Below are 57,671 nucleotides of genomic sequence, written 5' to 3' on the forward strand. Positions count from 1 at the left end.
GCCTTCCGCGTATTCGCCGGTCACGCGGCCGGTTACGGTCACTTCGCCGTCGGCTTCGTCGGCGTTGACGGTGTTGTCCGCGGTGACGTCGTCGATGATCAGCGTGGTGGTGTCGCCCGTCGGGGCGTCCACGTCCACGTTGTAGGCTTTCTCGGCGGTGACGTCGCCCACGTTGCCGGCTTCGTCCGTCGCGGCGATCACGCCGTCGATGGTTTGGTCGGCGTCGGCGGCCAGGTCGCTGCCTGCCACGGCCACGCTCCACTCGCCTGCCGCGTTAACGGTGGTGGTGTAGCTGTCGTTGCCGTTGATGGTCAGGGTGACCACGTCGCCTTCCGCGTATTCGCCGGTCACGCGGCCGGTTACGGTCACTTCGCCGTCGGCTTCGTCGGCGTTGACGGTGTTGTCCGCGGTGACGTCGTCGATGATCAGCGTGGTGGTGTCGCCCGTCGGGGCGACAGTATCACGCACAGCATCAGCAACCCCTTCATCAGACTGGTTGCCGCTTGAATCAGTAATTGTCGCGGTAACAACAAGGCTCTCGCCTTCAGCAGGTGTTGGCAGTTCAGTGACGACTTCACCTGCCGCAATTTGCTCCTCGGTGAGAGTGATCTCTGTGCCGTTCACCGTTAGCGTGTCGCCTGCTACAGCATTGGTATTTTCTAAACCAATAGTGACAGTGACTTGGCCGTTAGTAATTTCATCCGCGGTAATAAAATCGTCGCCATTGGCGATAGTAACGCTTGGAGCATTTGGTGCAGTGGTGTCAATAACACCGTTATCAGACGCTGTTGCTTCATTGCCAGCAGGATCAGTAATGCTGGCATCGACTGTGTAATCACCCTCGGACAAGGGCGTGGTAACGTCTACGCTCCAGGTGCCATCCGGGTTCACAGTGGCTTCAAGCTCTTGTGAGTTTCCAACCGCGTCGGTCACGATGACTGAGACCGTGCCACCGATTTGGTCAGAGGTGCCAATAATGGTCGGAGTGGTATCGTTCCCGTTTGGCGCATCAACGGTCAGCGTGGGTGCTGTTGTGTCAATAGCGCCGCTATCAGAGGCTGTTGCTCCATTTCCAGCAGGATCGGTAATGCTGGCATCGACTGTGTAATCGCCCTCAGCCAAGGGTGTGGTAACGTCAACACTCCAAGTACCGTCTGGATTAACTACAGCTTCTAGCTCTTGGATGTTTCCTGCAGAATCAGTAACAATAACAGAGACCGTACCGCCGATTTCATCAGAGGACCCTGTAATGATTGGTGTAGTGTCATTACCTGTGGGGGCATCAACCGTGAGTGTGGGGGGCGTGGCATCGACCACGCCCTCACCCGCACCTGCATCCGCAGCCGCCACATCGCCACCATCAAATTCAACAAACTCGGCGCCTTCTAGGCCACCTTCTGTGTTGAAGCTGAGGGGGTCTGTCTCCTCGGCGATACGGGCAACACGTACGAAGCTGTTGCCACCACCGCCGCCACCGCCGCCACCGCCGGCACCCGCACCTGCGGCTGTCGCGTCTAGGATATCGAGCAGGTCACCATCTTCGTCATCGAGCGCGGCGAGGAGTGCTTCTAGATCGTCATCTTGCGCACTGGCATCGGTGGCAACGATCAAGTCGCTGACGAGATCGGATGTGACGGCGACTTCTTGGCCACCTTCGACGACGTTAGCGCCCGTGCCGTCAGCAAAGTCGAGTTCGACACGGCCGTCGGCAGAGGTAATGAGCGTTTCGCCCTCTTGAAGGACATCCCCAATGCGCAGTTCACGCAGGTTGCCGTCTTCGTCACGCGCCCATGCTTGACCTGTAATCGCGATAACCGTTGCCGTCGCCATGTGTCACTCCTCACTCGTTGTAGGTTGCCGCCCGCTAGTACGTTGGGACTAGATAGATCGGTGGCATATACAGCGAGATTAGGAGGGTATGGAACAAAAAAGTATTGTACCGATGGACAAAAAAACGAGGCCCTTTAGGCCTCGTGGTAGTAAACGTATATAGGAGATTGTCACGTTTCGGCAGTCGAGCTACATATCTGCCTGCTCTGCTACTGGCGCTAATTTGAGGATCAATTGCAACCGATCACGCACCTCCAACTTCTTGAAAATAGCACTCAAATGCGCTTTCACCGTTCGCTCGGTGATATCCAACTGACGGGCCGCTTCCTTGTTGGTAGCACCGCGCGCAACCGCGAGTGCAACACCGCGCTCTCGCTCGGTCAGCAGCCCTAAGTAATCGCTATGCTGGTAGCGGTCATGATCAACACGCTGCTGAAGAGCTTTGAACGTACCGCCAAGTACTTTAGCCAGTAACTCTTGCCCTACCCAGACTCCCTGGTTCGTAACGACCAGCGCCACTTGGTTGAGCACATCGGCGGCGGCCAGGGTGTGCACATAGCCTCTTGCGCCCAGATCCAGTGCACTCAGCGCCTCTCGGTCATCAGGGGTGTAGCTAAGCACCACGACAATGGCACCCTGTTCGACTAATTTAGGCAGTAGTGAGGGCCAGCTCTCGACGGTCGTCGAGAGCCAAGCGAGATCGTTGGGTGATATCTGATGCTCGTAGGTGGCTGGCGTCGAAGCTCCTACATTTTGGAACGCTTTTTTCCACCGCGCCTTTAAACTGCCATCTGTTGTGATAAACCAGTGTTTCATCAGCGCTCCCCCATGGAATCTCGCCACGCTCTTAAAACAGGTTTCAGCATGAACTGCATCACCGTTCGCTTACCGGTGACGATATCGACCTGCGCCGTCATGCCCGGTATTACCTGCAGCCGGTCGGCTACGTTTTCATTCTCTAAGCTGCGCACTCGCACCAAATAAAACGTGTTGCCGTCATCATCGGTGATGGTATCGGCACTGATGTGCTCAAGCTCTGCCTGTAGACCGCCGTAGATGGCATAGTCGTAGGCGGTGAGCTTGATGGTGGCTGGCTGGCCTGGGTGAAGGAAGGCGATGTCTTGAGGCGCAATCCGTGCTTCCACGAGCAGTTGATCATCGGTAGGCACGATTTCCACCACTTCCTGGCCAGGCTGGGCAACACCGCCAATGGTATTGATGTTAATACGCTGCACGATGCCATCCACCGGCGAGCGAATTTCCGTCAGCCGCACTCTATCCTGCAGCCCCGTACCCGACTGCTGTAGTGCGTTGAGCTCGCCCAGCGCTTGCGCGAGGTCGTTACGCCACTCGCTTCGACGCTCGGCATCCAGCTCTCGCAGCTGCGTTTGCGCCTCCTCGACGGCTGCCTGCAGGCGGGCAACCGCTGCATCGGCCTGACTCCTCTCACCAGATGCTCGTGAAACTTCCCGCTGTAAACGCAGCACCTCGACTTCAGAAACCGCTCCCGAGGCCAGCAGTGGCCGCGTCAGGTTCAGCTCCTGGCTGGCCATGCTAGCCTCACGCGCAGCGGTATCCCGTCGTGACTCTGCCTCACGCAACTCCTGCTCGCGCTGGCGAACGCGATCTTCTAACACGTTCTTTTGCTCGCGCAGCTCTTCGCGTCGGCTCTCGTATACCTCACGTTCTTGCATGACGATGTTGGGCACTTCCTGGCGTAGCTCTTCGGAGGGCTCGAAAGCCGTACCGGTCGCCAGCGCACGCAGACGTTCAGCGCGGGCTTCCAGAGCGAATCGCTGGGCGCGATTTTCACGAAAATCCGAGACGAACCGGGTCGGGTCTATCTGCATCAGCACCTCACCGGCGCTCACCATCTGCCCTTCCCGCACCATGATCTGTTCGATCACCCCGCCGTCAAAGGACTGGATACGCTGAAGTTGGCTGGCAGGAATCACCCGTCCAGACCCGCGGGTCACTTCATCAATAGCGGCAAAGTAAGACCATATCAGCAGCGCCACGATCGCCAACAGGACCGTATAAAGAAACAGCCGCGCCCGAATGGGCTCTTGCTGCATTCGCGCCCAGTCAGTGTCGCTGGCCCAGTCACGGTTCAGGTGAGCGGATGTGACCCGCTTGGCAAACAGGCGATCCATAAAGGGGCGAAACGGTTTTTGGCCCTTTTCAGAGAAGCGCCCAATCGCTTCAAAGCCTTTTTGTTCAGATGTCGAGGAGGATTTACGCGCCATTACGAAGCCCTCCCGATTTGGCCTTTGCGCAGCGCTTCCACCACGGTATCCCGCGGACCGTCGGCGACGACTTTACCTGCATCCATGACGATGATGCGATCCACCAGAGAGAGTAGCGAGGTACGATGCGTTACGACGAGAATGGTTTTGCCTGCTGCGACGTTTTTTAGATTGGCTTTGAACGTCTCTTCACTGGCGTTATCCATAGAGCTGGTAGGCTCGTCCAGTAATAAGATGGGCGGGTCTTGAACCAACGCGCGGGCAATGGCAACCGACTGTTTCTGCCCTCCTGATAGCGCTTGGCCGCGCTCGCCTACCTGCAGATCGACGCCATGAGGATGGCTGTTGACCAAGCTTTCCAGCCCCGCTAGCTCGATGGCCCGCAGCAGCGCATCGTCATCCACTCGGTCACTACCACCCCCTGCCACGATATTGTCACGCAGCGAGCCTGAAAATAGGCTGACATCCTGAGGCACATAGCCTATGTGGCGGCGTAGTTGTAACGGGTCGAGCTGACGAATATCGACATTATCGACCAGCACCGCCCCGGCGGTGGGCTGATAAAAACCCAGCACGAGTTTATTGAGCGACGATTTTCCACAGCCAATGCGCCCCAGGAGCGCCACTTTTTCGCCCGCTTTGACCGTAACAGAAACATCCTTCAAGGCGTCACGCTCTTCATTGGGATAGCGTAACGTCACTTTTTCAAGGCGAATATTGCCTGCAAAGCTGGGCTTTTCTACGTACGCCTTGCCTTCGTGCCGCTCTACCTTTTTATTCATGACCGCATTCAATGACTCTAGTGCGGTGGAGGATTGATGATACTGAGCCAGCAGTGCAGCGGCTTGGCTGATAGGCGCCATGGCTCGCGAAGAGAGCATATAGGCAGCGATCAGGCCACCCTGAGTCAGATTCCCCTGGATGATTTGATACACCCCGACGATGATGACGCAAACGGCCACACTATGCTGTGCCCACTGAGCGACGTTAGAGACCGACGTGCTGACCATTTTCAATTGCGCGCCGGTCTTGGATAGAAAGGCCGACGCTTTTTCCCAGTGACGCTGGATGCGACTTTCGGCCCTTAGCGCTTTGACGTTTTCCAACTGGGAGATGGACTCGACCAATAGCGAGTTACGCTGCGCGCCGACCTCCCAGGTCGTTTGCGAAAGTTCGTGGAGCTTTCCTTGAGCCGCCAAGGCGTAGAGCAATACGAATACGATCCCAACCAGTACTGGGAGCACGAGCCAGGGGTTGATCAGCGCAATAATGGCGGCAAACATCAGCACGAACGGTAAGTCCACGATGCCTAGGATGGTTGCAGAACCGATAAAGGCACGCACTGATTCGAACGACTGAAGCGTGGAGGTGAAGGACCCCGTCGAGGCGGGCCGCTCTTCCAAACGCAGCCCCAGTGATTTGGCCATGATACTTGATGAGAGCTTGACGTCTGCCCGGCTGGCGGCCAAGTCGACAAAGCTGCTTCGCATTAGCCTTAGGGCCAAGTCGAAGCAGAGAACGATAAAAATACCGACGGCGAGCACCCAAAGCGTTTCTGTTGCTTGGTTAGGCACGACACGATCGTAAACATTGAGAACGAATAGGGGCATGGCGATGGCGAATACGTTAATCGCCACCGACCCCAGAACGATATCGCGGTAAAGCCGACGATTTTCACGAATAACGCCCCAAAACCAGTGCTGGTCACGGCGTTTTTTAACGCCCGGCTCGGATGCGTTATCAGCTAAAAACTTTGGGCGAACGTAAATAGCCTCGCCACTATAACCCGCGTAAAGCTCGTCGAGAGAAATGTCGACGTCCGACTCTGAGAGTTCGGGAAAAATGACGCGGGCTCTTTTCTGCTTAAGATCCAGCCCCAACAAGACACAGGCTCGGCCGGGTTCGAGCAGAAGAATCACCGGGAATAGCGCTGGATTCAGTCCAGACAGCCGACTTTTAGTAATTCTAGCCGTCAAACCCGCCCGTGAGGCAGCTCGCCCAAACACCGAGGGCGTCAATTTGCCCTGTTCCAACGGCAGGCCTGCCCGAAGTGCTTCCGATGACACTTCATGTTGATGAAAAGAAGCGATTACCTTGAGGCACTCAAGCAGCTCATCACGCCCCTCTAGTTCATTGGGGCTGATTTCATCCGATCGCGAATGGGGAGCCTCCGCCCTACTCAGGTTTGGTTGTGTCACAAAGACCTCATTACCCTAAAACGCATTAAGCGACTCGTATTACACACCCAATGGGTAGTGCTTGCCTGCCGCCCTGCGCGGCAGGCTCAGAGGATGGCTAGTTACTCATAGACGCTGGATGCTCTAACCATTGGTGACAAAGGCATCACCATACCCCATTCGTTGTAGCGTTTGCTATAGCGCCTGAGCATCACTGAACGAGGCCACCGGCCCCAGTTGAACGCGATAATTTCCCGCCGACGCATACACCCGTGACTGGCTCGTTAGCTGCTCTCCTAACTCAATGCTTAACTGTTGAGCGCGCTCAGCGGCACTTAGCGAGGCGACTTGAATATAGAGACTGCTCTCGATGGCCTCAGGCTCAACCGCTGCGTTGGCGTACACAGGCGCATCGATTGGCATCACGACTGGCTCACTCGGCTCGTTGTAGGCGGTGGTGAGCGTGTCGCTGGACAACGACGAAGCGGAAATGCCACGGGTGAAATCTTCCAGAGTGAAGCCACGCGGGCCATCGGTAGCGCAGGCCATCTCAGGGTCTTGCGCTAAATCTTCGTAGCCCAACTCTGCCAAGGTTGGAATGTCTTCACGGACCACTTCCAACGTTTGCATGAGCTGCCCCATGGCGGCCAGCGTCCGCGCCTGGGCCAGTGTCAGGTCGAATTCCGCATTGGCATAGGCACGGCTGGCCTCGAAGTACTCATTCTCACTGTCCAGCACGTCCAAAAGGGTGCGCTGGCCAATATCGAACTGCTGCTGATAAGCGCCACGCACGCGATCGATGGATTGGCGGTGGTCGTTGAGATAGCGCAACTGCTCATTAAGACGCTGCGTATCGTTGTAGGCGATTTGTGTCGTCTGACGGACATTGGTACACGCCACTTCACGCTGATTGACGGCCTGCTCGATGCGCGTCGTGGCAGCTTCGAACGCGGCACTATCAGAACCACCGCGATAGAGGTTCATGCTTGCCACGAGCTGAATGCTGTGCTCATCGCTGCGACCAGCGATCGAGTCGTCTTGGTTATTGGTACCGGTACGGCCTTGAATATCCAGGCGTGGCATGAAGGCGGCACGAGCGGCATTTTGCTCAGCACGCTGAACGGCAATGTTCTCAATGGCCGCATGGAAATCGGGATTGCCCTCAAAGGCCATTCGCACTGCTTCGCTGACATCGCTGGGCAGCTCGTCAGCCAGCGAGGGTGCAGGCGACATATTTTGCGGTGGTAGCTCACCGACGATCCGCTGGTAACGTGCCGTCACATCATGCAGGTTCGAAGCTTCGGTCATCAAATTGGATTCGGCCAGCGCCAAACGACCGCTGATTTGCTCCAGATCCACTCCACGCCCAGCACCAGACAGTGCACGCTCTTCGATCTGCGAGAAAACACGCTGGTGTTCGCGATAGTTATCTTGCGCCAAGCGGACCATTTCTCGGAATCGCAAGACATCTAGATAGGTTTCAAACGCTTCCAGCGCTACCGTTTCGCTGGCCCCCAGCAACTCGAAGTAAGCGATGAGGCGCGTACGATCCAAGCGCTCTACTTCGCTGCGTGTCGCAAAGCCATCGAATACCATTTGCGTCAGGGTGAGCTCGGCAAAGTCACTGCTGTAACTGCCACGTCCATCGTTTTGCTGGTCTTGGCGCCCCACCCCGGCCGTCACGTCGATCGACGGCAGGTAGTTACCCTGAGCCACGCGCACATCACTTCCCGCCGCGCTAAAATTGTTCCAAGCTGCATTGACCTGCGGGTTACTCACGATCGTTTGCTGAATTGTGGTATTGAGATCGGTCGTGCCAGGTGCATACAGCGTGGAGGGAAGCTGCTGCGCGAGCGCCGTGAGCGGCAAGCAGGCAATGGTGGTGAGCGTCAAGGGGCGCAATGCGCGCTGAAATGCGAGAGGTGTTCTTTTCATTGTAACGTTGTCTTTCATGGCCATGTTCCCTAATGATCGTTTTCGCTACTGGTGAGCAAGTAGCCTTTCCTTTGCAACAACGCACCGACGCATTGTCACCCCCTGGGCTGCTTACCCGCTGCTGAGCACTACCTGACTGACAATAAGCTGTATGGCATCGCTGGTGATTTTGCCTGAGCAGAAGCACCTTAGATAAATGATATTAACTTAAGTTAATCGCCTTAGCGGCAGTGACAAGCTACAAAAACAAAAGTCACAAAAATTTACAATAAAACCTCAAAAAAACACACTATGCTGTCGACGCATGCCGCGCTTGCGGCAGTTGCTGAATCGCCAAGCCGCATAGAATCAACACTAGCCCCACCAAGGTAGAGAGCCGCATGGGCTCGCCAACGATCAAGAAAAGCAGTAATAAAGAGACAGGAGGCGACAGAAAAATCAGGTTGGACACCTTGGCAGTTCGAGAAACGCTCTGGACCGCCATCTGCCATAGTACGAAAGCAATGCCCATTTCAAACAGCCCGACATACACCCCAGCCCCAAGGGCAGCCCATCCGTGCCACTGAAACCCAGGCCCCAAAAGTAACAGAATTGTTAAAAAAGGTAACCCAACGCTGAAGTTCTGCCACTGCCCGACCAGCGGCTGGCGGGAGTCCTTGGCATTGAGCAGCCAATAGAGCGCCCATAGCAGCGTGGAGGCTAGCGCAAACACGACCCCAAGCGGGTTTTCGAAGGCGACGTTGAACACCTCCCCTCGGGTGGCAATCACCCAAACACCGCTATAGGCCACCAGGCCTGCCACCACGTCCAGACGCGTCAGCCGATGACCTAAAATGGGCACCGCTAAGAAAGCCATCGCCAATGCCCACGTATAGTTCAGTGCCATGGCCTCTTGGCCAGGCAGCCGATCGTAGGCTGCAAATAGTACTAGGTAGTAGGCTACCGGGTTCATCACACCTGCCCACAGAGCTGTTCGCCACCCCCGGCGAAGCGCGACACCCATATTACCTTGCTTGAGAACGATGACGCCCATGAGCAGCCATGACACCAGCGCTGCCCACCACATCAGTTCGAGCGGGCTCATCCACGCCAGCGCCACCTTGAATGCCGTCGCCACGGTCGACCACAGAGCCACCGCCCCAAGGCCATAAAGCATCGCCCGTTGATCTTGCATCATCGATCGATGTGTCCTAAATCCTGAGCAGGGTCGATCTGGTCGCGCACCTGCCGTTTGAGCGTTTTGATATCGGGAAACCCACCATCCCGCTTGCGCTCCCAGAGCAGCGTGTCATCACACCAGATTTCGAAAGTACCGCCATGGGAGGGAGACAGTGCGACTTCCGTCAGCTGTTCGCCAAACGTGGACAGAAGCTCTTGGGCGTACCAAGCGCTGCGTAGCAGCCACTGACACTGGGTGCAGTAGCGAATATGAATGCGTGCCATCGTATAAATCCTTATCGATCAGTTCCTTTGCTACACGCGGCGTTCGATGAAGCCTTTCGTCAGCATTATGTGGCATCCTAAAGGCATTCTGTCATCTTATACTAGTCACCGCCAAGGAACCGACAATGGCCCAAAAGGACGTTTCACAGACACAGCTTTACGAGTGGCTAACCGGCGACGACGACAGCCGGATGTGCGACGACATTCCTGATGGCGCATGCCAAGAACAGCCGCGCAACTTTTTCCTTCATCTACTGGCATCGCTAGGCAACAAGCTCGCCGATGAGCTGTCGAGCGCACGGCTAGTGCTGCCCTGGCTGCTGGGTATCATCGGTGCGCCGGTGTGGATGGTGGGCTTGCTCGTTCCCATTCGCGAAGCAGGCGCGCTGCTGCCGCAACTGTTCGTGGCGGGCTTCATTCGTTTGAAGCCACAGCGTAAATGGGTCTGGGTCGCGGGCGCCACCGTGCAGGCAATCGCCGCCGCAGGGCTTGCTCTGCTTGCTTTGATGGGAAGCGGTGCGATGGGCGGGGCGCTGGTCTTGGCGGCGCTCATACTGCTCTCACTAGCGCGGGGGCTCTCTTCGATTGCCACCAAGGACGTACTGGGTAAGACCATTGCCAAGCGCCGTCGCGGTACGCTGATGGGTTGGAGTGGCAGTATCGCCGGTGCTGCCACACTGGTGGCCGGCGGGATATTGGTAGCCTTCGGCGACCGACCGGGCCATGTTGCCTTGGCTAGCCTATTAGTAGTCGCTGCCGGCTAGTAGTCGCTGCCGGCGGGTGGTTGCTCAATGCGCTATGCGCGGCGCGCATCAACGAAGTGCCCGGTGCCGTGGAAGGCGGCGAGAATGCCTGGGACAGCATCAAGCTCGGGATGTCTCTGATGCGTGAGGATGCCACGTTCCTGCACTTCAACCTTGCCCGGGCACTGCTGCTATCAAGCGCACTCGCTTTGCCCTACGTGGCCCTGCTTGGCCAACAGCAAAGCGGCACCGAACTTGGCGGGCTGGGCATTCTAGTCGTGGTCTCGGGGTTAGCCGCTATGGTGGCCAGCCCGATTTGGGGGAAACGAGCGGACCGTTCCAGCCGCCGGGTGATGCGTGACGCGGCCATCGGCACGGCCATTTGCTGCCTGTTGGGTGCTCTGATTGCGTGGTTGCCGGGCAGTTGGACACAGAGCGTACTGCCCTACGCGGGCGTGTACGCGTTACTGGTGGTGGTTCACCATGGCGTACGTTTAGGGCGTAAAACCTATTTGGTCGACATCGCTAATCAAGACAATAGAGCCCTGTATGTCGCGCTTTCCAACACCTTCACCGGGGTGCTAATGCTGGTCGTTGGTGGCATGATGGGCGCATTGGCACAGTGGCTGGGCAGCGCTATGCTGCTGGTGATATTGGCGTTGACGGCCATCGGCGCCATGCTCAGTGCACAGCGCCTCCCGGAGGCCGAATAGCATTGCCGATTGCAAAGCCGAACCACGCTCGCCATGATGGTCAGCAAATCACAGTGGCTAGCTGTTTTTTTGCTATCCTACCTTTGTTTGATGGTGTGAAAGACTGCATCGTCCTGCACTTAAGAGCGCCCCGCGCTGACGCACAGCGCCACGGCGAAGAAAGACGAGAAGCAACAGGAACCCATTGATGAAACGATCTCCCTTGATAAGCCCGGAGTTACTCGAACGCATTGTTGACGCTTCTGAAGATGGCATCGTCGTTGCAGAGCAGGAAGGTGACGAAAATATCCTGATTTACGTGAACAAAGGTTTTGAACGTTTAACGGGCTACAGTGCGGATGAAATCCTCTATCGCGACTGCCGCTTCCTTCAAAACGAAGATCGCGATCAAGATGCCCTCATGTCGATCCGTGAGGCGCTTCAGGATGGCCGCCCTTCTCGTGAAGTGCTGCGTAACTACCGCAAAGACGGCACGATGTTTTGGAACGAGCTATCGATCACGCCGGTTTACGACGAAGCCGACAAACTGATGTACTACATCGGGGTACAAAAAGACGTCACGGAGCGTGTCGAAGCGCAGTTGGCGCTGGCAGAACTAAAAAAACAGCAAGAGCACGCGGAGTAACGGTTAGCCGCCATGGGCGCTTACCAATAGCAAAGAGACTCGAACGCGCGCCTACTGCCCCCATGCCCGCAGTGCTGCAAACATTCTTCAAAAACGCTTGAACTTCCAACCCAGTGGCGCTATATAGCGCCTAGGCGCTTAATGAGCGTTAGGCGCTTCTTGCTTCATACGACGGTCGTATCGGTATGGCGCAAGAAGCCGTTGTGATGCCGGTGCGCCGGCTTGGGTTGGAGGGCATACCATGAGCCGTGACCCCTTAAATCGTGAAACCTACACCAACGATGGGCTTGATGCTGACGAGTTTGATAACTTGGATGCAGTCAACGACGATCACTACGGTAAAAGCAAACCCAGTAAAGCGGATACCCTGCGCGCTCGCCGTCAGGTAGAAGCGTGGCTTGAAGAGCGTCGCTTACAGCGCGCGATTGAAGATGACTGGGACGAAGAAGAGTAGCGCCTTGCCAATCTATTAAGCGTTTTCAAGGTGGACATACCCGAGGGGCACCCAAATGAGTGCCCCTTATCTTTGCGGCTTGACCACTCTACGCTTGCCCCACTGCTTTGCTGGCCTTTAGCCGCGCTGGGCACTATCATCTGTGCACCAAGCCAGCATATTTGCTGGTCTCGCTTTTACCACAACCTAACGGATTTCCATGGCGCAATACGTATTCACCATGAATCGGGTTGGCAAAGTAGTGCCGCCCAAAAAGCAAATTCTCAAGGATATTTCGCTCTCGTTCTTCCCTGGCGCCAAGATCGGTGTACTGGGTTTAAACGGTGCCGGTAAATCCACGCTGCTGCGCATTATGGCCGGTGTCGATAAAGAGTTTGAAGGTGAAGCTCGTCCGATGCCCGGCATCAACGTGGGCTACCTGCCCCAGGAGCCGCAGCTGGACGACGAGAAAAACGTTCGGGATACCGTCGAAGAGGCCTTAGGTGCCATCAAAGAGGCGCAGGAAAAGCTAGACGCGGTATACGCCGCCTACGCCGAACCCGATGCTGACTTTGATGCCCTGGCTAGCGAACAGGCGCGGCTTGAGAACATCATCGAAGCCGCCGATGCCCATAACATCGAGCGTAAGCTGGAAGTAGCCGCAGAAGCGCTGCGCCTTCCGCCGTGGGATGCCAAAGTAGGCAACCTTTCTGGTGGTGAGCGTCGTCGTGTGGCGCTTTGCCGCCTACTGCTCTCAAGCCCGGACATGCTACTGCTGGACGAGCCCACCAACCACCTGGATGCTGAATCCGTGGCGTGGCTGGAGCGCTTCCTGCACGACTACAACGGCACTGTCGTTGCGATTACCCACGACCGTTACTTCTTGGATAACGTCGCGGGCTGGATTCTTGAGCTGGACCGCGGCCAAGGTATTCCGTTTGAAGGCAACTACTCCCAGTGGCTTGAGCAGAAAGAGCAGCGCCTGACCCAAGAAGCCAAACAGGAAGCGTCTCGTCAGAAAGCCATCAAACAAGAGCTTGAGTGGGTGCGCAGCAACGCCAAAGGCCGCCAAGCGAAGAGCAAAGCGCGTCTTAACCGCTTTGAAGAGATGCAGTCTGGCGATTTCCAGAAGCGTAATGAGACCAACGAGATCTACATTCCGCCTGGCCCGCGCTTGGGTGACAAAGTGATCGAGTTCCACAACGTCACCAAGCGTTTTGACGACAAACTACTCTACCAGGATCTCTCCTTTACTATTCCCCAAGGGGCGATTGTGGGTATTGTGGGCGGTAATGGTGCCGGTAAATCGACGCTGTTTAAGCTGGTAACCGGCAAAGAGCAGCCGGATGCTGGCGAAGTGGTAATCGGCGAAACCGTCGACATTGCCTATGTTGAACAGCTGCGTGACGCCCTAGACGACAAGCAAACTGTCTGGGAAGCAGTGTCCGATGGCCAGGATATTCTCAACATCAATGGCTATGAAGTTTCTTCGCGAGCCTACGTTGGTCGCTTTAACTTCAAAGGCAACGACCAGCAGAAGCGTCTGGATGAGCTTTCCGGTGGTGAGCGTGGCCGCCTGCAGCTTGCGCAAACCCTAAAACAGGGTGCTAACGTGCTGCTGCTGGATGAGCCCTCTAACGACCTGGATATCGAAACCCTGCGCGCCCTGGAAGAAGCCCTGCTCGCCTTCCCTGGCTGTGCCATGGTGATTTCTCACGACCGTTGGTTCCTGGATCGTATCGCCACGCATATTCTGGCGTTTGAAGGCGATTCAGAAGTGGTGTTCTTCGACGGTAACTACACCGAATACGAAGAAGATCACAAGAAACGCGTCGGTAATGACACGCCCAAGCGCATGAAGTACAAGCGCATCGACGCCTAATGTTTTAGGCGTTATGCAATGCAAAAGCCCTGCTGGCGTTTCCCGCCGCAGGGCTTTTTTATGGATGGCTGTTTACCGTTGGTCGGCGAGACAGTTTAGCCTGCGGGCCAGGTAAACTCGCGCCCACCCATTAAGTGCATATGGATATGGTAGACGGTCTGCCCGCCCATTTCGTTGCAGTTCATCACCACACGGTAGCCATCCTCGGCAAACCCCTGCTGCTTAGCAAGCTGCGCGGCGGTGTGCTGCAAGCGGCCTACGAGGGCTAGGTCGTCGGCGGTAATATCGTTAAGCGTCGAGATATGCTTTTTAGGGATAATAAGCTGATGGGTCGGCGCTTGAGGGCTAATGTCGTTAAACGCCAGCACGTGCTCATCTTCAAACACGATATCAGCGGGAATGTCGCGGTTAATAATTTTGCAGAACAGGCACTCCATCGCGGCCTCCTTAGGTTTGGCGCGTTTATTATCGATAAAAGGCAGCCCCGCTTACCCCGTTAGCGAAAACGGCGCTGCGACAGTAAGTGGCGAACCAGCGGTGCCAGAATCAGTTCCATCGCCAATGACATACGAGCGCCGGGCACCACCAGGGTATGCGGACGGGTCATAAAGGAGTCTTTAATCATCGCCAGCAACCAAGGGAAATCGACGGTTGAAGGGTCGCGGAAACGGATGACCACAAACGACTCCGAATCGGTCGGAATATCCTGCACTTCAAAGGGGTTGGACGTATCGACCGTGGGCACCCGTTGGAAGTTGATATGGGTACGGGAAAACTGTGGCTGGATATAGCGCACATAGTCATCCATACGGCCCAAGATAGTGTCGATCACCGCTTCCTGAGAGTAGCCGCGCAGCTTCGTGTCCCGGTCGATCTTTTGAATCCACTCCAGATTCATGGTCGGCGCAACACCCACCAATAGATCCACATGGCGGGCAATATCGTACTCTTGGGTCACTAACCCACCGTGCAGCCCTTCGTAAAACAGCAAGTCAGTGCCGCAAGGCAGCGACTGCCACTCGGTGAAGGTGCCCACCCGATACCCGGCTTCAATTTTCTGCTTATCTTCCGCATGGATATAGTGCCTGAAGATGCCAGCACCGTGCTCTCCGTACTCGATAAACAGACCTTCCAGGCGATCAAGCAAGTTGGCTTCTACGGCAAAGTGAGATAGCTCATCTTTACGTTCTGGCTCTTCACGGAAAATGCGCTTTAGGTCATCGCGGGTATAGCGGTGAAACGCATCCCCATCCACCATGGCAGCATGCACATCTTCACGCAAAAACATGCGCTCGAAGCTGCGGCGCACGGTAGTGGTACCCGCCCCTGACGAACCCGTTACCGCGATGATGGGATATTCTCGGGACATTATCCCCCCCTTGCATCAGCAAGCGTTTGCTTCACCGTATCGGGAATCGCTACCGGGCGGCCAGCAGCCAAGTCAATCAGTAGTTTATTTACCCGAGCGGTAGCCACCACATCGCCCGTTTCCGCCTTAGTCACCCTATGGAACACCGTTAAGGCTTTGCCTTCTGGGTCGGGCACTGCCGTTTCTATCACCAGCGCATCGGGAAAGCGGGCCTCCTGTTGATACTGCACGGCGAGGTCAACCACAACGCTTGGGTAGCCGTGTATATCCCACTCGGGCAGATCGAGGGCGGCGAAGGCCTGCATACGAGCCTCATGAAGCAGCGATACCAGCGCATCATGCCCCAGATGGCGGCCGTAGTTCATATCCGTCACCCGCACAGTCAGCGGATGACGATGGATAACCGCTGCGTTAGGGAACTCCTGCGAAACACGCTCCATAGTTCAACTCCTTGCTGGGTGACGGTTTGACCTTAACAGGCCGGTAATTACTGCTCGCGCGCGATGGCACGGAAAGCGATATCACGACGGAACTCAACGCCATCCCAGTGAATCGCTTTAACCCCTTGGTACGCCTGCTGCTGGGCAGCTGAGACGCTATCGCCCAGGGCGGTCACACACAGCACGCGACCGCCAGCAGTGGTGATATCACCCTCTGCGTTTTGCGCCGTCCCTGCATGGAAGACTTTGCACTGCGCCTGCTCGGCATCGGCTAGGCCGTGAATCACGTCACCTTTGCGGTAGCTGCCGGGGTAGCCACCTGCCGCCAACACCACGCCCACCGCTGCGCGGCTATCCCACTCGCACTGCTTGTCTGCCAGTTCGCCCTTGGCACCTGCTAAACAGAGCGCCGCTAAATCGGAGGTAAGGCGCATCATAATCGGCTGGGTTTCCGGGTCACCAAAACGGCAGTTGTACTCGATTACTTTGGGGTTGCCTTGCGGGTCAATCATTAGCCCCGCATACAAGAAGCCGGTGTAAGCGTTGCCCTCTTCCGCCATGCCACGCACGGTGGGCAAAATCACTTGCTCCATAATCCGCGCATCTACTTCCGGTGTCACTACCGGTGCCGGGGAGTAGGCTCCCATACCGCCGGTATTGGGGCCGGTGTCGCCATCGTAGGCACGCTTATGGTCTTGGCTGGTGGCCATGGGCACGACGTTTTCGCCATCCACCATCACGATAAAGCTGGCTTCTTCACCTTCCAAAAACTCTTCGATGACGACTCGCGCGCCAGCGTCACCAAAGGCGTTGGCTTCAAGCATATCGCGGATCGCCGCTTCGGCTTCCGCTTCGCTCATGGCGACAATCACGCCTTTACCTGCCGCCAAACCGTCCGCTTTGATGACGATGGGCGCGCCCATATCAGCTAAATACGCCAATGCTGGCTCGACAGCGGTAAAGGTTTGGTAATCGGCGGTGGGAATGTGATGGCGGGCCAGAAAGTCTTTGGTGAACGATTTGGAGCCTTCCAACTGTGCCGCGCGCTGGCTGGGGCCAAAGATAGTCAAACCAGCGGCTTGGAACCGATCCACTACGCCTTCCACCAGCGGAGCTTCTGGGCCCACCACGGTTAGCGCAATCTGCTCTTGCTGGGCAAACGCCACCAAGGCATCCAGGTCGGTTGCGCCGATAGCGATATTGGTCAGCTTAGGTTCTGTGGCGGTCCCTGCGTTGCCAGGTGCCACAAACACTTGCTCGACATCATTGGATTGGGCAAGTTTCCAAGCAAGGGCATGTTCGCGGCCACCGCCACCGATCATCAAAACTTTCATGGGTATCCTTCTCAAACGGGAGAGCGTCGTTGGGGCGCATTATGCCACAACGCGTCCCTAACGTGGCCTAAAGGGGGATTAGGAGTTTTTGTCCGTTTTATCGTCGTCATCCGTCTGGGTAGGCTGGTTCAGCGCATTTTGCCAGAAACGCATATTCTCTTCGGCCAGTTCACGCATAAACTCAATGGGTGAGTGGCGCATCGCCTGCTGCCACTGGGTCTGCATGCGTTTTTGCTGCTCCAGCATCAGTTGGGTTCCCTGCTCCAAATAACGCGCCAGCGGCAGCGGTGAGGACATATCGTACACACGGATCAACTGGGCCAGCAGGTCGTTCGAGAACACTTCGGCTTCACTATCCGCCTGCTCCTGTTCGATAATGATCGATAGCAAAATGGTGCGCGTCAGATCTTCGCCGCTCTTGGCGTCTTCAACGCGAAACGGCTCTTCTTCAATGATTAAACGCCGCAAGTCTTCAAGAGTGACATAACGACTCTGCTGAGTATCGTACAACCTGCGGTTGGCATATTTGCGAATTACGCGCACAGCGCATCTCCTTAAACACGATAGAGGCTTTTATCGCCGTTGCTGCTATTGTGCCTGCAACACGCGCCCATGCAAGCCAGCTTAGCGGATTAGTGCTGTTAAGCGCGCCTTTCCTATGACCAATAGACGACGACTATGAATTTGATACTGCTAGATCTGAGCGAGGTCGATGGTCACCACGCTCGTATTACCGATGCGCGCCGCCTGACCCATCTGCATGAAGTACACCGCGCTAACGAAGGCGATCGCTTAACCGTGGGTATTCAAGGCGGCGCTATGGGTAAGGCCACGCTAACGGAGCTCAACAAAACGCAGGCTCTGTTTGCGCTGGAAGATATCAACGAACCGCCGCCGCCTGCCCTGCCCGTTCATCTTGTCCTGGCGCTGCCGCGCCCGCGTATGCTGGCACGCACGCTGGAGCACGTCACGGCGTTAGGAGTCAAAGAGATTACCCTGCTGCACACCAAGCGGGTTGAAAAGAGTTACTGGCAGTCGCCGGAACTGCGGCCAGAAAAAATTCATCAGCATTTGATACTTGGGCTAGAGCAAGCGCGGGATACTCAACTGCCTAACGTGACGCTCTGCAAAGGGTTTCGTCCTTTTATGGAAGAGCAGCTACCGGCACTTCTAACAGAACGAAGAGGATTGGTTGCCCACCCAGGCATGGAGAATGCCTGCCCGCGCGGTATTGATGAGCCAACGCTATTACTGGTGGGGCCCGAAGGCGGTTTTATCCCGTGGGAAGTGGAGCAGCTACTGGCGGCAGGCTGCGAGGGAATGCACCTAGGCCCTCGTATCCTGCGGGTAGAAACAGCCGTCACCGCGCTGCTGTCACGGCTGTTTTGAGTGCTACCTGACTAATAAAGGATCAAGACTGGTCGTCTTCGGGGTCGTGGGGAACGTACGCAGCGTTTTCTCCACACTCGGGTTCCTGTAGAAACGTATTGCGTACGTCTAACAAGCCCAGGTGGCTGATGGTACGACGCCCCAATAGTAGCGGATAGATCATCTCTTCTCGGTCACGCAGGCTAAACTGCTCCTCGTAGATGGTATCCCCCATGCACACGTCCATCAGCACCACCGGGCGCTCGTCACGACCCCCAGCGCCGCGCACGGTTTGCTCGCGATAGAGTGGACGCTCGATTTGGTCGCTAAAGGTGTCACCGCTCTCTTGATCTTCCAGCTTCAAACGAAAGCGCACCCACTCTTCGCCATCTTTTTCAAACATCTCAATATCACGGGCATCCAGAGATGAGGTAAGCGCGCCGCTGTCTAGTTTGGCTTTGACAGCAATGCCCCATGGCTCGATGTAAGCATTTTCCACCCAGCCGAAGACCTTATCCTCAGCCTGTACGTTAGCACTAACCAACAGGGAACCAGCCAATACGCTCGCCCCCAACACCCCTAGAAATGCTTTTCCCATTGCGACTCATCCTTGGTGAGAAGTTTGCCTAACTATCAAAAAGATTCGAACAGCAATGAAAGCGCCCTGCGCTAGCGCAGCCGTTCTAACAGCGACTGAGTGGCAAAGCCATCCGGCACTAGGCCTTGGTCCCGCTGGAAGGCACGCAGCCCCGTCTGGGTATTCGGCCCCATAATGCCGTCGGCAGTGCCTACCGCGTAACCGGCGTTGTTCAAACGCTGCTGGAGCGTTCTGACATCGTCACGGGTCAAAGGTGCTTCATCGCGTGGCCATGCTTGCGAAATGCCCTCTCGCCCAGCAATGGCGTCGGCTAGCGTGGCAACCGCCAGCGCATAGCTAGTGGCATTGTTGTAACGCAAGATAGCGCGGAAATTGGGACCTACGATAAACGCGGGGCCATTCGCCCCGGCCGGTACAATCACCGCTGCACTATCGAAGGAAGGCAGGTCACCGTTCACCGCACGCACGCCTTGCGCGGCCCACTCAGCGCTGCTCTTGCGGCCGGTTTGGGCGTAATCAAAGGAGGTAGGCAGCACAACTTCGGTACCCCACGGCTGCCCGGCCTGCCAGCCCGCCCGCGCCAGATAGTTCGCGGTAGAGGCCATCACATCGGGTATGCTACCCCAAATATCGCGGCGACCATCGCCATCGCCATCCACCGCGTAGGCCTCAAAGCTGCTGGGAATAAACTGGGTATGCCCCATCGCTCCCGCCCAAGAGCCTTTCATCTGCTCTGCGGCAATGTCGCCCTGGTCAATAATACGTAGTGCTGCTAGCAGCTCCCCACGAGCAAAGTCTCGCCGACGGCCATCATAGGCCAGCGTGGCGAGGGACTCTAGCGTCGAGAAATCACCAAAGTTGCTGCCGTAATTACTCTCAACGCCCCAGATGGCCACGATGATTTCTGCTGGTACGCCATAGCGCTGCTGCATCTGCTGGGCTGTTTCACGGTGTTGCGCGTACTTCTCCTGACCATTGGTAATACGCGCGGTAGACACGGCACTATCCAAATACTGCCAAATGGCACGCACGAACTCAGGCTGGTAGCGGTCTAATTCAATCACCCGCTCGCGGTAGCGCAGGCCATCAAAGGCGGAGGCTAGCGTCGCTTCGCTAATCCCTTGGTTGGCGGCATAGCGACGAAACTCGCTTAACCACTGATTGAAGTTGGCATAGCGCACCTCTTCAGCGGCTCGTGCATCTACCTCGGTCATTAGTTGCGGGCTGGCGTGTGTGGCAGGGCTGTGGAGAGCAAGCGTCGTAGCGGCAACGAATAACAACGGGAATACAGCGGCTCGGCGAGTATTCAACGAATTGTTATGTTTCAGCGACACGGCGGGTAATGACACGGGTATTAACGGCATAGCATTCTTCTCTCAGCAATCCTTGGCGTGAGCTGGATGATGGCTCAGAAATGAGGGAGATACCACCCCTAGGCCGCTAGGGCAGAGAATAGGGGCTGGCAGCCAGTATGCCACGTAAAGCCCTTTGGAGTCGTAATGGCCCGCTTGCTTTAATACGTTGAAATACCTATCTTGGCGCGGGTCGCGGAGTCGCTGCCACGCCACGCCGCAATACATGGACACAACATCTTATACAGTACAATTATTGTACATAAATTGACATAACAGTTTTTCAGAATAGCGTCTCTATTTCGGGTTTTTTAGGCATAAAAAAAGCCACAACGAGGTGGCTTAAAGAAGTCGTTGATAGTGCTCGTCGCGCTAATCTGGGTCGGTGTTACGCGGGTGCCGCTTGGCGTTTTCCTGGGTTTCCATGCCGCTTTTAAGCTCATGGGTAAGCGGGTCGTAGTTAGGACGCAATTCATCTTTCACCGTGCCGCTCCACAGCCTTGAGCCCACGAAGTATCCGGCCCTCCCAATCACGTGGGCGGCAATCGGCGCAGTGATTAAGATAAACACAATAATGGCAAACGAGCGTGCCACTACGCCCACTTCAGCAAAATGCATGGCCGATGCCAGCATGATTAAAATCACCCCGAGTGCCGCCGCCTTGGTGGTGGCGTGCATACGCGTCAGCAAGTCAGGCAAGCGAAGTAAACCAACGGCGGCTAACAGCATAAAACTAGACCCTGTTAGCAGCATGGCCCCTTTAATTACATCAATCATCCCGCGGCCCTCCACGTTCTAAAAAGCGCGCAAAGCCAATGGCGGCTAAAAAGCCCATCAGCGCAATCACGATCGCGGCGTCCAAGAAGCTCGAGACGCCCGATTGAATCGCATACACACCGACCAACCCCACGACTGTCGTCGAGAACAGTTCTAGGGCCACTACGCGATCTGGCAGACTAGGTCCGCGCACCACGCGAACGAAGGTCAGCACGAGCGCCAAGCCCATGATCACCTGACTAATTAAAATCACGGTTTCCATTAACGAAATAACTCCAGTGCCCTGTGTTCCATCTCTTTCAAATTGCGTCGAAGCTCCTCTTCGTCGTCCAGGAACATCGCATGGATATACAACACTTTACGGTCATCGGACACGTCTAGGCTCAGGGTACCCGGTGTGAGCGAAATCAAATTCGCCACCAGGGTGATCTCCATTTCGGTGCGTGCCGACAGCGGTAAGGCAATGACCCCCGGCTGCATGTGCCAAGGCGGCGTCAGGATATCGAATGCCACGCGTAAGTTGGCCTGAACCAACTCTTTGATGAAAAAACCGAGAAAGCCGATGAAGCGCGGCACACGAGCAGGATAGCCTTTCAACCCATCGACTTGAGGCTCAATCAGCAGCAACGCGATATAGCCAAAAATCATCCCTACCAACAAATTCAACCCGGAGAAGTCGCCGCTCAGCAGCACCCAGGCCAAACCAAGCAAGAGGTTCCAAATGGCGCCGGTCATGGTGTTTCCTCCAAGCGGTCATCGACACGTTCGGCCTGTATCTCAATGGGATCCAGTAGCGCTGCTTCCGCACTTGCGGAGGCACCGAGTACCGCTTCGATATAGCCTGAGGGCGTCATCAATTGATCGCCTATTTGGTTCATCACCAGCATGATGGGTTCGGCAAACACGCCAATGAGCAGGGACATCATGGCCAGCACCACGACAGGCAGATACATCATCCACAGGCTGGGCTTCAGCAACCGGCCATCATCGCCTGTCGGTGTCGGTGTTTCGGGCACCTGGTTTTCTTCAGGTAGCGCCTTCCAGAACACTTCGTTCCAGATCTTCACCATGGAGTAGAGCGTCATCAAACCCACGGCCAGGGCGATGCCGGTCGCCACGTAAGCCTTTGCCTCAAAGCCTGCGCGCACCAGCACGAATTTGGCAAAGAAACCCGACAGCGGCGGAATGCCCGCCAGAGAGAAGGCGCTAATAAAGAACGCCACGGCCAGCCAAGGGCGTTCACGATATAGCCCGCCCATCTTTTTAAGCTGGTAAGTGCCCTGTAGGCGGTGGGTAATCCCGCTAATTAAGAACAGGTTCGTCTTCACAATGATGTTGTGCATGATGGCAAACACACCGCCTGCAATCGCCAGTGGTGTATAGAGCGCCAGCCCCAGGATCATATAGCCAATCTGGCTGACGATATGAAACGAGAGGATACGCCGAAATTCATACTGGGCGGCCGCCCCCAGCACGCCGGTCACCATAGTGAGAACGGCCCCCCACAGCATGATGTCCTGTAGATAGCCCATGGTCTGATCGAAGATTAGCGTAAATACCCGGAACAGTGAGTAAACGCCCACTTTGGTTAACAGGCCTGCAAACAGTGCGGATACCGCCACCGGAGGCGTGTGATAAGAAGCAGGTAGCCAGAAAAACAGCGGAAACGCAGCGGCTTTGATACCAAAGGCCACCATAAACATCACCGCCAGCACTTCAACCATGCCGCTGTGCTCGGCTTCATCCATGCGCAGCGCGATATCGGCCATATTGAGTGAGCCCACCGTGCCGTAAAGCAGGCCTACCGCAGTGAGAAAAATGACCGATGCCAGCAGATTGAGCGTCACATACTTGATGGCGCCCTCCATCTGCGCGCGCTCGCCTCCCAGCGTCAGGAGCGCAAACGAAGCCACCAGCATGACTTCAAACCAGACATAGAGGTTGAAGATATCGCCAGTTAAAAAAGCACCCGCCACACCCGCCAACAGCAGATGCATAAGGGGGTAGTAGCCAAATTTTTCGTGGCCGCGGCCAGTCGTCGCCAGGGAGTAAATCCCCATGGCCAAGCCGATGATTCCGGTGAGCAGAATCATCACAGCGCTGAGCATGTCAGCGACGAGCGTTATCCCAAACGGTGCTGGCCAGCTGCCCATTTGAATGGTGATGTAGCCATCTTCTAAGACCGCAACGAACAGCCACAGGCTGACGACAAATAGTACGACGTTGCCAGCCACGGCAATAAAGCGCTGCATGGGCCTCGAGCGCCAAAACATCAGCGAAATGGCCCCGGAAAGCAGCGGCAGCAAAACGGGAAGTGCGACTTCAGGCCTCACGTGTCGGTATCCTTCATCTTGTCTAAATCATCTGCCTTAACGATTTCGTAGGCCCGGCGGATCAATACCACCGCAAACGCCAATACCCCAAAGGCAATCACGATAGCGGTAAGCACCACCGCTTGAGGCAGTGGGTCAGCGACATCGCCCAAAGGCTGCATCATCCCTTCAGGAATCAGCGGCGGTGCGCCACGAGTCATACCGGCGGTAGTAAAAATCAGCAGGTTGGCGGCATTAGAGAGTAGCATCAAGCCAATCACGAGTTTGACGATAGAGCGGCGTAGCATCATAAAAATAGCGGTGGCGTATAACAGGCCAATCGCCAGTGCCATTAACGGTTCCATGGGCGGCCTCCTGCAAACAGCGGGTTGGGTAACTTATGGCTCATCCTTATCCACCTCCATTAATGCCATGACCATGCCCATCACCGACCCCAACACCGCCAGATACACTCCGATATCAAAAATCAGCGGCGTAGACGCTTTAAAGTCGATCACCGGAATCGTCCACCACTGAGCAGTCAGAAAAGGCTGCCCCATGAACCAAGCGGGCACTACCGAGATCATCCCAAAAAAGAGTCCTGCGCCGATCAAGTCTCGCGGGTCGACCATGCGCAGCACCTCTTTGGTGGCACTGACCCCGAAGGCAAACAGGTAAAGAGTGAACGCCCCAGCTGCTACCAATCCGGCAATAAAGCCACCGCCCGGTTCGTCATGGCCACGCAGCAGCAGAAAAACCGAGAACATCAGTTGCAGTGGCATCAGGAACCGCGCTGCCGTATTCAGAATAATCGTGCCTGATTTAACCATCGTAGGGCTCCTTCACGCTGGCTTTGTCGCTATCCGTCGCTTTGCCTTCTGTCTCCCCATGACGCAGCTTTAGCATCGCAATCACACCAATCGCGGCTAACGCTAAAACAAACATCTCGCCGAGCGTATCGAGGGCACGATAATCCACCAAAATGACGTTGACGATATTGCGACCATAGGCAAGCGGCGCGCTGTTTTCCACCATATAGGTAGAGATCGATTCAAACTGGTCGATACTCCAAGCGGTTATGATCAGCAAGAAGATTAACACCCCCATGGTGGCCGCAACGGCCCCATCACGGATGCGCTCAAGATTGGTGGAGAGATTTGAAAAACGCGGCAATCTGAAAAGTACCAATACCAGCAGGATCACCGTCATGGTTTCTACCAGCAGTTGGGTAATCCCCAAATCTGGCGCGCTAAACAGAATAAAGATCAGCGCGATAGAGAAGCCCATAATGCCCACCGATACCACGGCGCCTAAGCGGGAGCGTGAAATTGTGGCAAACAGCGCCCCCATTGCCATGGTGCCCACCACAATGACTTCATGGAAACGTACGTCTAGGGAGAGCGCCAGCTGCGGAGAGTGGCGCAGCAGTATTGAGTTGCCAATCAGCGCGATCAGCACTACCAGCATGACCAGGATGTAATTGCGCATATAGCCGTTTTGCAGCAGGCGTGTCTGCCATTCGGAGAAGCGCACGATGCCATTCATCAAGCCTTCGTACCCCGCCTCGGGGCCATGACGCATCACCGGTGCCAACCTGGCTAACTGGGCGCGTACGCTGTCCCACCGCTTGAACAGCAAAAAGCCGAAGATCAAGCTCACCACCGACATAATCAGCGCCACGTTGACGCCGTACCACAGCGACAGCGAGACCGGCAGCGTCTCCCCCGCCACCGCCGTTGCTGCCGAGGTCAAGAGCGCATCGGCCCCTAGCACAGCAGGGGCCAAGCCAAGCGCGAGCGACCCGAATGCCAATAGGCCTGGGCCTATCAGCATACTCAACGGCGCCTCATGGGGTATTTGGGGAGTTTCATGGCGTGCGCCGTAGAACGGCCGTAGCGCAACAATCGCCGCCACCGCAATGGTCAAGATGGCTGCCAGGAAGGCAAACAGCACCAGCAACAGTTGAACGCGCTCGGCGCCTAACGCTGCCTCCAACATGAGTTCCTTACCGATAAAGCCTAACAGCGGCGGCACCCCTGCCAAGGAGAGCGCCGCCACAAAAGCGATCACTGCCGTGACAGGCATAACGCTTCGTAATCCGCCCATGGCGGTGACGTCTTTCGTGCCGGTTTCATGGTCAAGGATGCCCGCCACCATAAACAGCGCCCCTTTATACATGGAGTGGGCGAGCAGAAAGGTGACAAAAGCGGTCATGGCGTATTCGGAGCCAATCCCCAGCAGCATAGTGAGCGTTCCCAGCGCCATAATGGTGGAGTAGGCCAGCAGCTTTTTGATATTGGTATGGTGAATGGCTAAGAAGGCACCCGTCAGCATGGTGGTCGCCCCCACCACTGAGAGTATTGTCACCCACATGGCCGTGCCACCCAGCTCAGGCTGAAGGCGTGCCAACAGGTAAATCCCCGCTTTCACCATGGTAGCGGAGTGCAGGTAGGCCGACACTGGGGTCGGCGCCGCCATAGCGTTAGGTAACCAGAAGTGGAATGGGAACTGCGCCGACTTGGTAAAGGCTCCTAGCAATAAGCAGATCAGCATAGGGGCATAAAGCGCATGCTGGCGCAGGTCATCGTCTGACTGCAAAATCTCACTCAGAGACCAGCTGCCGCTGGCGATACCCAATAGCACCAAACCTGCCATTAACGCCAAGCCACCAGCAACCGTCACAAAAAGCCCCTGACGAGCGGATTTGCGTGCTTCAATATCAGTATGGTTAAAGCCAATCAGCAGGTACGAGGTGATGCTGGTCAGCTCCCAGAAAATAAACAGCGTCAGCAGGCCGTCCGCTAACACAAGCCCCAGCATAGAGGCCATAAAGGCGACGAGGGCGAGGTGGAAACGGGCAATATCTTGGTGGCCTTTTAAGTAGCCACCCGCATACACCAGGACACAGGTGCCAATCACCGTAATCAGCAAGCCAAACAGCAGAGAAAGGCCATCCAGTAAAAAGCTAAGGCTAATGCCTAGCGAAGGCACCCACGACCACTCAAGTAACTGAGGCCCGTCACTCAACACCAGGGGCGCTTGACTAAAAAGCCAACCAGCCAGCAACGCCGGAAACAGCGCAAGCAGCAGGCTTGTTCGCTCCCCAAACCAACGGTTGAGCAGCGGTGAAGACGCTGCCAACACGAAGCCCATTAACACGGCAAATTGCATCCGGCGCTTTCTCCCTAGTGACGTTCATTCATCCCAATAAGCCGCCTATACAGATGCACAAGCCGCTTAAACGTTGAATAAGTGTGATTTTATATGCACAAACCTTATACTAGCGTTTCTCACATTTCTAGAAAAGACGGCCCCAATAAAAAACCGCCTAACGTAATACGCTAGACGATTTTTATAGCAAATACGCGACTTTACGGTGTCGACAACCAGCCAGAGAGCTCGTTATTGACCACTGCTAACAGTGCATCTATATGGTCATCGCGGTCATTCAAACAGGGGATATAGCTAAAGGTTTCGCCACCCGCTTCCATAAAGCTGTCGTGGATCTCCTCTTTGATCTCCTCAAGGGTTTCCACACAATCAGAAGAGAATGCTGGCGAAAGAATCGCAATATGCTTATGCCCCTGCTTGGCCAGCTCGGCAACGTGCTCCACTGTTTGCGGGCCAACCCACTTCTCGGGGCCAAACTGCGACTGAAAGGCGGTATCCACCTCCTCCTTGCTTAAGCCCAGCTTCTCACGCAGCAGCCGTGTGGTTTTCTGGCATTGGCAGTGGTAGGGGTCGCCTTCCATTAAATAACGCTCAGGCACCCCGTGATAGCTGGCAACTAACTTGGTCGGGCGGCTCTCAAACCCGTCATAAGCTTCCTGTACCGAATTCGCCAGCGCCTGGATATAGGCAGGATGCTCAAAATAAGCGGGCACGGTGCGAATATAGGGCTGCCACTTCATCTTCATCAGCGTGCGAAACGCCTGATCATTCGCCGTCGCGGTGGTGGGCGAGCCGTATTGCGGGTAAAGCGGGAAGAACACAATGCGCTCGCAGCCCTTCTCTTTCATACGCTTTAGCACGCTATCGGTGGAGGGGTTGCCGTAGCGCATGCAGAAATCAACTTCTACATCATCGCCATACAACGCCTTTAAGCGCTCGGTCATTTTTTCCGTTTGGGCACGCGTGATGGTTAGCAGCGGGCTTTCATTCTTCTCATTATTCCAAATACTTTTATACGCATGGCCAGATGAAAAAGGCCGCTTGGTGAGAATGATCAGCTGCAGCAGCGGCTGCCATTTCCAACCGGCGTAATCCACAACCCGTTTATCGGATAAGAACTCGCTGAGATAGCGGCGCATGGACCAGTAGTCGGTGGCATCGGGTGTTCCCAGGTTGGCCAGAACTACGCCCACCTTGGCGCGGGGAACCGCAGGGTGACTGCTGGGCGCATGAGTTAAACGCCCCTCACCGGGTTGATCCTTTACAACGCTATCGGCCATCTCGCTCACTCCTTAGGTGCAGTACATAATGGGCAAAATCTTAACACTTTTCGGCAAAGTCGCGGCATAAAGTTATACTATCAACACTATTTGTATAATCTCAGGCCAACTCATGTCTAAGCCGTTACTGCTCGTATTGGGTGACCAGCTCACGCTGACGCTTCCAACGCTTTGCGACGCGCCTTCCAATGCGGTGGTTGCGCTATGCGAAGTGGCTGAAGAAGCACGCTACGTGCCACATCACCTGCATAAAACCGGTAGGATAATCAGGGGAGATGGTTTATCGGCATGGACGCCAGCCGGGCCCTGTATGCGGTGTTGGGCTACCGGCGGCTGGTAAGACTTTCTTGCTTACCGGGCCTGCGAAGCATGATGGATGCAGGCTACCGTTTTTTTGCCCGACGCCGTATCCGGCTGGGGCCGTGGTGGGAAAAGCGTTAGGTTAAACCGTTACGTTAACCAGTGATTAAAAAACTAGCGGCATACGCGAGGTCAGCGGCGAGCTGTAATGGGCGTCGTGACCAATCACTTCATCCTGCGGCACATGTTGCACCAGGTAAGCGCGATGGATGCCTGCACGTTTTAGCTCCAGATAAACGTCATCTAATGAACGGAACAGCATCGGCTTATTACGTTGCATCAGTATATGGCGTTCGCCTTCTACATCTTCTAGCTCTACTTGGTAGAAGCGGCTTCCCGAATGGGTAATCACCCGAATCTCAAAGTTGTCGTGGCTTGCGACGAACTGTTTTAGCTCTTTCAGTTCCATGGTTCCCTCCTGTTATTGGTCATCGTCATGGAGCACAGCATGACGCGGCCCCATGACAATAATATTACCTTGGCACTAACTGCCTAAGAGGGCAATAACAGAAAAGAGTTCCTGACCAGCTCGTCAACTTATGGTCGATTTACTGATACTCGGACGGATCAATCGCCTTACCCAGCGAGTTACGGTCAATCCAATTACCGCCTTTGGTCTCTTTGTACCGAAACACTACTTTGTCGTCGACCGCGACGGGAAGTTCAGCATCTTCCGTTTGGTAGCTGTACTTCTCTCCCTCCACTACCAGAAAGTAGCGATAAAGGTCGGGCATGCCCAGCCACTCTTTAAAAGGCCCCTCGCGCTCTAGCGACTGGAGTTCACCACGGCCTTCCAACTTAGGAAGACGCTTGCGGTTACCGCGCCTAAAACCACCTGCCATTTGCTACTCCTGTCTATCTATCTGCTCAAGGCTATCTGCTCATGAGGGTGCGCATTATACGTTCTCCCCCATGTCGCTCAAGTTAATCGCCAAACGCTTCGCCGTAGCTATCGGGAGCCAGGTCCTCAAAGCGCGTGTATTTACCAATAAAGGCCATGTGCACCGTACCAATCGGCCCGTTACGCTGCTTACCGATGATCAGCTCCGCAATCCCCTGGTTGTCAGGGTTATCCGGGTTATACACCTCATCCCGGTAAACGAAGGCAATGACGTCAGCATCCTGCTCGATCGCTCCCGAGTTATGGCTCACGATACCGTCGGCTAACCAGCACGCATCCCCCGGTACGGTTAAGTCAAACACCTCTTCTTCCCCACAGGAACGTATCTCGACGACCTGATCCCAAAATAGCTCGCTGGAGGCTATTTGCGATAAAGCAGCATCACCGAGCACGTCAGCGTAACTGCTGAGCGTGGCACGTGAAGGTGCGAAGCTAAAGTGCGATGCGCCTCCATAGGCCGTACCCCGCATCGCCGCCATTTGCCGCTGGCTTATCCCTTTCGCCGCCATGGCTTGTTTAACGTGATCAAATACCTCCTGCGGCAAAGTATCGATATTGGTGTTGGCCGTCATCGTTGACGCTTTAATTCGCTCCAGCGCTGGCTGCTGATGACCAAATGCACCAATCAGCCGGGCGAAGCGCTGCTGTTGCTCGCTTCCCGATACATCTGCGGTATACCATCCGCCACCTTCACCCGATAGAACGTGACGAATTCTGGTCACAATACCGAAGCGCAGCAGCAGGGCGCTAACATCATCAATAAGGCGACGGCTAACCGTTGCGAAGTAGAGCCGGGTTCGGCCATTTTTATCCGTCGTAATGCTGCCGTCGGTTGCCCACAGATGACGCATAAATAGCGCCAGCTGCTGATTGGAGAGCTTGAAAACATCGCTAGGAATATATTTTTCAGCAGAGCGCTGCCCAAAAATCCCCAATGATTTCAACCAACGCCCTACCCCTTGTGCATGCCAGCGATTGCCATTACCAGCAATGACGAGCTGATGCCAGTTACCACGCCCGGCCTGGCGGGTAACGGTTGAACCAAATTGCTCAGCGGCGCACTGGACAGCCTCACTATTCGCCTCGCTGGCCGTGGTGTAACGTAGCGGTTGGCCTTTGACATAGCTGCCGTCGCCCAACAAATGGGCTAGCAGGATAAGCGCGTGCTCCTCCCATACCACCGGGTTCTCTGGCTCGGGGAGTTGCCTTGCTAACGCAATACGGTCACCCACCTTCAGCTCGGCCACGGTTTTCCAATCCCACAGTGCTTTTAAGCGATGCTTAGCAGTGGCACGAATACGCCGCCCACTAGCGAGGGAGACTTCAAATATAGGTTTGACACCCACTGACCACACTAGATCCGTGGCGGAGCGATGGAGCCTACCGTTCTCCCCTAACGAGACAACGCTAGGCGTTTTCCCTACCAGCTCGCGAATGGGCTGTCGCTCTCCATTAGCCAGCATGACCAACGTGTCTCCCGTGACACATTCGCGCAAATCCGACATCACGGGGCGCTTGTTGGGGCGCTGCTCTAGCGAGCGGTTCAGCTGCGAAAGCGCCACGACCGGGCAGTTGAACTCCTTTGCCAACCCTTTGAGTGAGCGGGAGATTTCAGAGATCTCACCGGTGCGGTTTTCAGAAAAGCCTGGGATCTGCATCAGCTGAAGGTAATCGATCATGATCAGCGCCATATTGCCGTGCTCGCGTACCACGCGGCGCAAGCGTGAGCGCATCTCATTGGGTGAGAGCGCGGCGGTATCATCGATGAACAGCTGCTTGTCTTTAAGTAGATTCACCGCTGAGGTAAGGCGGGGCCAATCCTCATCTTCTAACTGCCCCGAGCGAACCCGCGTTTGGTCAATGCGCCCTAGCGAAGAGAGCATACGCAGCATTAACGATTCGGCGGGCATCTCCATGGAGAACACCATGACCGGCTTGTCGCTAGAGATGACCGCGTGCTCTACTAGGTTCATAGCAAAGGTGGTGTTATGGACACAGATATCCTCGGCGACGAAATTATGTGTGTCATCCACCGTCAAGTCGTAGACCTGCTGCCTCCCGAGCGGCTCAATGGCGACAATCTCATCCCAATACACATCGGACGTGGCTAAATTTTCAAGATACACATCCCCTTCCAGCAGGCGAGCAAATTCGGCGGCTCGGCGACGCGATAGGCACCGCTCGCTACCTGCTGACAGATGCGGATTATAACCCACTGGCAAAGACTCGCCCGCCTGCTCAAACAACTGACGCCAGGACCGCTGCCCTTTTTTGGCAAGCACATAGCGATTGACCGATTTAGGTAGGCTGTCGCGATTACTATGTGCGCACTTAGTATCAAGACAGGCGCTCAGCGCTTCTAATGCCTGCTCTTTGCTAAAAATGCCAATCTCTTGGATAAAACGCTTCAGGCTTGCTTGATCGAGTATCTCAAGCTCCCAGGGTGACTGGCACAGATTGACATAGTGATTCTGCTTCTCTCGGATTTTGCTCAAAATACCAAAGCGCAGTAACAAATGCTGTACATCACGGACCAACTCACGACTCGATGAAGCATAGCTGATACGGCCTTGACTATTTGCCTGTACAAAGGCGCTACCATCACAGGCAAAGAGACGATTGAGAAATAGCGCTAGCAGCTGTTTAGGTAAGCGAAATACGCAGTCTGGCACCCGTTTATGCAGTGCTTTTTTCGCCCAAACACCATGCGTTTCAAGAAACACTCTTACAGGGTTCGGAGAATTTTTTGCTATAGCGCCATAATCAAAACCAGCATCGTCCCCCGTTGAAGGTATGCTTAACGAATCACAAAGGCGCAGAAATGTTGGCTGAGCTGGAACGGTCTTCCCGCTGCACCAGGCACTTACGGCTGCCTTACTCACGTTGAGCAGCGATGCCAGCGCTTCTCCGGTCATGCTATGTGCTTGCAGCTTCATACGTAAGCTGCTTGCAAACTGCTCTCTTAAAGGGCGTAGACGACTAGCATCACGGCTCACCCGCAGAATAGGCGTTCGCCCCATGTTTTCTGCGGCATCTTCAACTAAACGGCATGTTACACCAGGAAAATAGCTTACCGCTTGGGTGAAATCCGCACGCAGTAGCGGGTTACTATTGGTGAACATAGGGCAGGCCTGCGTGGTGCCCCCGTCGGCTAACATAAAAGCTAAGATTTTTACTTGATAGTCAGGCATAGCTTCATGGCCAAACACAGGTATTTCACGGGGCACAGCAATACGTTCGCCAACAGCTATTTCTTGAAGTGGCTTCCAACCCTCTCCCGTTAAAAACGGGTGCGTTAGTGTTGTCGCAACTTCTCTCCCTGTTGCGGTACGAACACGGAAAACGGGCTTTTGACCGTCATCAACAAACGCCGATGCCTGCGATTTTTTCAACTTAAAATCATCGGTTAACGTTAAAAGCCGTGCTTGTTGGCGAGCAACCAGTTCATCAATCGTGACCAGCGCTCCAGTATCTGGGTCCACTAGGCGCGACCCACTCATCAAACACTTGCCCATCGAGGGGCGCCCGGCGATGATCACCAAGTCCGAGGGCTGCAGGCCGGAGGTCATTTCATCCAGGTCACGGAAGCCGGTCGATAGCCCGGTCATCTCGCCTTTGAGGTTGAAGAGCTCATCGATACGGTCGACCGCTTTGGTAAGCAGGTCGCTCATACCAATGGGGCCACCGGTTTTGGGGCGCTCTTCGGCAATTTGAAACACTAGCCGCTCGGCTTCGTTTAACAGCTCATCGGCGGGCCGCCCTTGCGGAGAGAACGCCCCTTCAGCAATTTGATTGGCTGCCCGAATCAGCTTACGCAGCGTGGCGCGTTCGCGAACAATATCTGCATAGGCGCGAATGTTGCTGGCTGAGGGTGTATTGCGGGCCAGCTCTGCCAAAAACCCGAGCCCACCTACAGTATCTAACTGGTCACGGGCTTCCAGCGCTTCGGAAAGCGTGACTACGTCTAGCGGCTGCCCTGACTCCGCTAGATGAATCATGACATTGAACACCAACCGGTGCTCATAACGATAAAAATCGTCGGCTACCAAGCGCTCAGAGACGTTGTCCCACGCCTGATTGTCCAACATAAGCCCGCCTAACACCGACTGCTCCGCCTCTAGCGAGTGCGGCGGCAGCTTAAGCGCCGCCGTTTCTTGATCAGCAGAAGGCTGGTCCTGCATAGCGAGCTCCTTAAAATAACGCATTGCCAACGGCGCTTATCTTAGCCGGGCAGCTTCCTTCGTACCACTGGCATAGCGAATCAGTAGCAGCTTAAAAAGACAAAGGGCGCGGGATATCCCGCGCCCTTAGAGGCGTTAGCGTTGGCGAGCGAGATTACTCGGCGACAACGACCACGCGTACAACGGCGTCCACTTCTGCATGCAGGTGGAGGTCGATGTCGTATTCGCCAGTTTGACGAATCGGGCCCTGCGGCATACGGACTTCGCTCTTGGCAACTTCGATGCCAGCAGAGGAGATCGCGTCGGCCAGGTCACGCGGACCGATAGAACCAAACAGTTTGCCTTCATCACCCGCTTTAGAAACCAACGACAGTTCGATGTCGTTAAGCTGCTCAGCACGTGCTTGGGCTTCTGCTTTACGCTCAGCGGCTTGAGCTTCAAGCTCTGCACGCTGCGCCTCGAACGCTTCAACGTTCTCTTTGGTGGCCGGTACGGCTAAACCGTAAGGCACCAAGTAGTTACGACCATAACCAGGCTTAACAGTGACCTTGTCACCCAGGCCGCCCAGCTTACCAATGTTGTCGAGCAGAATGACTTCCATCTCGTAAACCTCTTGTCAATTGCTGCAGGCAAGGCGTGCGCGAACGTTCGCGAATGTATCAATCAGCCCCAACAGCAGCACAATGAGAATCGTGGGCCAGGTCGTGATCAGCAGCACATAAAATGCCACCAGCCACAGCCCGTTCATCCCCTTAATTCCAATAAACCCATGCACTAACGCAATACCGGCGATCAGCAGCGGAATCCAACTCAGCATGGCCAGCGCCTGCGCTCCCAGCACCATACCTGCCACCCCAAGCACTACTAAAATAGCGAGTTCTTTAGGGGCCAGGCGCAGCGCATGGAATTCTTCACGAAAGCCACCTGGGTTATAAAGCCCAGCCTGCCAGCTGCGTGCTAGCGCCAAACATGCGATGGCCGCTAACAGCACAACCAACCCCGTGACGCCGCCAATGACCATGGCGGCCAGAGTCGTCGTATCGATGCCTTGGTTGGCAAACTCCGTGAGCATGCGGTCGATCTCTTGCGAGCTCTCGCGCAGCTGCTCCAGCATGAGCTCGGTGCCACCCGGCGGGCTGAAGATGCCCAGCTGAACCATGATCGCGGCCGCTAAGGTGCCAACGATCAGAGCTTCGCTCCAGCGTATCCTTTCGCGCAATATGACCGCCATTAACGAGACGAGTAATACGCTCGCCAGCGGAATCACATCACCCTGCGCCCACCAGAAACCAGCTGGTAATGCCGCAGCGATAATCACCGGAAGCGCGGGAGCAAAGCCCTTGCGCAAGGTCACTAACGCCGCGATGGCCGCACCCAACCAAAACAGCCAGGGCACTAACGCTGCTAGCGCTGCCCCGCCTGCGGCATAGGGCGTGCCACGCATCAGCCATCTTGCGAGTGCCAGCATCACGTCAAACGCTTACTGGTGGCTATCGGAGTAGGGCAGCAGTGCCAGGTAGCGTGAACGCTTGATAGCGGTCGCCAGCTGACGCTGATAGCGTGCTTTGGTGCCGGTGATGCGGCTCGGAACGATCTTGCCGGTTTCGGTGATGTAAGCCTTCAGCGTGTCGAGATCTTTATAGTCGATCTGCTTGACGCCTTCAGCGGTGAAGCGGCAAAACTTACGGCGACGGAAAAAACGTGCCATGGACTAGCTCCTTAAAACGTGCGGTGGATAAAATCAGGCAGTTTCTTCAGTTTCAGCGCGCGGTTTTTCTTCGCGACGCGGACGCTTTTCTTCTGCCGGCTTCATCATCGGGGAAGCTTCGGTGATCGCTTCTTTACAGCGAACAACCAGGCTGCGGATGATGGCGTCGTTGAAACGGAAGATGTTCTCGATTTCTTCGAGAGTCTCGCCGGTGCACTCAACGTTCATCAGCACGTAGTGGGCTTTGTGGATCTTGTTGATCGGGTAAGCCAGGTGACGACGCCCCCAATCTTCAAGGCGATGCACAGTGCCAGCGTTTTCGGTAACGATGCTGGTGTAGCGCTCGACCATAGCCGGCACTTGCTCGCTCTGATCCGGGTGGACCATAAACACGATTTCGTAATGACGCATGGAATCTCCTTGCGGTTTGGCAGCTTCCGGTGTGCGTTAGAGCAAATGCCTTAACCGCGACAGGGAAGCAAGGAGTTAACTGAAATGCCCTTTCTAGGCCGCGAACAGCCGAGACAGGACATCAAGCAGAACTGTTGATCGTATAAGTCACTTACCAATACGAACGCCCGCTTATGAATAAACGGGCGCAAGCATTCTAGTGGGCTGGCCGCTAACTTGCAAGCTGCCGCTGACGAACGGCTTCAAACAAACAAATACCGGTAGCCACCGAGACATTAAGACTCGACACCTGCCCTGCCATAGGCAGCTTGGCAAGATTATCGCAGGCTTCGCGGGTCAAACGGCGCATGCCCTTCCCTTCTGCCCCCATCACCAACGCGGTGGGGCCAGTCATATCAATCTCAAACACGCTGGCTTCTGCTTCACCGGCGGTGCCGGTAATCCAAACGCCCGCATCTTTGAGCTTGGCCAGGGTACGGGAAAGGTTAGTGACCTGATAGACCGGAACGACTTCCGCCGCCCCACAGGCCACCTTTCTGACCGTGGCATTCAAAGGTGCGGCTTTGTCTTTTGCGACAATCACGCCATGAGCCCCCGCAGCATCGGCACTACGCAGGCAGGCACCGAAGTTATGCACATCAGTGACGCCATCCAGCACCAGCAGTAGCGGCGGTGTAGGCGCATGCCAGGCGCGCAACTTCAGCCATAACGACTCTTCGCCTTCCGGCGTTAATGGCGCGCAAAACGCCACCACGCCTTGGTGCGCCGCACCTTGGGTGAGCTGATCAAGCACCTCGCGAGGCTGCTCTTTAATACGCGCACCGCTTGCCTGGGCATTTGCTACCACGTCTTTTAGGCGGTTGCCCGCCCCCTGCTGAACCCAAAGCTCGCGCGGGGCTTCACCGCGTTCGAGCAGGCTCTCTAACGCATGAACACCATACACTTGGTCCAAGCCATCCGGCGTGCGAATGGCGGCATTACGCAGGTTACGTCGAGATGACGACGATTTCATGCTCAACCCTTTTTCGCTGATGGTTTACGCGGGCCGTTCCGGGTACGGCGCGGGCCACGACGAGTCGGCTGTTTATCGGTTGTGGCAGCGGCTTTCGGGCCGCCGCTCTCACCACGGCGCTTGCGCGGTTGGCGGCGCGGGCGTGGCTTATCGTCGGCGAGGCCAAAGTCGATTTTCCGATCATCCATATCGACACGCGCCACCTGCACGGTCAAACCGTCGCCCAAGCGGTACGTAGTCCCCGTGCGCTCCCCTTTTAGGCGATGCTTCTCGGCTTCGTAATGATAGTAGTCCGACGGCAGCGAGGTGACATGCACTAGGCCTTCTACATAGAAGTCGTCCAGACGAACAAACAGACCGAACTGCGTTACCGAAGCAATCGTGCCTTCGAACGTCTCCCCAAGCTTATCGGACATGAACTCGCACTTAAGCCAGCTCTCGACATCGCGGGTCGCTTCATCCGCGCGCCGCTCGGTCATTGAGCAGTGCTCGCCCAGTTCCAGCATCTGCTCGAAGGTATAGGGGCACCACTTGCTCGGCGGCTCTACCGGTGCCCCTTCTACCCGCACGACCGTATTGGTCTGGCGCGGACCGCGAATGACCGAACGTATTGCGCGGTGAACCAAGAGATCGGGATAACGGCGAATCGGTGACGTGAAGTGGGCATACGCTTGGTACGCCAAACCGAAGTGCCCTTCATTTTGCGGTGAATAGACCGCCTGATTCATCGAGCGCAGCATGACCGTCTGAATGATATCGGCATCCGGTCGGTCAGCGATGGCTTCACGCAGCGCTTGATAGTCTTGCGGCGTGGGTTCGTCGCCCCCACCCAAGGAAAGCCCCAGCTCACTCAAGAACAGGCGCAGCTTGTCTAAGCGCTCGGGCGTGGGCCGCTCATGAATACGGTAAAGCGCAGGCAGGTCATGCTTATCCAAGAAGCGCGCCGTGGCTACGTTGGCGGCCAGCATGCACTCCTCGATGAGCTTGTGAGCGTCGTTGCGGGTACGCGGCACGATTTTTTCGATCTTGCGCTCATCGTTGAAGATGATCGCCGTTTCGGTAGTATCGAAATCGATCGCTCCGCGCTCTTCCCGAGCAGAGCGCAGCAGGCCATACAGCTCGTGCAGGTTTTTGAGCGGCTTGACTAATTCCGCATGCTCACGACGCAGCGCCTCTCCTTCTTCGCTCTCGCCATCCAACATCGCCGCCACCTTGTTATAGGTCAGGCGTGCATGGGAGTTCATCACGGCTTCATAGAACGAGTAGCGGCTAATGGCGCCGGTTTTGGAGATATTCATCTCGCACACCATCACCAGGCGGTCGACATGCGGATTCAGCGAACAGAGACCATTGGAGAGCAGCTCCGGCAACATCGGGACGACTTGACCGGGGAAGTAAACCGAGTTCCCACGCGTACGCGCTTCATCATCCAGCGCAGTGCCGGGTCGAACATAGTGCGACACATCGGCAATCGCTACCAGCAGCTTCCAACTACCGGATTTGGTCTTCCAAGCGCAGACAGCATCGTCGAAGTCTTTGGCAGATTCGTCATCAATGGTGACAAGCGGAATGTCACGCAGATCGACGCGATGCTTTTTATCCTCCTCCAAGACCTCGGCAGAGATTTCGCTGGTTTGATCCAGCACCTCTGGCGGAAACTCGGCGGGGATGTCATAGCTGCGAATGGCAATGTCGATCTCCATGCCAGGATCCATACGCTCACCCAGCACTTCGATGACTTCACCCACCGGCTGCACCCGCGTGGCGGGCTGCTGCACGATCTTGGCCGAAATGACCTGGCCGTCTTTGGCACCCCCACAGGCGGTATGTGGGATGATCACTTCTTGCGTAATACGCGGATTTTCAGGAATCAGCACGCCAAATTCCGGCGTGTTACTACGGTATACACCAACAATGGTTTGAGTATTGCGGGCAATCACATCGACAATGGTCGCTTCGTCACGACCGCGACGGTCACGACCACTAATGCGTACCAGCACGTGGTCCCCGTGAAACACACGCCGCATTTGACGAGGCGGCAGGACGAGATCTGGCTTTTTGCCATCATCTCTGAGTACGAAGCCAAAACCATCGCGATGCCCAAGCACCTTACCTTTAATCAGATCGAGCTTATCGATCAGCGCGTAAGCACCTCGTCGATCACGCAGCACTTGCCCGTCGCGCTCCATAGCGGCCAGGCGCCGACGCACGGCTTCTAGGTGCTCTTCATCTTCAATGCCCAGCATTCTACTCATGTTTTCATGAGTAATCGGTTTACCGTAGCTTTCTAAGGCAGCCAGTAGATATTCGCGGCTGGGCGCAGGATTATCGTACTTTTGCGCCTCGCGCTCGGCGTGCGGATCATCACTCAACGTCCAGTACTTCATGCGATCAACATCCTTGGTGGCGTTTGCGGGAGGCGGACAGTTAGCGCAGGCGTGGTGCACTGCGGGTGGGAGTTGTCTTCGACGGCGTTAGCGCCGTTGTCAGCTGCTAATAAGCTGAAGCATGTCATGTTTTGTTTGGTCATAGGCGCAGTATAGCGCTGCCCGCCCAATCACCCAACCACCTAACACCGCATTAATGCGATTTCAGTATTAAAAAAAGCGCCTTAGGGCTTGCATTTAACCACGGCCTCGGTATCATACGCGCCACTTGCCCAGATGGCGGAATTGGTAGACGCGCTAGCTTCAGGTGCTAGTGACCGTATGGTCGTGGAGGTTCAAGTCCTCTTCTGGGCACCAAACCACTTCATGTTATCCCCTTTTCATGAAGTCGTAAGGTGCAGCGGCAAGCAAGAAGTAGATGTGAAAGCAGTTAGTTTGTATTCGCCCAGGTGGCGGAATTGGTAGACGCGCTAGCTTCAGGTGCTAGTGTCCGTATGGACGTGGAGGTTCAAGTCCTCTCCTGGGCACCATACGAATACAGACGCTAAAACTGTTTTAGTTGTAAAATTTTAGTTGTAAAAAGAATGATGCGCCCAGGTGGCGGAATTGGTAGACGCGCTAGCTTCAGGTGCTAGTGTCCGTATGGACGTGGAGGTTCAAGTCCTCTCCTGGGCACCATTTTATGGTCCCGTCCGCATCACTCTTTATCTTCCTGATAGATATTCAATAAATGCCTCGCTCAGATTTATTCTTAATAGAGAACCATCTTTGTATGGCGCTTTTTTGCGTCTTATCTCCATGACTGCGATTGTACCCTACCGCTTTAGCTTACTTGCCAAACATGTCAAGCGGGCGAAACATTAATGCGGCTTCGCCCGCCGTGATTGCTGGTTAATGCATCTCCGTGCTTATTGATAGCGCCCAGGGCGGCGAGCAATTTCTTCCAGCGCCCATCCTTGTGTCCGCAGCTCGCCTTCTAGCACGGCTTCCATGGCAGGGGTTAAGTCAGGAAAGAAGTTCAGTCCCGTTTGCGCTTCGATATCATCAATGGTGACGAGGTAGTCATCCAGCGGCTCATTGCCTCTGACGTCTTGGGGCATAATAAATGCCAGCGCTAAAGGCGCTTCGTCGTGAGGCGCAACGATAATTTTGTAGAACGCCTGAGGCACTTCCACAAAGCCGACGCGGTTAAACACGTTATCCATAAAGCGCTCAGGGTAGATCGGCCCGGTGATCACCTGTAAGCGCTCAAAACGCGGCGCGAAGTGGTCCATCACCGACTCTTCTAAACGCTGCCACAGTTGGCGATTTAAGTTGGGCCGCTGCGGAGCCATATTACTCATTAAGAAAGTGTCGATTTGCGCACTACGCCCATGCACGGCAGCAATAGCGTAGTTAGGCGCCAGATGCCCGCGGTCGTAGCCGCTCCCTGAGTAGCTATCAGTATCCACCGGCCATAGCGTGCGCCAGTCAGCCTGAAAGTTGGGCCGCCCGCCGATCCGGGTATTGTCCGGTACGGCCTTCACTTGATAGCTCACCCATAGCGCACCGACACGAACATCCGACCATCCCACTAAAAAGCCATCGTTGCGTAAAACGCGATGAAACGTGGTGGGGCGAAACTCCTCCCAAGTGGGCACGCCTTGCCAGGTATAGGCATCTTGATGTTGGCGCCCCTGGAATTCCCATAACCCGGTTCCCACTATTACAAACAGCACAGCGATGCCCAGGCGTCGCCCCTGACGACGCCAGTGCACAAGCGATTTCCCCAACGGAGTCACTCCCCTACAAGCTTTTTAGATAGACCAGTATGTTTTTTAGTAGGTAGCTAACGTTACCAGCCGAGTGAAAACATGGTTTCCAAGTCGTGACGAGAGTGAACCTGCATGGCATTCAGCGTTTCGGTATCACTAATCCCTTCTACGGCATTTAGGCGCTCGGTCACCAGCTCCGCTAGGCTCTCAAAATCGCGGGTGCGGGCAATGGCGACTAGGTCGTAACGGCCGCAGGTGGAGTACACTTCGCTGATCCCTTCCACATCGGCTAGGCGTTCAGCCACTGCCTTTACTTGGCCTTTTTCGGTATTAATCAAGATCACTGCGTTTTGCATGGCGCCCTCACTAATCATGTCTTGTGGATATCACGCTACGGGGCGAGTATAGCAGCCTGCTAGGTACGGCCAAGCGCTGCCTGACAGCGTGGCTAATTGTCGCGCTATTTATAAGGTTATTCGCACTAATTTTGAGCATGCGCTAGCATGTACCGTAGACCTCCGATTTATAAGACTTGTCGGAGTATTAAGAGGTGGATCACCACCCGACAACCGTAGCAAAACGTCAGACCGTGACGATAAGGAGACACCATGGCTAATCAGAGCCGTCGTAAGTTCATGCGTAACAGTGTGCTGGGCCTCGCTGCCCTACCGTTTGGTGCTGGCATTCTGTCGAAGAGTGCTTTTGCTCAGGAACTGCCGCGTCTGGATCCGTCCTCTCCTACCGCTCAGGCGCTTAACTACGTCGAAGTGGCCAGCGATGCGAGTGACCATCCCGCTTATGAAGAGGGCGAACTCTGCTCTAACTGCATGTTCTTCAATGCAGACACCGAAGGTTGCCAGCTCTTCCCAGAAAACAGCGTTGCACCGGAAGGCTGGTGCCAATCGTGGACGGCCAAAGCGTAAGCAACCCCCAAGGTGTAAGCAAACCTTAGGCTACTGCGATATCCATGACCCCGCGCCCTGCGCGGGGTCACTGTTTTTAGCCAGCCCCTTTGCTCTCCTCCTCTACCGGCCAGTGATAACGGCGGGTGACTTTCCCATCTTCCATGGATACCAAGTGTACAGGGAAGCCCCATAGCTGCTGTAAATGGCGAATCACCGGATAGACACTTCTCCCCAGTGGCCGACGACTATCCTGAATGTGATGCAGCGTTAATGAGCGATCACCGCGAATGGCAGCTTCTACCACCTGAATATTCGGCTCACGCACCGACAGAGCATATTGGCTTGAAAGCGCTTCACGTATGCGTTTGTAGCCACGGTCATCGTGAATAGCAGCAACCTCAAGCATCTCTACCTGGTCGTCATCGACAATTAAAAACAGCTTTAAGTCGCGAATCACCTTAGGTGACAAGAACTGCTGTATGAAGGATTCATCCTTAAAGTTGCGCATCGCGAACTCAAGGGTTTCCCGCCAGGGGCTACCTGCAATATCGGGAAACCACTCGCGGTCTTCAGCCGTCGGCGCATCGCATATCCGTTTGATGTCCATGAAGATGGCAAAGCCCAGTGCGTAAGGGTTCAGCCCGCTGTAATAGCGGCTATCGAACCCCGGCTGATTGATGACCGCCGCGTGGGACTGTAAGAACTCCAGCATTAGTCCCTCATCTACTTTGCCCTCATCGTAAAGCCGATTCATTAGCGTATAGTGCCAGAAGCACGCCCACCCCTCGTTCATGACCTGGGTTTGCCGCTGTGGGTAAAAGTACTGGGCCAACTTACGCACGATACGCACGATCTCACGCTGCCAAGGGGCCAGCAGCGGGGCATTCTTCTCGATAAAATAGAGCAAGTTTTCTTGTGGCTCTGAGGGGTAGCAGCCGCCGCTATGCAGGCCTAGCGGGTCATCGTCGCTGTGCAGGCTTCCCGGGGGCGGCGCAACGCCAGCTGGCGGCTCGGGGATCGTTCGCCACAACATGTTGACCTGGGTTTGCAGGTACGCTTCGCGCTCGTCTTGGCGTTTGGCCTCCTCCTCTGCCGAGATGGGTGATGGCCGCTTGTAGCGGTCTACGCCGTAGTTTTGTAGCGCATGACAGGCATCCAAAAGTTGCTCGACGGCGTGCACGCCGTGGCGCTCTTCACACTGGGCGATGTATTTGCGGGCGAACACGAGGTAATCGACGATGGATTCCGCATCGGTCCACGTGCGGAATAGGTAGTTGCCCTTGAAGAAGGAGTTATGACCGTAGCAGGCATGAGCAATGACCAGCACCTGCATCATCAAGGTATTCTCCTCCATCAGGTACGCAATGCAGGGGTTGGAGTTGATGACCAGCTCATAGGCAAGCCCCATTTGCCCGCGTTTGTAGGCCTGCTCCACAGAGAGAAACTGCTTACCAAACGACCAGTGATGGTAGCCCACTGGCATGCCAACGCTGGCATAGGCATCCATCATCTGCTCGGTGGTAATCACCTCAATTTGATTGGGATAGGTATCCAGCCGATACTCATCGGCGAGCCTGGCGAGCTCCTCATCAAAACGCTCCAGCACGCTGAAATTCCAGTCCGACCCAGTGGCGATGGGCTTGCGGTTTACACTCATGGCGCACTCCTCGACTCGCACTACCGCTCTTGGCTCATGCGGCGCTTGAATAGCTCACGAAAAACGGGGTAGATATCTCCCGCATTGACGATCTGGCGCATGGCAAAACGCTCGGGAAACTGGGCAGCCACGGTTTCATACTCATGCCACAGCGACTGATGATCATGGGGAGTGATCTCCACGTAGGCGTAGTACTGCAGCTGCGGCATCAACTGCTTCACCAACAGATCACGGCAGATATTGGAATCGTCGTCCCAGTTGTCACCATCGGAGGCCTGGGCCACGTAGAGATTCCATTGCCCGGCGGGGTAGCGTTTTTCGATGATCTTGTTGACCAAATTCAGCGCGCTGGAGACGATGGTGCCGCCGGTTTCTCGCGAGTAAAAGAACTCCTCTTCATTCACCTCTCTAGCAGCCGTATGGTGGCGCACGAACACTAGCTCGACTTTCTCGTAATGCTTTTCTAAAAAAAGATAGAGTAGTAAGAAAAACCGTTTGGCGATGTCTTTATGGTTCTGCGTCATGGAACCCGACACGTCCATGACACAAAACATCACCGCTTGGCTCGATGGTTGCGGCTGGGCGGCGAGCTGGTGATAGCGCAAATCGTAGGTATCGATGAAGGGAATGGCGTCGATACGTTTTTCCAGCCGTTCGATCTCGGCCTTGAGCTCCACGACGCGAGCAGGATTACGCAGTACCGGATCTTTACGCTCCTCGGCCGCTAGCGCTTCTTGGGCTTCCTTCAAAGCACGCTTGATGGGTGCACGCATGGCGATGCGCCGTGCATAAGCCTCGCGCATCGATCGGGTAATACTGATGCGTGACGGCACCCCATCTCGCGCCAGTCCTGCGCGCACCATTTTGATCTCTTCCAACGACTTGAGCGGCTTGCGTTGTAAATGGGGAAGCTCCAAGCCATCGAAGACGAACTCCAGAAACTCCTCGCGGCTAAGGGTAAACGCAAACTCATCGTTTCCCTCCCCCTGGTTAGAGGGGCCGCCTTCCCCGGCACCGTCACCACCCCCTTGGCCGCTAGGTCGACGGATTTTGTCACCTTCCAAAAACTCCTTATTACCCGGCGCGACGATGTTGCGTGCCCCGCCCGGCCCGTGCTGAAACACGGGTTCGGAAATATCCTTGGTTGGAATCGATATTTTCTCGCCGCGCTCCATGTCGGTGATGGAGCGGCGGTTGACCGCCTCCTCCACCGAGCGCTTGATGTGCTTGCGATAACGCTCCAAGAAGCGCTGCCGATTGACCGCGCTCTTGTGCTTAGCGTTAGGTCTGCGATCAATAAAGTAGGTCATTCGACCTCCTCAACACCTCGATCTTGAGCGCCGACTCTTGGCGCTCTTGTGTGCGGGCCGACAGCGGCCCGCTACTGAGACTTACGCACGCGCAGGTACCATTCGGAGAGCAGCCGCACCTGTTTCTCGGTATAGCCACGGTCCACCATGCGCGCCACGAAATCCTCGTGCTTTTTTTGATCCGACTTCGACGCTTTGGCGTTGAACGAGATCACCGGCAACAGCTCTTCGGTGTTGGCAAACATCTTGTGTTCGATGACGCCTTTCAGCTTCTCATACGACTGCCAGCTAGGGTTCATACCGTTGTTTTGCGCCCGCGCCCGCAACACGAAGTTCACCACTTCATGGCGGAAATCTTTCGGGTTGGAGATACCCGCCGGTTTCTCGATCTTCTCGAGTTCCTCGTTCAGCGATTGGCGGTTGAGCAGCTCGCCGGTTTCAGGGTCACGGTACTCCTGGTCTTGAATCCAGAAGTCGGCATAGGTCACATAGCGGTCAAAGATGTTCTGACCGTACTCGCTGTAGGACTCGAGATAAGCGGTTTGAATCTCCTTGCCGATAAAGTCCACATAGCGCGGGGCCAGAAACTCTTTGATAAAGCCCAGGTAGCGCTCGAACACCTCGGAAGGCAGCTGCTCGCGCTCCAGCGCCTGCTCCAGCACGTAAAGCAGATGAACCGGGTTAGCCGCGACCTCCGTACTGTCGAAGTTGAACACTTTCGACAGAATCTTGAAGGCAAAGCGGGTAGAGAGCCCTTGCATACCTTCATCGACCCCAGCCGCATCGCGGTACTCTTGAATCGACTTGGCGCGTGGGTCGGTGTCCTTCAGGTTCTCCCCGTCATACACCCGCATTTTGGAGTAGATGCTGGAGTTCTCCGGCACTTTAAGCCGCGACAGCACTGAGAACTGCGCCAGCATGCGCAGCGTATCCGGCGCGCAGGGCGCAGCGCTGAGGGAGGAGTCTTCCAACAGCTTTTGATAGATCTTGATCTCTTCCGACACCCGCAGGCAGTAGGGTACTTTGACGATATAGACACGATCCAGAAACGCCTCGTTATTGCGGTTGTTACGAAACGCCTGCCATTCGGACTCGTTGGAGTGGGCCAGAATCACGCCATCGAAAGGAATCGCGCCCATGCCCTCGGTAGGATTGTAGTTGCCCTCTTGGGTAGCGGTCAGCAGCGGGTGGAGCACCTTGATGGGAGCCTTGAACATCTCCACAAACTCCATCAGCCCCTGGTTGGCACGGCACAGCCCGCCGGAGAAGCTGTAGGCATCCGGATCGTCTTGGGAGTAAAGCTCCAGCTGACGAATATCGACTTTGCCGACCAGTGATGAGATATCCTGATTGTTCTCATCCCCCGGCTCAGTTTTGGAGATGGCAATTTGATTCAGCCGCGATGGGTAGAGGCGCACCACCCGGAACTGGGAAATATCACCACCGTACTCTTTTAAGCGTTTAGCCGCCCAGGGCGACATCACGCTGCGCAGGTAGCGCCCGGGAATGCCGTACTCCTGCTCCAGCAACTCACCATCCTCTTCCGGTGAGAACAGTCCAAGCGGCGATTCATAGACCGGCGATCCTTTGATGGCATAGAAGGGAATGCGCTCCATCAATAGCTTCAGGCGCTCGGCTAGTGACGATTTACCGCCACCGACCGGCCCCAGTAGATAAAGAATCTGCTTGCGCTCTTCCAAGCCTTGGGCCGCGTGGCGGAAGTACGCCACAATCTGCTCAATGGCTTCTTCCATCCCATGAAACTCGGCGAAAGCGGGATAGCGGCGGATCACCTTATTCGAGAAAATACGTGATAGACGCGGGTCTTTCGCCGTGTCGATCACTTCAGGCTCGCCTATCGCTTCCAGCATGCGCTCGGCAGCGCTGGCATACACCTTGGGGTCACGGCGACAAAGCGCCAAGTACTCCTCAAGGCTCATGTCCTCTTGCTGAACGCGGGCAAATCGGTCTTGAACGTGATCAAAGATGCTCATGGAACTCTCCTGTGGCCCATCCCCCAGCGCAACCGCCAAGCCAATACCCCAGACGGTGTGCTATTCGAGGTGTCGCTCTATCAGCGTAGTCAGCATTAGCAAAAAGTGATGACTAAACCTTCAACGCAGCGCTGTTAACGATATGAGCACAGCAACAGGGGGTTAGTTGCGTGAAATATTGTGGCAACCCCACAATGCAACGCGCCGCCTGAGAAGGCGGCGCTTGAGAGCTCAACGTCAGAGCAGTTTTTAGCGGCGGTATTGCTCAAGCACGAACGTCAAGCACGGCTTTCACATCGGCCAACAGCTGATCGAGCAATTCAACGGTGGTGTTCCAAGCGCAGACGAACCGCGCTCCGCCGGCACCGATGAAGGTATAAAAGGTCCATCCTTTGGCTTTCAACGCTTCGATGGCGTGAGGTGGCAATTCAACGAATACGCTGTTGGCCTGGGTGGGGAACATCAGCGAAGCACCCGGCAACGCCTGTAGCCCTTCCGATAGATAACGCGCCATGGCGTTGGCATGTTCGGCATTGGTTAGCCAAGCACCGCTTTCCAGCAGGCCCAGCCAAGGCGCAGAGACATAGCGCATTTTCGATGCTAGCTGCCCCGCCTGCTTGCATCGGTAGGAGAAGTCTTCCGCCAGCTCGCGATTGAAGAACAATATCGCCTCACCAAACGCCAAGCCGTTCTTGGTGCCCGAGAAACACAGTGCATCGACGCCCACTTGCCAGGTCAACTCTGCGGGTGAGGCGTTCAAGCTGGCACAAGCGTTGGCAAAGCGTGCACCGTCCATGTGCAGCCGAAGGTCATGCTTATCTGCCATGGCGCGAATGGCCAGCAGCTCTTCGCGGGAGTACACAGTGCCCACTTCGGTGGCTTGAGTGAGCGATACCACCTTCGGTTTTGGGTAGTGGATATCGCTGCGCTTGGTCACCAGCGCCTCAATCCCTTGCGGCGTGAGTTTGCCGTTCGCCCCTGGTGAAGTCAGCAGCTTGGCGCCGTTGGAGAAAAACTCCGGCCCACCACACTCATCGGTTTCAATATGCGCCAGCTCATGGCAAATCACGCTGTGGTAGCTGCGCCCCATCGCGGAGAGCGCCAGTGAGTTGGCTGCAGTGCCGTTGAACACGAAAAATACGTCACAATCGTAGTCGAACATTTCACGAAAACGGTCGGCGGCGCGGGCGGTCCAGCGGTCGTTGCCGTAGGCTAAATCATCGGCCTGATTGGCTTCGAGTAAGTACTGCATCGCCTCCGGGCAGATACCGGAGGTGTTGTCACTGGCTAAAAATCGTGGGGTACACTCCGAGGGCATGACGATAATCCTTTTGTCTGACGGTCGTGCGGCGCAGGCTGGGTGCCACCCGCGCCTTAAATCCCTAACGTGGCTTAGTAGTTAGGGTGATCCATCAGTCTATCGCCATTTTAGCGTTAACGTCACGCCCCCCACGCGAGTTACAGCGAGGCCGCCAGCCGGGTGCCTTGATCAATAGCGCGCTTAGCATCCAATTCGGCCGCTTCATCTGCGCCGCCAATCACATGCACGCGGCTACCCGCTTGGGCCAGCGGCGAAATCAAGTCGCGTACCGACTCTTGGCCTGCGCACACCACAATGGTGTCCACCTCGACCACCTGCTCTTGCCCTTCGCGGCGGATGTGTAAGCCCGCATCGTCGATGCGCACATACTCGCAGCCGGCCAGTGTTTCTACGCCACGCTGCTTTAACGAGGCACGATGCACCCAACCCGTGGTTTTACCCAGGTTTTTGCCTGGCTTAGAGCTTTTTCGCTGCAGCATCACAATGCTGCGCGGTGAACGTGGCGGCTGCGGCGCTTTTAAGCCGCCACGTTCGCCCACTGCTAAATCCACGCCCCACTCATCGCACCATGCGGTCACCTCCATGGTGGGGTGCCCCTCGTGGGAAAGCAGCTCCGAAACATCAAAACCAATGCCGCCTGCCCCAATCACCGCCACGCGCTTGCCTACTCGTTCAGGCTGCTCAATGGCGTCTGCATAGCTCAGCACGCTGGGGTGGTCGGCTCCTGGTAACGCCAGTTCACGGGGCACCACCCCCGTGGCAATCACGATTTCGTCAAAATCTGCCAGGGCGCCTACAGTGGCTTCGGTGTTTAAGCGCACGTCCACCGCGTGCTTTTCGAGCATGACGCGGAAGTAGCGCAGAGTTTCGTTAAACTCTTCTTTACCGGGGATTTTGCGAGCGTAGTTAAACTGCCCACCCAACTCGCTGCGCCGCTCAAAGAGCACCACGGCATGCCCACGACTGGCCGCCGCTACTGCTGTGGCAAGCCCCGCTGGGCCTCCGCCTACCACCGCTACCCGCTTAGGTGTTTGCGCAGGCGCCAGGGTGATCTCGGTTTCGTGGCAGGCACGGGGGTTGACCAAGCAGGAAGTCAGCTTGCCCATAAAGGTGTGATCCAAGCAGGCCTGGTTACAGGCGATGCAGGTATTGATCTCCTTCGCCAAGCCCGCCTCGGCTTTACGCACCCACTCGGGGTCAGCCAAAAACGGACGCGCCATCGACACCATATCCGCATGGCCCTCGGCCAGTACGCGCTCAGCCACCTCCGGCATATTGATGCGGTTGGTGGTAATCAGCGGAATCGACAGCGCCGCGCGAATGCGGCGGGTGACTTCGGTAAACGCGGCCCGGGGCACGCTGGTCACGATGGTCGGCACCCGTGCCTCGTGCCAGCCAATGCCGGTATTGATGACGTTCGCGCCAGCGGCTTCAATGGCCTGGCCCAGTTGTACGACCTCTTCCCAGGAGCTGCCCTCTTCCACCAGATCAATCATCGACAGGCGGAAGATCAGCAGGAAGCGCTCGCCAACCGCTTGGCGAATACGCTTGACGATCTCGACAGGGAAACGCATACGCCGCTCAAAATCTCCGCCCCAGTCGTCGTCACGCTGGTTGGTGCGGCGGCAAATAAACTGGTTGATCAAATAGCCTTCCGAGCCCATCACCTCAACCCCATCGTAGCCCGCCTGCTGGGCCAGCGTGGCACAGCGCACGTAGTCGGCAATCTGCTGCTCTACCTCGTCGCTGGAGAGCGCTCGGGGGGTGAACGGGTTGATGGGGGCTTGCAGCGCCGAGGGGGCCACCAGCTCTGGTGAGTAAGCGTAGCGCCCGGCATGCAAAATTTGCATGCATAGGTGCCCACCGGCGGCATGTACCGCATCGACAACGTGGCGATGCTCCGCCACTTGAGACTCCTCTGTCAGCGCGTTGGCACCTTGAAATACCGCCCCTTCGGCATTGGGCGCAATGCCACCCGTCACAATCAGGCTTACCCCTGCACGCGCGCGCTCTGCATAGAACGCTGCCAAGCGCTCAAAGCCATTCGGCGCTTCTTCTAAATTGGTGTGCATGGACCCCATCAATACGCGGTTAGGCAGCGTTAAATGTCCCACGGTTAATGGACGAAATAGGTGCGGATAAGCTGGCGCTTGGCGCATCACGGTGCTCCTTCACTGTTATTAGTACGGCGGGCAATCAATGGCTTGCCACTCACATTCAAACAAGCGTATGACATAGCGCTGGCTACGTACAGACTTTTACCACGCAACTGTATCGCCTTTTTATCCAGACGATAGTCGCTATATCGACTACCTTCCCCCTTGCCCCTGGAGGCAAAGCGCGTCACATTAACCGGCTAACGATCAGGGATTGAATCTAGGGAATGTGCTATGCCATTGATTTACTTTTTACCGCCGCTGGCCACCGTACTGATATGGTCCGGCAATATGACCATCAACCAGCTTTCGGTAGATGCCATTGCTCCTAGCAGTATCGCGTTTTTACGCTGGCTGCTCGCCCTCGTCGTCATGACTCCTTTTGTGCTGCCGGCCGTACTGCGTCACCAAGATGAGATCGTGCGTAACTGGCCAAAGCTAGCTCTGCTAGGGCTTTTAGGGATGGGGCTATGGCAGGGGCTGGCTTATATCGCTGCGGAAACTACCACCGCCACCAATATGGGCATTCTTGCAGCAATGGTGCCGCTGCTCACGGTGCTATTGAGCGCGCTAATTTTGAAGGAACCACCCACATTAGGCGGCGTCGTAGGCGGCGTGCTCGCCTTTATCGGCGTCACCGTGCTGCTGGGCCGCGGCAACCCACTTTCTCTGCTGCAGTTAGAGGTGGCGCAGGGCGACGCGCTAATGGTGGTCGCCGCCACCTGCTATGCGCTTTATGGCGTGATGCTCAAACGCTGGGCGATGAATCTGCCTCCTTGGGTCATGCTCTATGCCCAGGTCTGTTTTGCCGTGTTGTTCTTGCTGCCACCCTACTTGATGGGCCCCATGACACCGGTGGATGGACAAAACATCTGGCTGATCTTGTACGCAGGCATTCCTGCTTCCGTTATTACCACGTTCTTGTGGATGCGAGCGGTCCGCCAAATCGGCGCTAACCAGGCGAGTATCTTTATCAACCTGATGCCGCTATTTAGCGCGCTGATTGCCATGGCGTTACTGGGTGAACAGGTATCGGGGTTCCACTTTATAGGTGGGCTGTTAATCCTTGCCGGGGTGATCATGGCGCAAACGCTGACACGTCCGTTGGTACGCGCGGCAGCCGCCCGTAAAACGCAAAGCGTACAGCAGTGATACAATAGGCCAACTTCATTTTATGAATGGGAACCCCTGAGCTATGTCCCTAGAAGACCTGCACCTCAATCTGCGTAACCTCACCAGCGACGACTACGAGCAGCTGAAATCGCTGATGGACGCGGTGTATCACGATATTGGTGGCGCTTGGCCTAAGCACACCATCGATAAGCTGATCCAGGAGTTTCCCGACGGCCAGATTGCCATTGAAGACGACGGCGTACTGGTGGGCGTCGCCCTCACCGTGCAGGTGGATTACGACGAGTTCTCCAACCCGCACAAATACGACGATTTGATCGGCCATCGTGAAATCATCCTGAACGATCCGGAAGGCGATGCCATGTACGGGCTGGATGTACTGATCCACCCAGACTATCGCGGCTACCGCCTGGGCCGCCGCCTATACGAAGCGCGTAAAGAGCTGTGCCGTTCGCTTAACTTGCGCGCCATTCTCGCGGGCGGGAGGATTCCCGAGTATCACCAGCACGCCAGCGAGCTAACCCCGGCCCAGTACATCGACAAAGTCTCCCGCAAGGAGATTTACGACCCGATTCTGTCGTTCCAGCTTGCCAACGACTTCCAGGTCAAACGTCTGTTACGCAAGTATCTGCCGGAAGACGAGCAGTCCCGAGGCTACGCCACGCTGTTGGAATGGAACAATATTCTGTTCGAGCCCGCTGAAAACGTGCTAGACACTCGCCCCACTCAGGTACGCGTGGGCGCGGTGCAGTGGCAAATGCGTGAGTTCGCCTCCGTGGAGGCTGCGCTGCAGCAAATCGAGTATTTCGTCGATGCGTTGTCGGATTATCAGAGCGACTTTGCCGTTTTCCCGGAGCTGTTCACCACGCCACTCATGGGGCTTCAGGACCGAGCTGCCCAAAAAGACCAAACGGCGGCCATTCGCTTTTTGGCAGGCTTTACCGACCGCTTCAAGAGCGAGCTTTCCCGCATGGCGGTCTCTTACAACATCAATATCATCGGTGGTTCGATGATCGAGGTGGGTGAGGATGACCGTCTTTATAACGTGGCTTACCTGTTCCATCGGGACGGCGAGGTGGAGAAACAGTCGAAGCTGCATATCACCCCGCAGGAGCGGCGCGACTGGGTGATCGAAGGCGGCGACGATCTGCAGGTGTTCGATACCGATGCAGGCCGTGTTGGCATCCTGATCTGCTACGATGTGGAATTCCCGGAACTGGGTCGCCTGCTGGCCGACCAGGACATGGATATTCTGTTCGTGCCGTTCTGGGTCGACACCAAAAATGGCTACCTGCGTGTGCGCCACTGCGCTCAGGCACGGGCTATCGAGAACGAGTGCTACGTGGTCATCTGCGGAAGCGTCGGCAACCTGCCGTCCATCGAGAACCTGGATATCCAGTATGCCCAGTCGGCGGTATTCACCCCCTCTGACTTTGCCTTCCCCCATGACGCGGTGCTGGCCGAGACCACGCCCAACACCGAGATGATCATCTTCTCGGACCTGGACTTGACCCGCCTGACCGTAGTGCGTGCCGAAGGCTCGGTCACCAACCTCAAGGACCGCCGCAAGGATCTCTTCGATCTACGCTGGCGCGACTGGTCGTGGAAGTCCGGCAGTAGGCAGGAAGACTAACGCTCAACCTGCGACCCACTACGCATAAGTACGCATAAGAACTCCAACGCCGCCCACCGGGCGGCGTTTTGTCATTCACAAATCGCTATTCACAGCTTTCTATTCACACCTCTCCATTCACCACTCACCCAAGAGCTACTCATCCGGCCAAACAAGATGGCTCGGCACGCGGCCTTTGGCATCGAACGCGACGCCCTCGGCACGCAGCTTTTCGTGCTGGTGTGCCGCGCCGCCGTGGTCAGCTAGTTTGAGTGACGCGGAAATGACACGATGCCAGGGTAGCTGATGCCCCTCGGGCAGGTGACGCATGGCCGACCCCACCATTCGCGGCGTGGCCCCTTCGGTCATCTTGGCAATGCGGCCATAGGTCGTCACCCGCCCCGCCGGAATTTGATCGACAATAGTGTAAATCTGTTCGAGCAGTTCCGGGCGTGGCATGACAACCTCGTTTGGCTTATGGCGTTGGTTTAGAGCGCTTCGACAAGCTGATCAATGGCTTGGAAGGCTTCTTTCATCGCGGCATCGCGGTGAGCGTCGCCCATGTTCAAACCTTCAGCAAACACCACTTCCACATCGCGAATGCCCATCAGGCCCAACATGGTTTTCAGGTGCGGCGTTTGGCTATCGAACTCGGTGCCCGCGTATTGACCGCCACGAGCGGCCAGAATGATAGCTCGCTTGCCTTCGATCAGCCCCTGGGGGCCGTTTTCGGTGTAGCGGAAGGTTTCACCGGCGCGCAGCACGCGGTCAAACCACGCTTTCAGCTGTGACGGAATGCCCAGGTTGTACATCGGCACCGCCAGTACCAGCACGTCGTTAGCGCGCAGCTCTGCCAGCAGCTCATCCGAGTGCGCGGCCAGCGCCTGTTGCTCGGTGGTGCGCTCGTCAGCCGGGGTCTGCCACGCGCCCAGCTCTTCGATGGCAAGGTGCGGCAGCGCGTTGGCAACCACATCGCGGTGGGTAACGGCGACGCCATCACGTGCAGCGGCCTGCTGCTGAAAATGGCTCGCCAGCGCGTTGGACTGGCCGTTGTCGCCGAGGATAGAAGAGGTCACTAACAGGGCACGAGTGGTCATGAAAATTCCTTAAAAACAGAGAGAAGGTTAGGCGCTATTCTACGGCGCTTTTCGGTGAGCAAAAGCGCAACGTTTTCCGATCTACATTCGACAAAATCGAACTATTCACCCATGAAAAAGCCCCACGCGTGGCTGCTTGAATCGCAGCAACGCGTGGGGCAGATGACGACTAGCAAGCAGATACGTGGCTATTTCTTAGTCGGCCAGGCGTTCGGATCTACTTTGTTCGCCAGCTTCGGAAACTGGCTAGGGTCGAAGACCGGTTCTTTACCCGCCTTGAGCTGCGTGTCGTAATCTTTGAACAGCGCAAAGGCAATGGGCGATAGCAGCAGAATCGCCACCAGGTTAATGATCGCCATCATACCCATGGAGAGATCCGCAAAATTCCAGATAGCTCCCAGGCTGGCCACAGAGCCCACCATGATCATGCCCAGCACGGCCAGACGATACAGCATCACCGCCAGGGGTGCCCGGCGGCCAGCCAGGTATTCGATGTTGGACTCACCGTAAGAGTAGTTGGCAATCACGGACGTGAACGCAAACAGCAGAATCGCTACCGCAATGAACATGCCGCCCCATTCGCCCACATGGCTGGAGAGCGCCATCTGGGTCAGCTGGATGCCGTTGCTCTCCTCGCTGGCCAGCAGTTCCGGGCCCGCCATAATGATGATTGCTGCCGTCGCGGTACAGATCACCAGGGTATCCAGAAAAACGCCCAGCATTTGAATAAAACCCTGAGCTGCCGGGTGATCCGGGCGGGTGCTGGCAGTCGCTGCCGCGTTAGGCGCAGAGCCCATACCCGCTTCGTTAGAGAACAAGCCGCGCTGAATACCGTTCATAATCGCTTGGGAAATGGCATAGCCCATCGCACCGCCGGCCGCCTGCTCAATACCAAAAGCGCTCTGCACGATTGTCATGATGGCAGCGGGCAGGTCGCTAATATTCAGCGCCACCACGACCAGCGCCAAGATCAGGTACAGCAGTGCCATCAGCGGCACCACTAACTCGGCCACTTTCGCAATCGACTTCAAGCCGCCGAAAATAATCGGCGCGACGATGGCCATCAAGACTAACCCCATGGCCCAGGTGGGAATGGCGAATGCCTGCTCCATGGCCTGGGCGATGGAGTTGGCCTGTACGCTGTTAAACGCCAACCCAAACGCAATAATCAGGCAGATAGAAAACAGTACCGCCAGCCAGCGCAGCCCCAAGCCGCGTTCGATGTAGCGCGCCGGGCCACCGCGAAAGGTGTTATCGCCATGGTCGGTTTTGTAGGCCTGAGCCAGCGTGGACTCCACAAAGCTGGTCGCCATGCCCACCATGGCGGTCATCCACATCCAGAAAATCGCGCCGGGGCCGCCGAAGTAGATCGCCACCGCAACGCCCGCTAGGTTACCCGTGCCCACCCGCGCGGCGAGACTGGTAGAGAGCGCCTGAAACGAGGAAATACCGCCGTTGGACTGCCGGGAACCGCGCAGCAGCTTGAACATATGTCCGAAATAACGAATTTGAATAGCACGGGTCATGACCGTGAAATAGAGGCCAGCACCGATGAGCAGGTAAATCAGCACACTGCCCCATAACAGCCCATTGCCGCGGTCCACCATCACGGTCAACAGGGGAGGAAGAGTAAAATCCATACCAAACACACCTTTTTTAAAACAAAGAAGGCGCATCATTCTTCACGGTTGCACCAAAATGGCAAGAAAATTGGTGAATTTACTCATTATCAGCAAAAAAAACTAACAACCGAATACGCTGACTGATGGCCGCCTGGGTAACTCCTAACTCACTACCGGCGGCAGTAAAGCTCAGGGTGCGGACAGCAGACTCAAAGGCTTGTGGCCATAACAGCGGTGGTAATTGGCTCATGAAAAAGCTACCTATAAATTAAACAAAGTCTTTGGGGCTAATGCCAGTCAGTTAAGCCTGACTGGCATTAGGCTTGGTACCGCGCTTATAAAGTGCTGTGGCAACTCTTCCACAGCGATGCCCATCAGTTGGAGTTCACCTTAAAACCGGGCCAGATGGTGGCGTTCGATAATCGTCGCGTGCTTCACGGCCGCAGGGAGTTCGATCCCAATAGCGGTGCTCACCATCTTCAGGGCACCTATCTAGACCGCGATATGCTGGCTTCGCGCCTGCGTGTTCTCGCTCGTACCACCGCGTAATCACAATAACCTAAGCAAGAAGATCCCCTTCCATGACGCGTTTAACCCGTCCACTCGTTTCTACCATTGCCCTAAGCTTGGCAGGCGTTACCACCCAAGCCGCCCTTGCTGATGACGCCACGCTCGATTTCGGCGTCCCGGCCTGGGGCGCTTATCTCAAAAAAGTCATTCAATGGACTGCCGCTAGGGCGCAGTACAGCCGTTCAATGTGGCCAGTAAGCGGCGCGAACCACCCTGTTCACGGTGCTCACCTAACCACACCCCTTGCCAGGTGCCAAGGGCTAAGCGGCCATCGCGTACCGCAAGGCTAAGCTGAGTGCCTAGCAGGCTAGAGGCCACATGGGCAGGCATGTCATCAGGGCCTTCTAAGGTGTGCTGGAAGTAGCTCAGCCCTTCGGGCACTAAGCGGCGAATAAAGGCATCCAGATCATGACGAACATCTGGGTCGGTGTTTTCATTGAGCGTTAACGAGGCGGAAGTGTGCATCAGCTGTAAATGCAGCAGCCCTTGGTGGCACTCTGCCAAACAGGGCAGCGCCCTGACAATCTCATCGGTAATCAGGTGAAAGCCCCGAGGCATTTCCGGCAAGTGAATCTCTTGTTGATGCCACATAATCACTCCTTTGTTATAAGCATTATTAAGAGGATACGGTAACAGACATACCATAGCCTATTTCCTTGGCCTGCCGTATCGCGCCCAACGGGAACCATGACACGCAGTGCCCCACACTGATAGATTTAATGTTTATTGTTCAAGTGTTCACCAAGGAGCGAGATGATGAAATCCACATCGCGGCCAAGGAGCATGGCCACGCTGGCAGCGGTTGCCGCTACCGGCACACTGCTGATCGGCTGCACCGGTATTCCCGATGGCACCGAACCCGTCTCTGGTTTTGAGCTAGAACGCTATTTGGGCGAGTGGTACGAAATTGCCCGCCTGAATCACTCCTTTGAAGAGGGGTTGGACTGCGTCACAGCTACCTACAGCCTGCGTGACGATGGCGGCGTTAAGGTAATCAACCGAGGCTACAACCTGGAAGAGCAAGCCTGGGATGAAGCCGAGGGGCGCGCCTACTTTATTGATGATGAGAGCGTTGGTCGGCTGAAGGTCAGCTTCTTTGGCCCGTTTTACGGCGGCTATAACGTCCTTGAGCTAGATGACGATTACCAGTGGGCATTGGTGGCAGGCCCCAACCGCGACTACCTATGGATTCTGGCCCGCACGCCAACCCTTGAAAGCGACGTGGAGCAGCGCCTGCGCCAGCGCGCCGCCGAGCTGGACTTCCCCACCGATGAGCTGATTGACGTGGTGCAGGACCAAACCTGCCCAGGCCGCTAGCGCACCCCGCCTGTCAGCCATTGGGCAAGGCGGGCACCCTGCCCGCCATTTCCCGCTGTAAAAAATCAATGAAGGCGCTAATGCGCGTCGGTATATGGCGGCGGTGCTCAAACACGGCATAAAAGTCAGCGCGCACGCCCTGCCAATCGGGCAGCAGCGTGCGCAGCGCGCCGCTAGCCAAGTGCTCGTTCACATCCCACCAGGAGCGCAGCATCACGCCATGGCCATCCAGCGCTA

General features: G+C 56.0%; 51 protein-coding genes, 3 tRNA genes and 5 pseudogenes (1 of these 59 running past the window's edge). 15 read left to right on the forward strand and 44 right to left on the reverse strand.

The window, feature by feature from the left end; genetic code table 11:
* The 7 genes from NH344_RS07015 to NH344_RS07045 all read right to left on the reverse strand — a co-directional run.
* Positions 1–1,830: retention module-containing protein (locus NH344_RS07015; protein WP_253027686.1), on the reverse strand; the 1,830-nt coding region annotated here is incomplete at its 3' end.
* Between the two features lie 189 nt (positions 1,831–2,019).
* The gene (locus NH344_RS07020) at positions 2,020–2,646 is read right to left on the reverse strand and encodes a response regulator transcription factor (protein ID WP_044628520.1); all 627 of its coding nucleotides are present in this window, start codon (positions 2,644–2,646) and stop codon (positions 2,020–2,022) included.
* Positions 2,646–4,076, reverse strand: coding sequence for an HlyD family type I secretion periplasmic adaptor subunit (locus tag NH344_RS07025; RefSeq protein WP_044628519.1), 1,431 nt, complete (start codon positions 4,074–4,076; stop codon positions 2,646–2,648). The genes NH344_RS07020 and NH344_RS07025 overlap by 1 nt, the downstream gene beginning before the upstream one ends.
* On the reverse strand, positions 4,076–6,187 hold the full coding sequence (locus tag NH344_RS07030; protein WP_239286464.1) for a type I secretion system permease/ATPase: 2,112 nt from the start codon (positions 6,185–6,187) through the stop codon (positions 4,076–4,078). Before NH344_RS07030 ends, NH344_RS07025 begins: the two co-directional genes overlap by 1 nt.
* 261 nt (positions 6,188–6,448) lie before the next feature.
* The gene (locus tag NH344_RS07035) at positions 6,449–8,206 is read right to left on the reverse strand and encodes a TolC family outer membrane protein (RefSeq protein ID WP_253027687.1); all 1,758 of its coding nucleotides are present in this window, start codon (positions 8,204–8,206) and stop codon (positions 6,449–6,451) included.
* Positions 8,207–8,477: 271 nt separating this feature from the next.
* Entirely contained in the window at positions 8,478–9,365 is an 888-nt protein-coding gene (locus NH344_RS07040) for a DMT family transporter (protein WP_253027688.1), read from the reverse strand.
* Positions 9,362–9,631, reverse strand: a complete 270-nt coding sequence (locus NH344_RS07045; protein ID WP_253027689.1) for a SelT/SelW/SelH family protein — start codon at positions 9,629–9,631, stop codon at positions 9,362–9,364. The genes NH344_RS07040 and NH344_RS07045 overlap by 4 nt, the downstream gene beginning before the upstream one ends.
* A 125-nt stretch (positions 9,632–9,756) precedes the next feature.
* Between NH344_RS07045 and NH344_RS07050 the strand changes: the two are divergent.
* The 4 genes and pseudogenes from NH344_RS07050 to ettA all read left to right on the forward strand — a co-directional run bounded on the left by NH344_RS07050 (position 9,757) and on the right by ettA (position 14,027).
* A pseudogene (locus NH344_RS07050) lies at positions 9,757–11,087 on the forward strand (MFS transporter).
* 187 nt (positions 11,088–11,274) lie between these two features.
* Positions 11,275–11,712, forward strand: a complete 438-nt coding sequence (locus NH344_RS07055) for a PAS domain S-box protein (protein WP_139526853.1) — start codon at positions 11,275–11,277, stop codon at positions 11,710–11,712.
* A gap of 241 nt (positions 11,713–11,953) precedes the next feature.
* Positions 11,954–12,166: a PA3496 family putative envelope integrity protein gene (locus NH344_RS07060; protein WP_044628513.1), complete on the forward strand. Its 213-nt coding sequence runs from the start codon at positions 11,954–11,956 to the stop codon at positions 12,164–12,166.
* 199 nt (positions 12,167–12,365) lie between these two features.
* Complete coding sequence (gene ettA, locus NH344_RS07065; protein WP_172416337.1) at positions 12,366–14,027, forward strand: energy-dependent translational throttle protein EttA; 1,662 nt, start codon at positions 12,366–12,368, stop codon at positions 14,025–14,027.
* A gap of 95 nt (positions 14,028–14,122) precedes the next feature.
* On the opposite strand, the gene NH344_RS07070 is transcribed toward ettA, so the two are convergent.
* From NH344_RS07070 to phaR, 5 genes are all read right to left on the reverse strand, one after another.
* The gene (locus NH344_RS07070) at positions 14,123–14,464 is read right to left on the reverse strand and encodes a histidine triad nucleotide-binding protein (RefSeq protein WP_044628511.1); all 342 of its coding nucleotides are present in this window, start codon (positions 14,462–14,464) and stop codon (positions 14,123–14,125) included.
* Between the two features lie 59 nt (positions 14,465–14,523).
* Complete coding sequence (locus NH344_RS07075) at positions 14,524–15,396, reverse strand: phosphoribulokinase (protein WP_062361629.1); 873 nt, start codon at positions 15,394–15,396, stop codon at positions 14,524–14,526.
* Positions 15,396–15,836 carry a thioesterase family protein gene (locus NH344_RS07080; protein WP_089675398.1) on the reverse strand — a complete coding sequence of 147 codons (441 nt, stop codon included), beginning with the start codon at positions 15,834–15,836 and terminating at the stop codon, positions 15,396–15,398. The genes NH344_RS07075 and NH344_RS07080 overlap by 1 nt, the downstream gene beginning before the upstream one ends.
* A gap of 47 nt (positions 15,837–15,883) precedes the next feature.
* Positions 15,884–17,170, reverse strand: a complete 1,287-nt coding sequence (gene purD / locus NH344_RS07085) for a phosphoribosylamine--glycine ligase (protein WP_253027690.1) — start codon at positions 17,168–17,170, stop codon at positions 15,884–15,886.
* 78 nt (positions 17,171–17,248) lie between these two features.
* A complete protein-coding gene (gene phaR, locus NH344_RS07090; RefSeq protein ID WP_044628507.1) occupies positions 17,249–17,713 on the reverse strand; it encodes a polyhydroxyalkanoate synthesis repressor PhaR in 465 nt (154 codons plus the stop codon).
* A 135-nt stretch (positions 17,714–17,848) separates the two neighbouring features.
* Between phaR and NH344_RS07095 the strand changes: the two genes are divergently transcribed.
* Entirely contained in the window at positions 17,849–18,559 is a 711-nt protein-coding gene (locus NH344_RS07095; RefSeq protein WP_253027691.1) for a 16S rRNA (uracil(1498)-N(3))-methyltransferase, read from the forward strand.
* Between the two features lie 22 nt (positions 18,560–18,581).
* On the opposite strand, the gene NH344_RS07100 is transcribed toward NH344_RS07095, so the two are convergent.
* From NH344_RS07100 to hemH, 10 genes are all read right to left on the reverse strand, one after another.
* Complete coding sequence (locus NH344_RS07100) at positions 18,582–19,136, reverse strand: ATP-dependent zinc protease (protein ID WP_253027692.1); 555 nt, start codon at positions 19,134–19,136, stop codon at positions 18,582–18,584.
* 71 nt (positions 19,137–19,207) lie between these two features.
* Positions 19,208–20,500: a lytic murein transglycosylase gene (locus NH344_RS07105; protein WP_253027693.1), complete on the reverse strand. Its 1,293-nt coding sequence runs from the start codon at positions 20,498–20,500 to the stop codon at positions 19,208–19,210.
* A 360-nt stretch (positions 20,501–20,860) separates the two neighbouring features.
* Positions 20,861–21,265, reverse strand: a complete 405-nt coding sequence (gene mnhG / locus NH344_RS07110; protein ID WP_044628503.1) for a monovalent cation/H(+) antiporter subunit G — start codon at positions 21,263–21,265, stop codon at positions 20,861–20,863.
* Complete coding sequence (locus NH344_RS07115) at positions 21,258–21,527, reverse strand: cation:proton antiporter (protein ID WP_044628502.1); 270 nt, start codon at positions 21,525–21,527, stop codon at positions 21,258–21,260. Before NH344_RS07115 ends, mnhG begins: the two co-directional genes overlap by 8 nt.
* The gene (locus NH344_RS07120) at positions 21,527–22,000 is read right to left on the reverse strand and encodes a Na+/H+ antiporter subunit E (protein WP_044628501.1); all 474 of its coding nucleotides are present in this window, start codon (positions 21,998–22,000) and stop codon (positions 21,527–21,529) included. Before NH344_RS07120 ends, NH344_RS07115 begins: the two co-directional genes overlap by 1 nt.
* On the reverse strand, positions 21,997–23,598 hold the full coding sequence (locus NH344_RS07125) for a Na+/H+ antiporter subunit D (RefSeq protein WP_062372776.1): 1,602 nt from the start codon (positions 23,596–23,598) through the stop codon (positions 21,997–21,999). Before NH344_RS07125 ends, NH344_RS07120 begins: the two co-directional genes overlap by 4 nt.
* A complete protein-coding gene (locus NH344_RS07130) occupies positions 23,595–23,942 on the reverse strand; it encodes a Na+/H+ antiporter subunit C (protein WP_044628499.1) in 348 nt (115 codons plus the stop codon). Before NH344_RS07130 ends, NH344_RS07125 begins: the two co-directional genes overlap by 4 nt.
* 33 nt (positions 23,943–23,975) lie before the next feature.
* Positions 23,976–24,407 (reverse strand): Na+/H+ antiporter subunit B, encoded by a 432-nt coding sequence (locus tag NH344_RS07135; RefSeq protein WP_044628498.1) that lies wholly within the window; start codon positions 24,405–24,407, stop codon positions 23,976–23,978.
* On the reverse strand, positions 24,400–26,748 hold the full coding sequence (locus NH344_RS07140) for a putative monovalent cation/H+ antiporter subunit A (RefSeq protein ID WP_253027694.1): 2,349 nt from the start codon (positions 26,746–26,748) through the stop codon (positions 24,400–24,402). The genes NH344_RS07135 and NH344_RS07140 overlap by 8 nt, the downstream gene beginning before the upstream one ends.
* Positions 26,749–26,948: 200 nt before the next feature.
* Positions 26,949–28,028 (reverse strand): ferrochelatase, encoded by a 1,080-nt coding sequence (gene hemH, locus NH344_RS07145; protein WP_044628496.1) that lies wholly within the window; start codon positions 28,026–28,028, stop codon positions 26,949–26,951.
* A 112-nt stretch (positions 28,029–28,140) separates the two neighbouring features.
* Between hemH and NH344_RS07150 the strand changes: the two are divergent.
* A pseudogene (locus NH344_RS07150) lies at positions 28,141–28,287 on the forward strand (cryptochrome/photolyase family protein); the annotation flags it as partial.
* A gap of 2 nt (positions 28,288–28,289) precedes the next feature.
* Positions 28,290–28,469, forward strand: a pseudogene (locus NH344_RS07155) (DCC1-like thiol-disulfide oxidoreductase family protein); the annotation flags it as partial.
* Between the two features lie 25 nt (positions 28,470–28,494).
* Here the strand turns inward: NH344_RS07155 and NH344_RS07160 are convergent.
* The 9 genes from NH344_RS07160 to rnr all read right to left on the reverse strand — a co-directional run bounded on the left by NH344_RS07160 (position 28,495) and on the right by rnr (position 38,988).
* Positions 28,495–28,797, reverse strand: a complete 303-nt coding sequence (locus NH344_RS07160) for a DUF6482 family protein (RefSeq protein WP_062361660.1) — start codon at positions 28,795–28,797, stop codon at positions 28,495–28,497.
* Between the two features lie 139 nt (positions 28,798–28,936).
* Positions 28,937–29,230 (reverse strand): hypothetical protein, encoded by a 294-nt coding sequence (locus tag NH344_RS07165; protein WP_253027695.1) that lies wholly within the window; start codon positions 29,228–29,230, stop codon positions 28,937–28,939.
* Between the two features lie 82 nt (positions 29,231–29,312).
* Positions 29,313–33,494: a replicative DNA helicase gene (gene dnaB, locus NH344_RS07170; protein WP_366072575.1), complete on the reverse strand. Its 4,182-nt coding sequence runs from the start codon at positions 33,492–33,494 to the stop codon at positions 29,313–29,315.
* Between the two features lie 130 nt (positions 33,495–33,624).
* Positions 33,625–34,071: a 50S ribosomal protein L9 gene (gene rplI / locus NH344_RS07175; RefSeq protein WP_044628492.1), complete on the reverse strand. Its 447-nt coding sequence runs from the start codon at positions 34,069–34,071 to the stop codon at positions 33,625–33,627.
* Positions 34,072–34,086: 15 nt separating this feature from the next.
* Entirely contained in the window at positions 34,087–34,938 is an 852-nt protein-coding gene (locus tag NH344_RS07180; protein WP_253027710.1) for a hypothetical protein, read from the reverse strand.
* Between the two features lie 12 nt (positions 34,939–34,950).
* Positions 34,951–35,178, reverse strand: a complete 228-nt coding sequence (rpsR, locus tag NH344_RS07185) for a 30S ribosomal protein S18 (RefSeq protein ID WP_009097135.1) — start codon at positions 35,176–35,178, stop codon at positions 34,951–34,953.
* A gap of 33 nt (positions 35,179–35,211) precedes the next feature.
* Complete coding sequence (rpsF, locus tag NH344_RS07190; RefSeq protein ID WP_062372773.1) at positions 35,212–35,589, reverse strand: 30S ribosomal protein S6; 378 nt, start codon at positions 35,587–35,589, stop codon at positions 35,212–35,214.
* Positions 35,590–35,800: 211 nt separating this feature from the next.
* Complete coding sequence (gene rlmB / locus NH344_RS07195; RefSeq protein ID WP_253027696.1) at positions 35,801–36,601, reverse strand: 23S rRNA (guanosine(2251)-2'-O)-methyltransferase RlmB; 801 nt, start codon at positions 36,599–36,601, stop codon at positions 35,801–35,803.
* Positions 36,602–36,603: 2 nt separating this feature from the next.
* Positions 36,604–38,988, reverse strand: a complete 2,385-nt coding sequence (gene rnr / locus NH344_RS07200; protein ID WP_253027697.1) for a ribonuclease R — start codon at positions 38,986–38,988, stop codon at positions 36,604–36,606.
* A 270-nt stretch (positions 38,989–39,258) separates the two neighbouring features.
* Between rnr and NH344_RS07205 the strand changes: the two genes are divergently transcribed.
* The 3 genes from NH344_RS07205 to NH344_RS07215 all read left to right on the forward strand — a co-directional run bounded on the left by NH344_RS07205 (position 39,259) and on the right by NH344_RS07215 (position 39,666).
* Positions 39,259–39,345 (forward strand) — tRNA-Leu (locus NH344_RS07205).
* Positions 39,346–39,431: 86 nt separating this feature from the next.
* A tRNA-Leu gene (locus NH344_RS07210) sits at positions 39,432–39,518 on the forward strand.
* A gap of 61 nt (positions 39,519–39,579) precedes the next feature.
* A tRNA-Leu gene (locus NH344_RS07215) sits at positions 39,580–39,666 on the forward strand.
* 230 nt (positions 39,667–39,896) lie between these two features.
* Here the strand turns inward: NH344_RS07215 and NH344_RS07220 are convergent.
* Together NH344_RS07220 and NH344_RS07225 are read right to left on the reverse strand one after the other, a co-directional pair.
* The gene (locus tag NH344_RS07220) at positions 39,897–40,745 is read right to left on the reverse strand and encodes a DNA/RNA non-specific endonuclease (RefSeq protein WP_228219772.1); all 849 of its coding nucleotides are present in this window, start codon (positions 40,743–40,745) and stop codon (positions 39,897–39,899) included.
* 77 nt (positions 40,746–40,822) lie between these two features.
* Positions 40,823–41,098 carry an Lrp/AsnC ligand binding domain-containing protein gene (locus NH344_RS07225; protein ID WP_044628486.1) on the reverse strand — a complete coding sequence of 92 codons (276 nt, stop codon included), beginning with the start codon at positions 41,096–41,098 and terminating at the stop codon, positions 40,823–40,825.
* A 252-nt stretch (positions 41,099–41,350) separates the two neighbouring features.
* On the opposite strand from NH344_RS07225, the gene NH344_RS07230 reads away from it, so the two are divergent.
* On the forward strand, positions 41,351–41,665 hold the full coding sequence (locus NH344_RS07230) for a high-potential iron-sulfur protein (protein ID WP_044628485.1): 315 nt from the start codon (positions 41,351–41,353) through the stop codon (positions 41,663–41,665).
* A 76-nt stretch (positions 41,666–41,741) separates the two neighbouring features.
* Here the strand turns inward: NH344_RS07230 and NH344_RS07235 are convergent, their stop codons facing one another.
* The 5 genes from NH344_RS07235 to NH344_RS07255 form a co-directional block, all read right to left on the reverse strand.
* Positions 41,742–43,304 carry a SpoVR family protein gene (locus NH344_RS07235; RefSeq protein WP_137094878.1) on the reverse strand — a complete coding sequence of 521 codons (1,563 nt, stop codon included), beginning with the start codon at positions 43,302–43,304 and terminating at the stop codon, positions 41,742–41,744.
* A gap of 20 nt (positions 43,305–43,324) precedes the next feature.
* Positions 43,325–44,614 (reverse strand): YeaH/YhbH family protein, encoded by a 1,290-nt coding sequence (locus NH344_RS07240; protein ID WP_253027698.1) that lies wholly within the window; start codon positions 44,612–44,614, stop codon positions 43,325–43,327.
* Positions 44,615–44,685: 71 nt separating this feature from the next.
* Positions 44,686–46,608, reverse strand: a complete 1,923-nt coding sequence (locus tag NH344_RS07245; protein WP_044628482.1) for a PrkA family serine protein kinase — start codon at positions 46,606–46,608, stop codon at positions 44,686–44,688.
* Positions 46,609–46,873: 265 nt separating this feature from the next.
* Entirely contained in the window at positions 46,874–47,926 is a 1,053-nt protein-coding gene (locus tag NH344_RS07250) for a low specificity L-threonine aldolase (protein ID WP_172416345.1), read from the reverse strand.
* Between the two features lie 140 nt (positions 47,927–48,066).
* Complete coding sequence (locus NH344_RS07255) at positions 48,067–50,088, reverse strand: NADPH-dependent 2,4-dienoyl-CoA reductase (protein ID WP_230834804.1); 2,022 nt, start codon at positions 50,086–50,088, stop codon at positions 48,067–48,069.
* A gap of 231 nt (positions 50,089–50,319) precedes the next feature.
* On the opposite strand from NH344_RS07255, the gene NH344_RS07260 reads away from it, so the two are divergent.
* Positions 50,320–51,237, forward strand: coding sequence for a DMT family transporter (locus NH344_RS07260; protein WP_230834803.1), 918 nt, complete (start codon positions 50,320–50,322; stop codon positions 51,235–51,237).
* Between the two features lie 43 nt (positions 51,238–51,280).
* Entirely contained in the window at positions 51,281–52,849 is a 1,569-nt protein-coding gene (locus tag NH344_RS07265) for a bifunctional GNAT family N-acetyltransferase/carbon-nitrogen hydrolase family protein (RefSeq protein WP_230834802.1), read from the forward strand.
* Between the two features lie 135 nt (positions 52,850–52,984).
* Here the strand turns inward: NH344_RS07265 and NH344_RS07270 are convergent, their stop codons facing one another.
* The 4 genes and pseudogenes from NH344_RS07270 to NH344_RS07285 form a co-directional block, all read right to left on the reverse strand.
* On the reverse strand, positions 52,985–53,287 hold the full coding sequence (locus NH344_RS07270) for an MGMT family protein (RefSeq protein ID WP_044628477.1): 303 nt from the start codon (positions 53,285–53,287) through the stop codon (positions 52,985–52,987).
* Positions 53,288–53,316: 29 nt separating this feature from the next.
* Positions 53,317–53,925 carry an NAD(P)H-dependent oxidoreductase gene (locus NH344_RS07275; RefSeq protein ID WP_044628476.1) on the reverse strand — a complete coding sequence of 203 codons (609 nt, stop codon included), beginning with the start codon at positions 53,923–53,925 and terminating at the stop codon, positions 53,317–53,319.
* 188 nt (positions 53,926–54,113) lie between these two features.
* Entirely contained in the window at positions 54,114–55,565 is a 1,452-nt protein-coding gene (locus NH344_RS07280; RefSeq protein WP_058577102.1) for an alanine/glycine:cation symporter family protein, read from the reverse strand.
* 103 nt (positions 55,566–55,668) lie between these two features.
* Positions 55,669–55,797 (reverse strand): annotated as a pseudogene (locus NH344_RS07285) (LysR family transcriptional regulator); the annotation flags it as partial.
* 71 nt (positions 55,798–55,868) lie between these two features.
* On the opposite strand from NH344_RS07285, the pseudogene NH344_RS07290 reads away from it, so the two are divergent.
* Positions 55,869–56,096 (forward strand): annotated as a pseudogene (locus NH344_RS07290) (TauD/TfdA family dioxygenase); the annotation flags it as partial.
* Positions 56,097–56,279: 183 nt separating this feature from the next.
* Here the strand turns inward: NH344_RS07290 and NH344_RS07295 are convergent.
* Positions 56,280–56,708: a secondary thiamine-phosphate synthase enzyme YjbQ gene (locus NH344_RS07295; RefSeq protein WP_074210304.1), complete on the reverse strand. Its 429-nt coding sequence runs from the start codon at positions 56,706–56,708 to the stop codon at positions 56,280–56,282.
* 192 nt (positions 56,709–56,900) lie between these two features.
* Here NH344_RS07295 and NH344_RS07300 point away from each other — a divergent pair, with 192 nt between their 5' ends.
* Complete coding sequence (locus NH344_RS07300) at positions 56,901–57,434, forward strand: lipocalin family protein (RefSeq protein ID WP_172515687.1); 534 nt, start codon at positions 56,901–56,903, stop codon at positions 57,432–57,434.
* A gap of 13 nt (positions 57,435–57,447) precedes the next feature.
* Here NH344_RS07300 and NH344_RS07305 read toward each other — a convergent pair whose 3' ends face one another.
* Positions 57,448–57,671: the final stretch of a LysR family transcriptional regulator gene (locus NH344_RS07305; protein ID WP_213262352.1), read on the reverse strand. 694 nt of this gene lie beyond the right edge of the window; 224 of the gene's 918 nt are visible here — the last part of the coding sequence; its start codon lies beyond the right edge, outside the window; the stop codon is at positions 57,448–57,450.

The sequence above is a fragment of the Halomonas sp. Ps84H-12 genome (assembly GCF_024124725.1).
Classification (GTDB): Bacteria; Pseudomonadota; Gammaproteobacteria; order Pseudomonadales; family Halomonadaceae; genus Vreelandella; species Vreelandella aquamarina.

Excerpts from the sequence above, each read along its gene's own strand:
- NH344_RS07020 (WP_044628520.1), bottom strand. The coding sequence starts at position 2,646 with ATGAAACACTGGTTTATCACAACAGATGGCAGTTTAAAGGCGCGGTGG.
- NH344_RS07025 (WP_044628519.1), bottom strand. The coding sequence starts at position 4,076 with ATGGCGCGTAAATCCTCCTCGACATCTGAACAAAAAGGCTTTGAAGCG.
- NH344_RS07035 (WP_253027687.1), bottom strand. The coding sequence starts at position 8,206 with ATGAAAGACAACGTTACAATGAAAAGAACACCTCTCGCATTTCAGCGC.
- NH344_RS07040 (WP_253027688.1), bottom strand. The coding sequence starts at position 9,365 with ATGATGCAAGATCAACGGGCGATGCTTTATGGCCTTGGGGCGGTGGCT.
- NH344_RS07045 (WP_253027689.1), bottom strand. The coding sequence starts at position 9,631 with ATGGCACGCATTCATATTCGCTACTGCACCCAGTGTCAGTGGCTGCTA.
- NH344_RS07055 (WP_139526853.1), top strand. The coding sequence starts at position 11,275 with ATGAAACGATCTCCCTTGATAAGCCCGGAGTTACTCGAACGCATTGTT.
- NH344_RS07060 (WP_044628513.1), top strand. The coding sequence starts at position 11,954 with ATGAGCCGTGACCCCTTAAATCGTGAAACCTACACCAACGATGGGCTT.
- ettA (WP_172416337.1), top strand. The coding sequence starts at position 12,366 with ATGGCGCAATACGTATTCACCATGAATCGGGTTGGCAAAGTAGTGCCG.
- NH344_RS07070 (WP_044628511.1), bottom strand. The coding sequence starts at position 14,464 with ATGGAGTGCCTGTTCTGCAAAATTATTAACCGCGACATTCCCGCTGAT.
- NH344_RS07075 (WP_062361629.1), bottom strand. The coding sequence starts at position 15,396 with ATGTCCCGAGAATATCCCATCATCGCGGTAACGGGTTCGTCAGGGGCG.
- NH344_RS07080 (WP_089675398.1), bottom strand. The coding sequence starts at position 15,836 with ATGGAGCGTGTTTCGCAGGAGTTCCCTAACGCAGCGGTTATCCATCGT.
- purD (WP_253027690.1), bottom strand. The coding sequence starts at position 17,170 with ATGAAAGTTTTGATGATCGGTGGCGGTGGCCGCGAACATGCCCTTGCT.
- NH344_RS07095 (WP_253027691.1), top strand. The coding sequence starts at position 17,849 with ATGAATTTGATACTGCTAGATCTGAGCGAGGTCGATGGTCACCACGCT.
- NH344_RS07100 (WP_253027692.1), bottom strand. The coding sequence starts at position 19,136 with ATGGGAAAAGCATTTCTAGGGGTGTTGGGGGCGAGCGTATTGGCTGGT.
- NH344_RS07105 (WP_253027693.1), bottom strand. The coding sequence starts at position 20,500 with ATGCCGTTAATACCCGTGTCATTACCCGCCGTGTCGCTGAAACATAAC.
- mnhG (WP_044628503.1), bottom strand. The coding sequence starts at position 21,265 with ATGATTGATGTAATTAAAGGGGCCATGCTGCTAACAGGGTCTAGTTTT.
- NH344_RS07115 (WP_044628502.1), bottom strand. The coding sequence starts at position 21,527 with ATGGAAACCGTGATTTTAATTAGTCAGGTGATCATGGGCTTGGCGCTC.
- NH344_RS07120 (WP_044628501.1), bottom strand. The coding sequence starts at position 22,000 with ATGACCGGCGCCATTTGGAACCTCTTGCTTGGTTTGGCCTGGGTGCTG.
- NH344_RS07130 (WP_044628499.1), bottom strand. The coding sequence starts at position 23,942 with ATGGAACCGTTAATGGCACTGGCGATTGGCCTGTTATACGCCACCGCT.
- NH344_RS07135 (WP_044628498.1), bottom strand. The coding sequence starts at position 24,407 with ATGGTTAAATCAGGCACGATTATTCTGAATACGGCAGCGCGGTTCCTG.
- NH344_RS07140 (WP_253027694.1), bottom strand. The coding sequence starts at position 26,748 with ATGCAATTTGCCGTGTTAATGGGCTTCGTGTTGGCAGCGTCTTCACCG.
- hemH (WP_044628496.1), bottom strand. The coding sequence starts at position 28,028 with ATGGCCGATAGCGTTGTAAAGGATCAACCCGGTGAGGGGCGTTTAACT.
- NH344_RS07160 (WP_062361660.1), bottom strand. The coding sequence starts at position 28,797 with ATGGAACTGAAAGAGCTAAAACAGTTCGTCGCAAGCCACGACAACTTT.
- NH344_RS07165 (WP_253027695.1), bottom strand. The coding sequence starts at position 29,230 with ATGGCAGGTGGTTTTAGGCGCGGTAACCGCAAGCGTCTTCCTAAGTTG.
- dnaB (WP_366072575.1), bottom strand. The coding sequence starts at position 33,494 with ATGCGTTATTTTAAGGAGCTCGCTATGCAGGACCAGCCTTCTGCTGAT.
- rplI (WP_044628492.1), bottom strand. The coding sequence starts at position 34,071 with ATGGAAGTCATTCTGCTCGACAACATTGGTAAGCTGGGCGGCCTGGGT.
- NH344_RS07180 (WP_253027710.1), bottom strand. The coding sequence starts at position 34,938 with ATGCTGGCACTCGCAAGATGGCTGATGCGTGGCACGCCCTATGCCGCA.
- rpsR (WP_009097135.1), bottom strand. The coding sequence starts at position 35,178 with ATGGCACGTTTTTTCCGTCGCCGTAAGTTTTGCCGCTTCACCGCTGAA.
- rpsF (WP_062372773.1), bottom strand. The coding sequence starts at position 35,589 with ATGCGTCATTACGAAATCGTGTTTATGGTCCACCCGGATCAGAGCGAG.
- rlmB (WP_253027696.1), bottom strand. The coding sequence starts at position 36,601 with ATGAAATCGTCGTCATCTCGACGTAACCTGCGTAATGCCGCCATTCGC.
- rnr (WP_253027697.1), bottom strand. The coding sequence starts at position 38,988 with ATGAAGTACTGGACGTTGAGTGATGATCCGCACGCCGAGCGCGAGGCG.
- NH344_RS07225 (WP_044628486.1), bottom strand. The coding sequence starts at position 41,098 with ATGCAAAACGCAGTGATCTTGATTAATACCGAAAAAGGCCAAGTAAAG.
- NH344_RS07230 (WP_044628485.1), top strand. The coding sequence starts at position 41,351 with ATGGCTAATCAGAGCCGTCGTAAGTTCATGCGTAACAGTGTGCTGGGC.
- NH344_RS07235 (WP_137094878.1), bottom strand. The coding sequence starts at position 43,304 with ATGAGTGTAAACCGCAAGCCCATCGCCACTGGGTCGGACTGGAATTTC.
- NH344_RS07240 (WP_253027698.1), bottom strand. The coding sequence starts at position 44,614 with ATGACCTACTTTATTGATCGCAGACCTAACGCTAAGCACAAGAGCGCG.
- NH344_RS07245 (WP_044628482.1), bottom strand. The coding sequence starts at position 46,608 with ATGAGCATCTTTGATCACGTTCAAGACCGATTTGCCCGCGTTCAGCAA.
- NH344_RS07250 (WP_172416345.1), bottom strand. The coding sequence starts at position 47,926 with ATGCCCTCGGAGTGTACCCCACGATTTTTAGCCAGTGACAACACCTCC.
- NH344_RS07255 (WP_230834804.1), bottom strand. The coding sequence starts at position 50,088 with ATGCGCCAAGCGCCAGCTTATCCGCACCTATTTCGTCCATTAACCGTG.
- NH344_RS07260 (WP_230834803.1), top strand. The coding sequence starts at position 50,320 with ATGCCATTGATTTACTTTTTACCGCCGCTGGCCACCGTACTGATATGG.
- NH344_RS07265 (WP_230834802.1), top strand. The coding sequence starts at position 51,281 with ATGTCCCTAGAAGACCTGCACCTCAATCTGCGTAACCTCACCAGCGAC.
- NH344_RS07270 (WP_044628477.1), bottom strand. The coding sequence starts at position 53,287 with ATGCCACGCCCGGAACTGCTCGAACAGATTTACACTATTGTCGATCAA.
- NH344_RS07275 (WP_044628476.1), bottom strand. The coding sequence starts at position 53,925 with ATGACCACTCGTGCCCTGTTAGTGACCTCTTCTATCCTCGGCGACAAC.
- NH344_RS07280 (WP_058577102.1), bottom strand. The coding sequence starts at position 55,565 with ATGGATTTTACTCTTCCTCCCCTGTTGACCGTGATGGTGGACCGCGGC.
- NH344_RS07295 (WP_074210304.1), bottom strand. The coding sequence starts at position 56,708 with ATGTGGCATCAACAAGAGATTCACTTGCCGGAAATGCCTCGGGGCTTT.
- NH344_RS07300 (WP_172515687.1), top strand. The coding sequence starts at position 56,901 with ATGGCCACGCTGGCAGCGGTTGCCGCTACCGGCACACTGCTGATCGGC.